We start from the raw sequence: 54,757 nt of genomic DNA, 5'->3' as shown, positions 1-54,757 counted from the left end.
GTGTGGGCGAGACCGTGCCGGGAACGCCGCCGCTGCCGGTGACCAGGCCCAGGGTGGCGGCCGGCGTGTTGTTCAGGATGCCGAGGATCTGCCCCACGGCAATCGCGCCCGAGCTGGGCGGCGGCATGCCGCACAGGCGGTAGGCCTTGCCGGCGGCGCTGTAGTCGCTGCAGATCGGATCGCGCTTTTTGGGCTGGTAGCCGGCCAGGTCGGCCAGGGCCAGCTTGCCGGGGTTGGTGGCGTGGCCTTGCACCTTGGCGACGATGGCCTGCGCGACCTGGCCTTCGAGCAGCGCGTTTGATCCGCCGGCCGCGATCCGGCGCAGCACCTCGGCCAGGGCCGGGTTGCGCAGGGTCGCGCCCACGTCCACCGGGTTGCCGTCAGGCTTGTAAAAGTAGGCGGCGGCCGTGGCGTCTTTTTTCAGGTGCACCTCGCCCTTGAGCAAGGTATTCAGGCGCGGGCTGACCTTGAAGCCGCCTTCGGCCAGCTGGATGGCCGGCGCGAACAGCTGGGCCCAGGGAAGCCGGCCGTACTGCTTGTGGGCCATCTCGAGCATGCGCACCGTGCCGGGCGTGCCGACGGAGCGGCCGCCGACCACACCGTCGTAAAACGCCATGGGCTTGCCGTCGGCGCTGATAAAGAGTTTTTCATCGGCGGCCGCGGGGGCGGTTTCGCGGCCGTCAAAGGCCTCGACCTTGCCGCCGCTGGCATGCAGCAGGAAGGCGCCGCCGCCTATGCCGCTGGACTGCGGCTCCACCAGCGTGAGCACCATCTGCACGGCGATCGCCGCGTCCACGGCCGAGCCGCCGGCCTTGAGCACCTGGTAGCCGGCGTCGGTGGCCAGCGGGTTGGCGGCGGCCACGGCGAACTTCTTCGTGGCCCAGCCCGGCTTGGGCGTGAAGCCCGAAGAACCTTCGGGCTGCATGTACTTGGCGCCGCGCGCGACTTCATCGGCCGGGACCTGGTAGGTGAAGGAGGAGGGGCTGTTGGCGCAGGCGGCCAGTAGCGCGGTCGCCGCCAGCGCCGGGAAGGCGTGTCTCATGGGATATCCTTGAATGTAGTTGTTGCTTGTCGCGGGGCCTGGGAACATCTCCTGCCCGCTGGCAAATATATCGAGCGGCCCCGCGCCCCACAATGGCGTTTCGGAGAAATCAGTCTTCCATGGAATTTGACAATCTCGATGCCCTGCGCGTGCTGCTGGCCACCGCGGAGACCGGCAGCCTCACGGGTGCGGGCAAGCGCTGCAGGCTTTCCACCGCGGCCGTCAGCGCGGCGATCAAGCGGCTGGAGACCTCATTGGGCGTGCGGCTCTTCGAGCGCACCACACGCGCCGTGCGGCCCACGGCCGAAGGCGCGGTCATGGTCGACCATGCGCGCCGCGCGCTCGAGCTGGTGTCCGAAGGCCAGGCCAAGGTGCGCGCCGGTACCTTCGGCCTCACCGGCAGCATACGCATCACCGCCACGGCCATGCTGGCGCGCGAGATGCTCGCCTACTGGCTGGCGGAATTCGCCACCCTCCATCCCGGCATTGAGATCGACCTGCAGATCAGCGATGTGCGCGTGGACCTGGTGCGCGAAGGCATAGACGTGGCCCTGCGCAACGGCCCGCTGATGGATTCGACCCATTCGGCGCGCCTGCTGGCGCCGGCGCGGCGCGTGGCCTGCGCCAGCCCGGATTACCTCGCGCGCCGCGGCACGCCGCTGCAGCCCTGCGAGCTCGCGCAGCACGACTGCCTGGTCTGCCATGTGCGCGAACGCCGGCAGGACCAGTGGCAGTTCGAGCTGCAGGGAGAGGCCAGCGCGCCTTTCCAGGTGCGCGTGGCCGGGCCGCTGGCCTGCAACGACGCCTCGATCGCGTTGCAGTGGGCGCTGGAAGGGCGGGGCATCGTCTACCAGTCCGAGATCGACCTCATGGCCTCGCTGGCCGGCGGCAAGCTGGTGCGCCTGTTCGCGGGCCACCTGGGCGAGCCGGCGCCGCTCTACGCCGTGGTGCCGAGCCGGCGTTACGTGCCGGCCCGCGTCAACGAGGTGATAGATCGGCTGTCGGCGCTGCTGACCGAACGGCTGGCCGAGCTGCACCCGACCTCACCCTGAATCGGCCAGTCGCGAAACTCAGCGCGGTGCGAGGCGGATCGCGCCGTCCAGGCGAATCACTTCGCCGTTGAGCATGTCGTTTTCGATGATGTGTTTGGCCAGGCGCGCGTAGTCTTGCGGCGTGCCCAGGCGGGACGGGAAGGGAACGCCGGCTGCCAGGGAATCCTGCACCTCCTGCGGCATGCCGAAGAGCATGGGCGTGCCGAAGATGCCGGGGGCGATTGTCATGTTACGGATGCCGTTGCGCGCCAGGTCGCGGGCAATCGGCAGGGTCATGCCGACGATGCCGCCCTTGGAGGCGCTGTACGCGGCCTGGCCGATCTGGCCGTCGTAAGCCGCCACGGAGGCGGTGGAAATCAGCACGCCGCGCTCGCCGGTGGCTTCGGGCTCGTTCTTGCACATGGCGTCGGCCGCCAGGCGGATCATGTTGAAGCTGCCGACCAGGTTGACGGTGATGGTCTTGCTGAACACGGCCAGGCTGTGCGCGCCGTTCTTGCCCACGGTTTTTTCGGCGGGCGCGATACCGGCGCAGTTCACCAGGCCCATCAGCTTGCCCATGGCGACCGCCTTGGCCACCACGGCCTGGCCGTCGGCCTCCTGGCTCACGTCACATTTGACGAAGGCGGCCTTGTCGGCGCCCAGTTCCTTGGCGATGGCTTCGCCCTTGTCGGCCTGCATGTCGGCGATGACGACCTTGGCGCCATTGGCCACCAGCATGCGCGCCGTGCCTTCACCCAGGCCCGATGCGCCGCCGGTGACGATAAATACTTTGCCTGCGATATCCATGGTGATTCCTTGAATGAAGAGTGGGAGGTTAAAAAGGGCTTTGTGCGAACGCCGCTGCTTTTCCGAAGGCGAAAGCGACATGACGTTAACGTAAACGTCAATTATGGCGCATGAAAAAAGCCCGGCGCCTTTCGGCGGCCGGGCTTTCGCAAAAGAAGGGCGCTGGCTTACTTGTAGCCGACGCGGTCCAGCATCTGCTGCACCTTGAGCTGGTTGTTGCCCACGGCGCTGATGGGGATGGTTTCGGACTTGAAGCTGCCGTTGCCCGAAGGGCTCATGGCCTTGAGCGCCGGGTTGCTGACCCCCAGGCCCGGTACCGCGGCCCACTCGTTGTTGCCGTTGGCGAAATACTCCTGCGCGCTCGGGCTGGCCAGGTATTCCATGAACTTGACGGCGTTCGCCGTGTTCTTGGCGTTCTTGGCGACGGCCGCGCCGGCGATGTTCACATGCGTGCCCCAGCTGTCCTGGTTGGGGAAGACCACGCCGACGCGGTCGGCCACGACTTTGTCATCCGGCGCATTGGAGCGCATGATGCGCGCCAGGTAATAGGTGTTGGTCAGCGCGATGCCGCATTCACCGCTGGCCACGGCCTTGATCTGGTCGCTGTCGCCGCCCTTGGGGTCGCGCGCCATGTTGGCCACCAGGCCCTTGAGCCATTGCTCAGCCTTGGCTTCACCCAGATGTTCGGTCACGGCGCCGAAGAGGGAGAGGTTGTACGGATGGGCGCCCGAGCGGGTGCACAGCAGGCCCTTGTTCTTCGGGTCGGCCAGCTTTTCGTAAGTGTCCACGTCGGCTTTTTTGACCTTGAGCTTGTCGAACACCACGACGCGGGCACGGGTGGAGAAGCCGAACCAGGTCGTGCCTTCGGCGGTTTCCTTGGCGCGTAGCTTGGCGGGAATGGCGGCTTCGAGGGCCGGCGATTTGATGGGTTTGAACAGGCCGTCCGCGTCGCCTTTCCAGAGGCGGGCCGCGTCGACCAGCAAGATCACGTCGGCGGGGGAGGCGGCGCCTTCAGCCTTCAGGCGTGCCAGGATGCCGGCGTCGTCGGCGTCCACGCGGTTGACCTTGATGCCGGTGGCCTTGGTGAAGTCGCTGTAGAGCTTTTCATCGGTCTGGTAATGGCGGGCAGAATACAAGTTGACCACCTGCTCCTGCGCTGATGCAAAACCTGCCAGCAACAGCAGCGACGAGAGAACCACCTTCTTGTACATAACTTTCCACTTTCTTACAGGTAATTTTTAAAGCCCGGCCATGATAAAGCAAATAAGAATCATTCTTGCCAGAGTCCCTACGTTGGACCAGCCTTCGCGCGCGCCGGGATGGGGGCCGGGCGCCTGTCTGGCCCTTGTGATGCTGCTGCTGGCCGGTTGCGGCACGCTGCCGACCGGCCCCGGTGCCCCTGTGTTGCCGCCGCCGGCCGAGGCCGCCAGAAAGCCGGTGCGCATAGGGCTGGCGCTGGGTGGGGGCGCGGCGCGCGGCTTTGCTCATGTGGGTGTGATCGCGGTGCTGGAAGAAGCCGGGCTCAAGCCGCAACTGGTGGTCGGCACTTCGGCCGGAAGCCTGGTGGCGGCGCTCTATGCCAGCGGCAAGACCAGCGCGCAGCTGCAGCAGACCGCGCTCAACATGGAAGAGGTGGCCATCACCGATTGGATGCTGCCCATCTTCGGGCGCGGCATGTTCCGCGGCGACGCGCTGGCCCGTTACGTCAACGACCTGGTGGCCAACCGGACCCTGGAAAACATGGCGATTCCGCTGGGCATCGTCGCCACCGACCTCAACAGTGGCCAGGCCGTGCTGTTCCAGCGCGGCGATACCGGCACCGCGGTGCGGGCATCGAGCGCGGTGCCGGCGGTGTTCCTGCCGGTGAAGATCAGCGGGCGCGAGTATGTGGATGGCGGCCTGGTCTCGCCGGTGCCGGTGCGTTTTGCACGGCAGATGGGGGCGGACATCGTGGTCGCGGTCGACATCTCCAGCCCGCCGGAAAACAATCCGGCCGGCGACACGCTGCAAATCCTGCTGCAAACCTTTGCCATCATGGGCAAAAGCATCAACCAGTACGAACTCAAGGATGCCGACGTCGTCGTGCGTCCCTCGCTCATAGGCCTCAAAAGCGCGGACTTCTCCGCGCGGCAGCGTGCCATTGATGCGGGCCGGGCTGCCATGCTGGCGGCGCTGCCGCAGCTCAAGGCCAAACTCGAGGCCGCGGCGCTTGTGGCGCACAAGTAGCGGCCACCGCAAGCCAGTGCAGGCAAAAAAAAAGCCCAATCTTGCGATCGGGCTTTAAGGGGTCCGTGAAAATGAATTTCGGAAAGGACCCGAGGAGACAACTGGCTTGAAACCCTGTTCAGTCAAACAGGATCTGCGAAACAGGCTCCGTGACGGTAGCGCGCCAGGGACGCGCCTTTGATCAGCGCTTTTTGGCGGTGGTCGTCTTGGTGGCGTTCACTGCGGAAGCAGCCACCGTGTTGAAGTTGGCTTCAGCGATGTCGCTGGCTTGCTTGACGGCCTTCTGGACCGACTCGAAAGCGTTGTTGGCGGCGGCGACGGCGCTCTTCAGGACAGCCACGGCGGTTTCGGAACCGGCCGGTGCGTTCTTGGCGGCGTTGTCGACCAGGCCGACGAATTTCTTCTGTGCATCAGCGGCCTGGCCTTCAAAGGTCTTGCCCAGTTCAGCGCCGGCGGCCGAAGCGATGTCATAGAGGTGACGGCTGTAGGCGGCGGTCTTTTCAGCCAGGGGCTGGACCAGGCCGGCTTGCAGGGCCATCAGTTCTTGTGCGTCTTTCACGCCCATCACGGCTTGCGTGTGGTTGGCGGTTTCAGCCAGGGCGGCCTTGGTGGCTTGCACGTTCAGCTCGACCAGCTTTTCAACGCCTTCGAAGGCTTTGTGGGTCAGGCCAAACAGGGTTTCGATGTTGGCTTTGTGGGAAGCGAGGACTTGTTCAGCGGTCAACATAATGAATCTCCAAAATAGGTTTAAGTTTAGTGAGGACAGTAGTTGCTTTGCGCTGAATTGCTGCACTGCAACATAAGCCCAAGTATAGGGAATGGCTGCACCATTGCAAGCATTTTATGTTGCAGTGCACCAATTTAGAGGTCGACCTCTAGGTAACGGTCTGAAACAGCACTGAAAAGTACCCAAAAAGAACTACTCCAGCCACCTGCATGCAACCATTTTGATCAGTGCCTGGCGCGAGGCCACAATGGCTTCAAGCTCTGATCGCAACACACTTCTTACCTTGCAAGCCTTTTACGCCGACAACTTCGTTTTGCCGCTGCCGCCCGGCCACCGTTTCCCGATGGCGAAATACCGTTTGCTGCGTGATCGCCTCGTGAACGAGCGCCCGCAGGTGCGCATGGCGCAAGCGCTGGCCGCGACGGACGGTGAACTGGCACTGGTCCATACACCGGCCTACATCGCCGATATCAGCAACGGGACCTTGCCGGCAGCCGCCCAGCGCGAGATCGGCTTTCCCTGGAGCCCCGGCATGGCCGAACGCGCGCGCCGCTCGGCGGGCGCCACCGTCGCGGCGGCCCGCGTGGCCATGGGGTCGCCGTGCCGGCCGGGGGAGGGTATCGCCGCCAATCTCGCCGGCGGCACGCACCACTCCTATGCGCACAAGGGCGGCGGGTTTTGTGTGTTCAACGATGCGGCCGTCGCCGCCAGGCTGATGCAGGCGGAGTGGGCGCGGCAGCACCGCCACCCACGCAAGCCGCTGCAGGTCGCCGTCATCGACCTGGACGTGCACCAGGGCAACGGCACGGCCAGCATCTTCGCCGGTGACGCCAGTGTCTTCACGCTGTCCTTGCACGGGCAGAAGAACTTTCCGTTTCGCAAGGAAGCCAGCGACCTCGACGTGGACCTGCCCGACGGCTGCGGCGATGCCGCCTACCTGCAGGCGCTGGAGCAAGCGCTCGATGAACTGGAGCGGCGATTCGAGCCCGGCCTGATCCTCTTCCTGGCCGGCGCCGACCCGTACGAGGGCGATCGCCTGGGCCGCCTGGCCTTGAGCTTCGACGGCCTGGAGGCGCGCGACCGGCGCGTCTTCGATTGGGCCTGGCAGCGCCGCATCCCGCTGGCGTTTGCCATGGCGGGCGGCTACGGCGTCAACATCGACGAGACCGTGCAGGTGCAGATGAACACCTACACGCTGGCGCTCGAATATTGGGCGCGCTGGAATCCCTGAGGCGCGTACGCCGGGGCATGCCTGGCATTGCTGCTACATTGCCAGGGATTCGCCCCGGCGACCCTTGACATAGAAGAGCAAAAAAACATGCCGCCGACCACTTCCGATATTCACGACGCGCCTGAAAAACCTTCCTCTCTGCGAGTACTGGTCCTCGGCGGCACCGGCTTTATCGGCCGCCATGCCGTGGCGGCGCTGCATGCTTGCGGCGCACAAGTCGCGATAGGCAGCCGCCATCCCGAGCGCCACGAAACCGCCTATCCCTTTGCCGCCGTGCGTCTTGCGCGCTTTGAACAGTTGCTGCAACTGGATGCCTGGGACGCCTTGCTCAAAGACGTCGACGTGGTCGTCAACTGCGTGGGCATCTTGCGCCAGCGGCCGAATGAGTCTTACGACCACGTGCACCACCGCGCGCCGGCGGCACTGGCCCTGGCCTGTGCCGCGGCGGGCATTCGCTTCATCCACACCTCGGCCCTGGGTCTGCATGAAGGCGCCAAAAGCCGCTTCCTGTCGAGCAAGCTGCTCGGTGAGCGCGCCATCGCGGCCTCGGGCAGCGACTACGCCATCGTGCGCCCCTCGCTGCTCGACGGCGAGGGCGGCTTTGGCGCGCGCTGGCTACGCGGCCTGTCGCGCTCGCCCTTGCACGCCATCCCGCGCGCCGCGCGCGGCGGCATCGCGGCGATGACGGCCGCAGACCTCGGCCTGGCTTTTGCCGTCCTGGCGGCCATGCCTTCGCTGGCCGCCCACCGCGAAGTCGAACTGGGCGGCACACGCCGCTACGGTTATGCAGAGTACCTGCGTGCGCTGCGCGCCGACTACACCGGCGCCCCCGCCCTGCAATTGCCCCTGCCCAACTGGATGGCGCGGGTGGGCTCGCATGTTTGCGACGTGCTGCATTTCTCTCCTTTCTCCTATGGGCACTGGATCCTGCTGCAGCGGGACAACGTTCCTCTGCCGAACCGGCTGCCCGAATTGCTGGGGCGTGAGCCTCACGCCATCGGGGCAAACATAGCCCCCGAGCCCGCCCTGGCCCGCGCTGGCAAAATAGGGCCTCATGACCTCCCCGACACGACCGCAAGCCGAAGCCCGTAGCGCCTACAAAGCTTTCCGCGACATCGGCACCCGCTGGTCCGACAACGACATTTACGGCCACGTCAACAACGTCGTCTACTACAGCTGGTTCGACACCGCCGTCAACGGCCTGCTGATTGAACGCGGCGCCATCGACATCCACACCGGCAGCGTGATCGGCCTGGTGATAGAGACCCAATGCAACTACTTCGCGCCGCTGGCGTTTCCCGAGCCCGTGGTGGCCGGGATTCGTGTGGCGCACGTCGGCTCGTCCAGCGTGCGCTACGAGGTGGCGCTGTTCCCTGGCGATGAACGCCAGCCCTGCGCGGCCAAAGGCCATTTCATCCACGTCTATGTAGACCGCGCCACGCGCCGGCCGGCGCCTTTGCCACCTGAACTGCTTTCCGTACTGGAGACCCTCCGATGACCCAGGCACCGCCCGTGCTTCCCTATATCACTCCCCGCCACGCGGGCGATGCGCGCAACGCGGTGGAAGAAGCCATCGTCAGCCGGCAGTCCATACGACAGTTTCTGCCCAAGCCGGTGCCGCGCGAAACGATCGCCCACCTGCTGGAAGTCGCCAGCCGCGCGCCCTCGGGCACCAACACCCAGCCCTGGAAGGCCTATGTGCTGCAGGGCGCGAGCCGCGACACCCTGGTCGAAAAGGTCTGCCGGGCCCATGACGCGCTGCACGCCAATCCGGCCCTGGCGGCCGAGTACAAAGAGGAATACGACTACTACCCCGAGCAGTGGGTCTCGCCCTATATAGACCGGCGCCGCGCCAACGGCTGGGGCCTCTACGGCCTGCTGGGCATCACCAAGGGCGACAAGGACAGGATGCATGCGCAGCATCACCGCAACTTCAAATTTTTCGACGCACCCGTGGGCCTGATGTTCACACTGGACCGCGTGATGGGCCGCGGCTCGCTGGTGGACTACGGCATGTTCATGCAGAACCTCATGGTGGCCGCGCGCGGCCTGGGACTGCACACCTGTCCGCAGGCCGCCTGGAACGGCTTCGGCAAAATCATCCTGCCGCACATAGGCGCGGGGGAGGGTGAGATGCTGGTGTGCGGCATGGCGCTGGGCTATGCCGATGAGGCGGCGCTCGTCAATACTTTCCGCACGCCGCGCGTACCGGCCACTGAGTTCACCACCTGGCTGGACTGAGGGGATGACTTTTTCCGTGGTCCAGCTGCTCGGTGGACTGTCGTACGCCACCACGCTGTTCCTGATGGCGGCTGGCCTCACGCTGATCTTCGGCGTGACGCGCATCGTCAACTTCGCGCACGGCAGTTTTTTCATGCTGGGCGCGCTGTTCACGGCGCACTGGGTCACGCACTGGTTTCCTGCCTGGGGCGAAAGCGCTCCGCTGTATCTTCTTGCGATTTTGATGGGTGCGGCCTGCGCGGGGCTGGCCGGCGCCGCGGCTGAATTCCTGCTGCTCAGGCGCATGAGCGGTGCGCCCGAGCTTTACCAGCTGGTCGCCACCTTCGGCCTCACGCTGGCGATGCACGATGCGATGCAGTGGGGCTTCGGCCCCGACGAAGTGTTCGCGCCGCGCTTTCCGGGTCTCAAGGGTTCGGTGCAGATCGGCGACGAGTTCTTTCCCGTCTACCAGCTCACGATGATCGCGCTGGGCCCGCTGGTCTGGCTGGGCCTGCACCTGCTGCTGCGGCGTTCGCGTTTCGGCCAGCGCCTGCGCGCTGCCACGCAGGACCGTTCCATGCTCGCGGCACTCGGTGTCAACCCGCGTCCGCTGATGCTGGGTGCCGTGGTGCTGGGTTGCGCGCTGGCGGGCCTGGCCGGCGCACTGCAGCTGCCGCGCGAGCCCGCCCACCTGCAGATGGACATGAACGTGATTGTGGAAACCTTTGTGGTGGTGGTCACCGGCGGGCTGGGCAGCATAGGCGGCGCCTTTGTGGCGGCCCTGCTGATCGGACTGGTCCATGCCTTCGGCATCAATGTGTTTCCGCAGGCCACGCTGGTCATCGTGTTCGTGACCATGGCCGTGGTGCTGGTGTTCCGGCCCCAGGGGCTCAACGGCAAGGCGGTCTCGGCGCAGGAGGCCGGCGGCGGCGTGCGCGAGGCGGTCCAGAGGTTTCGCGGCCTGGCAATAGGCGCGGCCGGATCCTCGGCGATCACAGCCGCCTTTTTGCTGCTGGCCGCCCTGGCATGGGCGGGCGGGCCTTACTGGCAGGCGCTGGCGGCCGACGCAATGATACTCATGATCTTCGGCATCAGCCTGCAGTCCATGATGGCACTGGGCGGCCTGGTCAGCTTTGGCCATGCCGCCTTCTTTGCGCTGGGCGCCTACGGCGCGGCACTGTCGCACAGCCTGTGGGGCGCTTCGCTGCCGCTGGCACTGGCGGCCGGCTGCGGTGCGGCCCTGGCGGTGGCCGCGGTGTTCGGTGCGGCGGTGGTGCGCAGCAGCGGCGTTTACCTGGCCATGCTGTCGCTGGCGCTCGCGCAGGTGATCTGGGCCGGCGCCACGCAGTGGGTAGGCCTCACCGGCGGCGACAACGGCCTGATCGGGCTCACGCTGGTGAGCGACGAGGGCCGGCCGGTGTTTTACGCGCTGCTGGTGGCGCTGGCGCTGGTGGCCGTGGCCGCGCTGCGCTTTCTGGGACGCTCGGTCATGGGGGCCGCGCTGCAGGCCCTGCGCGACGCGCCTTTGCGCGCCTCGGCCTCGGGGCTGGCGGTGGGTTGGCTCAAGTACCGTATTTTTGTGGAAAGCGCCGTGCTGGCCGGCCTGGCCGGCGGCCTGGCCGCCGCGCATAAAGGCGCGGTGTTCCCCTCGCTCGCGTCGGTCTCCACGTCGGTCGATGCCTTGCTGGTGGTCTTGCTGGGCGGCGTACACCAGCTCTGGGGCGCGGTGGCGGGCAGCATCGTGTTGAGCTACGCCGGCGCCGAACTCGGACGCGAAGTGACTTACTGGCGCGGCCTGCTGGGCGTCTTCATCATGCTGATCATGGTGGCCTCGCCCTCGGGGCTGCTGGGTTTGCTGCCGCGGCTTGCCGGCATCTGGCGGCGGCGCAAGCCCGAAAGGGCCGCCTGATGCTGCAGGTCCGGCAACTCGTCAAGCATTTTGACGGCCTGCGTGCTGTGGACGGCGTGAGCTTTGAAGTGCCGCCGGGCCAGTGCGTCGCCCTGATAGGGCCCAACGGCGCCGGCAAGTCCACCACCTTTGCCTGCATCGCCGGCCAATACCCGCTGACAGGCGGCGACATCGCCTGGAACGGCCAGGCGCTTCAGGGGCTCAGCCCGCAGGCGCGCTTGCGGCTGGGTGTGGCGCGCACCTTCCAGGTGGCCCAGGTGTTTGAAGCGCTCACGGTGTTGCAGAACGTGCAGCTCGCCGTGCAGGCGCGTCTGGGCTCACGGGCCGTCTCAGCTTTCAGGCGCCTGGACGGCCAGGCGCGCGAGCCGGCCCTGGCCTTGCTGGCGCAGACCGGGCTTGAAGCCCTGGCGGCGCAGGACGCGCTGAGCCTGCCCTATGGCGCGAAAAAGCGGCTCGAACTGGCCCTGGCGCTGGCGGCGCGGCCGCAGCTCCTGCTGCTGGACGAACCCGCCGCTGGCCTGGCCGGACCTGAGCGCGCCGACCTGATGCAACTCGTGAAGCGCCTGGCGGGGCAGGGCATGGCGGTGCTCTACACCGAACACAATATGGACGCCGTCGCCGGCGTCGCCGACCGCGTGCTGGTGCTGATCGAAGGCCGGCTGGCCGCGCAAGGCTCGTTCGAAGAAATCTCGCGCGACGCCGTGGTGCGCAGCCGCTACCTGGGCCAGGCGGGCGGGGAGGGGGCCGGCCATGCTTGAGGTCGACCAACTCAACGCTTTTTACGGCCCGGCCCAGGCGCTGTTTGGTGTGTCGCTGCAAGTGGCGCCCGGTGAACTGGTGGTATTGCAGGGGCTCAACGGCGCCGGGAAATCCACCTTGCTCAAATCCCTGATGGGCCTGGAGGTGCGCACTGAAGGCCACATCCGCTACCGCGACCCGGCGGGTGCCCAGGGCGCGGACCTGGCCCCCATTGAACGCTGGGACACCCACCGCCGCGCGCAGGCCGGCCTGGGTTATGTCGCCGAAGACCGCCGGCTCTTCACCGAACTCACGGTGCGCGAGAACCTGCGCATCGCGGCGGGCCGCGACGTGGCGGCGCAGGAGGCCAGGGCGCTGGACCTGTTCCCCGCGCTCAAGTCCATGCTGGGACGACGCGCCGCCCAGATGAGCGGCGGCGAGCAGCAGATGCTCGCGATTGCCCGCACGCTCATGACCGGTCCCCGCATCCTGCTGCTCGATGAACCCTGTGAGGGCATTGCCCCGGTGCTGGTGGAAGCGATTCGCGATGCACTGCTGGCGCTGCGGCAGCAGGGCTTGGGCCTGCTGGTGGCCGAGCAGAACCAGCTGCTCGCTGCCCGCGCTGACAGGCTGGTTTTGCTGGTTGCGGGTAAAGTCAGGGGTTCATGAAGAAAGACCCGTTTCGTTCCCGTTTTTCCTTTCTTTGCCGCTTTCTCTCTTTTCTTTCTCCCTTCCCTTTTTAATCTTTCCATTTCCTCCAAAAGGACCTCTCCATGAGCAACATCACGACCACCCCCTCCGGCCTGCAGTACGAAGACACCGTGCTGGGCACCGGCGCCATCGCCAAGGCGGGCCAGAACGTCAAGGTGCACTACACCGGCTGGCTCTACAACAACGGCGTGCAAGGCGCCAAGTTCGACTCCAGCAAGGACCGCGGCCAGCCCTTTGAGTTCTCGCTGGGCGCGGGCCAGGTCATACGCGGTTGGGACGAGGGCGTGCAGGGCATGTCGGTGGGCGGCACGCGCCGCCTGATCATCCCGGCTGAGCTGGGCTACGGCGCGCGCGGCGCCGGCGGCGTGATTCCGCCGAACGCCACCTTGCTGTTTGAAGTGGATTTCCTGGGTACCTGAGTTAGCGCGTTGAAAGCCCGCTTGCAAGATTTGCAACGGGCTTGTTCACATTAACCACCAAGGCGCCCCGGCGCCACGGCCTCAAGCCTTCTCCATGATCATCACCAGTTTGCTCGACACTGACTTGTACAAGTTCACCATGATGCAGGTGGTCTTGCACCAGTTTCCGGGTGCCGAGGTGGAGTACCGCTTCAAGTGCCGCAACGCCGGCGCACCGGGCATAGGCGACCTTGCACCCTATGTGACTGAGATACGCGAGGAAATCCGCGGCCTGTGCAGCCTGCGGTTCCAGGATGCCGAGCTGGCCTACCTCAAGGCCATGCGTTTCATCAAAAGCGACTTCATTGATTTCCTCGGCATCTTCCGGCTCAATGAAAAGTACGTGGACGTCACGGCGCTGCCTTCGGGTGAAATCGAGGTGTCCATCAAGGGCCCCTGGTTGCACACCATCCTGTTCGAGATCCCGGTGCTCGCCATCATCAACGAGGTCTACTTTCGCAACACGCAGAAAAAGGCCGACGTCAGCGAAGGCCGCCGGCGGCTGGACACCAAGATAGGCCAGCTGCAGGCCGAGGGCCTGGGCGCGCTCAAGATCGCCGACTACGGCACGCGCCGCCGCTTCGGCAAGGCCTGGCACGAGGAAGTGCTGCGCACCCTGGTCACCCGCCTCGGCACCGGCGTGCAGGGCCAGCTCGCCGGCACCAGCAACGTGCTGTTCGCGATGAAGCTGGGCCTGACGCCCCTGGGCACCATGGCGCATGAATACCTGCAGGCCTGCCAGGCGCTGGGCCCGCGGCTGCGCGACAGCCAGGTCTTCGGGTTTGAATCCTGGGCGAAGGAATACCGGGGCGACCTGGGCATCGCGCTGTCCGACGTCTACGGCATGAGTGCCTTCCTGCGCGACTTCGACATGTACTTCTGCAAGCTTTTCGACGGTGCGCGCCACGACAGCGGGGACCCGTTCCAGTGGGGCGAGCGCATGCTCGCGCACTACACCAAAAACCGCGTCGACCCCAAGACCAAGACGCTGATCTTCAGCGACGGCCTCACGGTGCCGCGCACCATAGAGCTGTACCAGCAGTTCAAGGGCCGCTGCCAGCTGGCCTTCGGCATAGGCACCAACCTGACCAACGACCTCGGCTATGAGCCGCTGCAGATCGTCATCAAGATGATCCGCTGCAACGGCCAGCCGGTGGCCAAGCTGTCCGACACCCCTTCCAAGAACATGTGCGACGACGAAAAATACCTGGCCTATCTGCGCCAGGTTTTTGAAATCGCTTGAGGAAAATGCAATGAGATTTTTACGCAGCGTTGCCGCGGGGGCTTTGATGTGCCTGCCGGCCCTGTCCATGGCGGCTGATATTGACGGCAGCCGCCTTTCATGGGCCTGGGGCATTCCCTTTGCAGGCATCCTCCTGTCAATCGCCTTGATGCCTTTGCTGGTGCCTTCATTCTGGCATCACCATTTCGGCAAAGTCGCCGCCGCGTGGACGCTGGTGTTTTTCCTTCCATTTGCCGCCGTGTTCGGCCCCGCCGTGGCGGGCGCCAGCCTGGTGCACGCGCTGCTGGCCGAATACATTCCCTTCATCATCCTGCTGGTGGCGCTCTACACCGTGGCGGGCGGCATCTTCATCCGCGGCAACCTGCACGGCAGCCCGGCCACCAACGTGACCATCCTTGCCGTCGGCACGGTGCTGGCCAGTTTTATGGGCACCACCGGTGCTTCCATGCTGATGATCCGGCCGCTGATACGCGCCAACGACAACCGGGCGCACAAGGCGCATGTCGTGGTTTTTTTCATCTTCCTGGTGTCCAACGCGGGCGGCTCGCTCACGCCGCTCGGTGACCCGCCGTTGTTTCTCGGATTTTTGAAAGGTGTTGATTTTTTCTGGACGGTCAGCCACTTGTTCCCGCAGACCCTGTTTCTGGCGGTCAGCTTGCTGGTGATCTTTTACCTGCTGGACCGCTGGTATTACGCCAGGGAGGGCGTGCTCCCGGTTGACCCGACACCGGACACCCCGCGCACCGGCTTCGACGGTGTGATCAATTTCTGGCTGCTGGCCGCGGTGGTCGGCCTGGTCTTGCTCAGCGGATTCTGGAAGACTTCGCTGGGTTTCGATATTTTCGGCACCACGGTGGGTTTGCCCGGGCTGGTGCGCGATGCGGGCCTGCTGGTAATTACGTTTATTTCGCTACGCCTGACGCCAGCTGGCGTGCACCGGGACAACCAGTTTTCGTGGGGTCCCATGCAGGAGGTCGCCAAGCTGTTTGCCGGCATTTTCCTGACCATCATTCCCGTGATCGCGATGCTGAAGGCGGGTGCGCAAGGGCCTTTCGGCGCCATCGTCGCGGCGGTGACGCGGCCCGACGGCCAGCCTGACCCGGCTATGTATTTCTGGGCTACCGGCGCGTTGAGTTCCTTCCTGGACAACGCACCGACCTACCTGGTGTTTTTTAATACAGCGGGTGGTGACCCGGCCGCCTTGATGACGACGCTGGCGCCGACGCTGGCGGCCATTTCGGCCGGTGCCGTGTTCATGGGCGCCAACTCCTACATTGGCAACGCACCTAATATGATGGTTAAAGCCGTTGCGGAAGAGCGCGGCGTTGATATGCCCAGCTTTTTCGGCTACATGGCATGGTCCGGCGCAGTGTTGCTCCCCCTCTTCATCATCATGACCTTCATCTGGTTCAAGTAGCCTATTCATCGCAAGAAAACCGACAACAACCATGAGCAAACCCAAAATCCTCGTCGCGCGCGCTGTATTCCCCGAAGTCATCGCCCGCCTGGAACAGCATTTCGACGTCGAATCCAACCAGGGCGATGAAACCTGGTCCAAGGCCCAGCTGACCGAGCGCCTCAAGGGCAAGGACGGCGCTTTCACCACCGGCGGCGACAAGATCGACGCGGAAGTGCTGGCGGCCYGCCCAGGCCTGAAGATCTGCGCCAACATGGCTGTGGGCTACAACAACTTCGACATCGACGCGATGACGGCGGCCGGCGTGCTGGCCACCAACGCACCCGACGTGCTGACTGAAACCACCGCCGATTTTGGCTTCGCACTGCTCATGGCCACGGCCCGCCGCGTCACCGAGAGCGAACACTATCTGCGTGCCGGCAAGTGGACCAAGTGGAGCTACGACATGTTTGCCGGCTCCGACATCCACGGCGCCACCCTGGGCATCCTGGGCATGGGCCGGATAGGGCAGGGCATCGCCAAACGCGGCGCCCATGGCTTTGGCATGAAGGTGATTTACCACAACCGTTCGCGCCTGGACGCCGCGCTGGAGGCCGAATGCAAGGCCAGCTATGTCGGCAAGGAAGAGTTGCTCAAGACGGCCGACCACCTTGTGCTGGTGCTGCCGTATTCGCCGGCCTCCCACCACAGCATCGCGGCAGCCGAGCTGGCCATGATGAAGCCGACCGCCACGCTGATCAACATCGCGCGAGGCGGCATTGTGGACGATGCCGCATTGGCCGCGGCTCTGCGCGACAAACGCATCGCGGCCGCCGGGCTGGACGTGTTCGAGGGCGAACCCAAGGTGCATCCCGACCTGCTGACCGTGCCCAACGTGGTGTTGACGCCGCACATCGCCAGCGCCACCATCCCCACACGCCTGGCCATGGCGAGCCTGGCCGCCGAAAACCTGATCGCATTTTTCAGCGGCAAGAAGCCTCCGACCCCGCTCAACCCTGCGGTACTGGCCGACCAATAAGCACAAAGAAGGCGGCAAGCGGACAATGAACCCATGATGGAAACCTGGCTGATGATCGCCCTGGGGGTGGCCAACCTGCTCCTGCTGGTCTGGCTGCTGCTGCGCAAGCCCGCCGAACCCTCGGATACCGGCCGCACAGAGCTGCTGGCAACTATCGCGGCGGGCCACGACAAACTGGAGCGTGAGCTGCGGCGCGAGATCGGCGACAACTCGCGCAGCAGCCGGCAGGAACTGGCGACCACCTTCGCGACTTTCCAGCAAACGCTGGTGCAGCAAAGCGCCGAGGCCATCCGCACCCAGAACACGCAGATCGACGCATTCGCGCAGCAGCTGACCTTGCTGCAGAAAACGCTGTCGGATACCCTGACCACGCAGCTGCAGTCCGTCAGCGAATCGAATGCCAGGCGCATGGGCGAAGTGCGCGAGACGCTGGAAAAACAACTCGCGCAACTGCAGCAGACCAACTCGGCCAAGCTCGACGAGATGCGCAAGACGGTCGACGAAAAACTGCAAACCACGCTGGAAACCCGCCTGGGCGAAAGCTTCAAGCAGGTGGCCGACCGGCTGGAGCAGGTGCACAAGGGCCTGGGCGAGATGCAGACTTTGGCGCAGGGCGTAGGCGACCTCAAGCACCTGCTGACCAATGTAAAAACGCGCGGCATTTTCGGCGAAGCGCAGTTGTCAGCCCTGCTCGAGCAGGTGTTCACCGTCGACCAGTACGCGGCCCAGGTCGTCACGCGCCGCGGCGGCAAGAACCCGGTCGACTTCGCGATCAAGCTGCCGGGCCGGTCGGATTCGGGCGAGCCGTTGTGGCTGCCCATAGACGCGAAATTTCCGAATGAAGACTATGAGCGCCTGCTGGATGCGCAGCAGCGCGCCGACGTGCTGGGTGCCGAAATCGCCGGCAAGGCACTCGAAGTGCGAATCCGCAACGAGGCCAAGTCGATCGCCGAGAAATACATAGACCCGCCTTACACCACCGATTTCGCCATCCTGTTCCTGCCGACCGAAGGCCTGTATGCCGAAGTGCTGCGGCGCCCCGGCCTGATGGAGTTTCTGCAGCGCGACCACCGTGTCACGCTGGCCGGCCCGACCACGCTGCTGGCCATGCTCAACTCGCTGCAGATGGGCTTTCGCACGCTGGCGCTGGAAAAGCGCTCCAGCGAGGTGTGGCAAGTGCTGGGCGCGGTCAAGACCGAGTTCGGCAAGTTCGGCGACGTGCTGGCCAAGGTCAAATCGCAAACCGAAACCGTGCTCAACACGCTGAGCAGCGCCGAGCAGCGCAGCCGTGTCATGGGCAAGGCCTTGCGCAACGTTGAAGCCCTGCCCGAAGTCGATTCCGCCCGCCTGCTTCCATTGGACCCTCTTGACAAAGACCTGGACAATTCCTGATGCATATCGCATGAGCTTCGCCTCATGACGCGTGAACTCGCTCGCCTGATCCTGGCGCAGATCTGCCTGCATGCCTGCATGGCCGGCACGCGCATGGCGGCGCCCCTGCTGGCGCTGCGCGAAGGCTACAGCCCGGCGGCTGTGGGCGTGCTGCTCGCGCTGTTTGCCTTGACGCAAGTCTTCCTCGCCTTGCCGGCGGGCCGTTTTGCCGACCGGCACGGCTTGCGGCGGCCCATCAGCTACAGCGTGTTCGCCGCCGTGCTGGGGGCCGGGGCGGCGGTGGCCTTCCCGGTGTTCCCGGTGCTGTGCCTGGCGGCGCTTCTGACGGGCGGCGCGACCGGCGCGGCGGTGATTTCTCTGCAGCGCCACGTAGGCCGCGCGGCGGTCGGCGCGCTGGAGCTGCGCCAGGTGTTCAGCTGGCTGGCCATAGGCCCGGCGGTGTCCAATTTCATCGGCCCGTTTTCGGCCGGCCTGCTGATCGACCACGTGGGCGCCATGCCCGGCAGCACGTCAGGTTATCGCGCGGCGTTTTTGCTGATGGCCATATTGCCGCTGGCCAGCTGGTTCCTGGTGCGCAAGACGCGGGAACTGCCGCCTGTGATCGCCGCCAGCGGCGGCCCGCAGCCCAAGGCCTGGGATTTGCTGCGCCAGGCCACCTTCCGCCGCCTGATGCTGGTGAACTGGTTTTTGTCGTCCTGCTGGGACGTCCACACCTTTGTGGTGCCGGTGCTGGGTTTTGAGCGCGGCATCAGCGCTTCGGTGATTGGCACCATCCTGGGTTCCTTCGCGGTGGCGGCGGCGCTGATCCGCATGGTGATGCCGCTGGTGGCGGCCCATTTGCGCGAGTGGAAGGTGCTGGCGGTGTCCATGCTGGCGACGGCGGTGCTGTTCGGCATCTACCCGCTGATGCACTCGGCGATCGGCATGGGCCTGTGCTCCATCCTGCTGGGCCTGGCGCTGGGCATGGTGCAGCCCATGGTCATGAGCATGCTGCACCAGATCACGCCGGAGGCGCGCCACGGCGAGGCGTTGGGCTTGCGGCTGATGGCGATCAATGCATCCAGCGTGGTGATGCCCATGCTGTTCGGCACGGCCGGCGCGCTGGTCGGGATCGCCGGCGTGTTCTGGACCACCGGCATGATGGTGGGGGCCGGCTCGCGGGCGGCCTGGCTGCTCAAGGACTGCATGCCGGCCCATGGCGGGCACGGCGAACTCAAAGACGGTAAAAGTCCTTGATCAGGCCCCAGGCGACTTGCGGGTCGTCCACGTACTGAAGCAGTTTGAGGTCGTTCGGCGAGATCACGCCTTCCTCCACCAGCATCTCGGTATTGAGCAGGCGCTTCCAGTAGCTGCTGCCGAAAAGAATGATGGGCACCGGTTTGGCCTTGCGCGTCTGCACCAGCGTGATGACCTCAAACAATTCGTCCAGCGTGCCGAAGCCGCCCGGAAACACCACCAGCGCCTTGGCGCGCATCATGAAGTGCATCTTGCGCAGCGCGAAGTAATGGAACTTGAAGGAGAGCTCAGGCGGCACGTAGGGATTCGGCGCTTCTTCCATGGGCAGCACGATGGCCAGGCCGACGCTGAGGCCGCCGGCCTCGTGCGCCCCCCGGTTGGCCGCCTGCATGATGCCGGGGCCGCCGCCGGTGCAGATGAAGAGTTTGGTTTCCGGCGGCTTGTCATCGCTGTACTGGGCCACCAGCTTGCCGAAGGCGCGGGCGCTCTCGTAGTAGTGGGCGTTGCGCGCCAGCTTCTTCGCGCGGTCTATCACCTCGGGATCGCCGCCGGCTTCGGCCTCGGCCACCATCAGGGCGGAGTCTTCTTCGCTGCGGAACCGGGCGCTGCCGAACACCACCACGGTGTTTTCAATGCCGTGGGCCTGCTGCTCCAGGTCCGGCTTGAGCAGTTCCAGCTGAAAACGTATGCCGCGGGTTTCACGCCGCAGCAAGAACTCCGGGTCGGCAAAGGCCAGGCGAGAGGCGTCTGCTTCGAGGGGGTTGCCCTCGCTGGCATAAGCCTGAAGTTCAGCCCAGGCGTTGGCCAGGCGGCCGACGGATAAGTCTTGTTTTTGTTCCATGCGCCATTGTCAACGATCAGGGCGGGGCCGTCATTTCCGGGGCATGCGAACGGCCGAAAAGCAAAAAGGCCCCGTGAGGAGCCTTTTTGCGGGGGGCCGAAGCGGTTTACACGCGCTTGCGGTATTCGCCGGTGCGGGTGTCGATTTCGACCACGTCGCCCTGCGCCACGAAGATGGGCACGCCGATTTCAAAACCGGTGGCGATCTTGGCGGGCTTCAGGACCTTGCCGGAGGTGTCGCCCTTGACGGCGGGTTCGGTCCAGGTGATTTCGCGCTGAACGCTGGTGGGCAGTTCGACCGAGATGGCCTTGCCGTCGTAGAACACGACTTCGAGTTCCATGCCGTCCTGCAGGTAGTTCAGCGAGTCGCCCATGTTTTCGGCTTCGACTTCGTACTGGTTGTACTCGGAGTCCATGCAGACGTACAGCGGGTCGGCGAAGTAGGAATAGGTGCAGTCCTTCTTGTCCAGGACGATCTGGTCGATCTTGTCGTCAGCCTTGAACACGACTTCGGTGTTGAAGTTGGCGACCAGGCTTTTGAGCTTCATGCGCACGGTGGCGGAATTGCGCCCACCGCGGCTGTATTCGGTCTTGAGCACCACCATCGGGTCTTTGCCGTTCATGATGACGTTGCCAGCGCGTATTTCTTGAGCGATTTTCATAGCAGTTTCACTGAGGTAGGCCGCTAAACGCTTGCACCGGTGTGCAGGTTACGCGGCGGGTTGTGCGGGTCGCCCAGGTTGGGTCGATCTTCAGATTGATCCGCAAAGCCTATGATTTTAGCGTTTTTTTGCCACAAAGCCGAGCAATTGGGTCACCAGGTCGTCCTGGGCCGCCAGCCGGGCGCGGGCCGCCAGCGCCGTGGCCTGCCAGGCGGACAGGTCGGCAGGCAATGGCGCCGGGGCCTCCCCGGGCTCTGCCTGGCTGTTCCAGGCGACATGAAAAGCGCGCAGGGAGGGCGGCGCTTGCAGCATGTGCAAAAAGGCCTGCAGCTTGGCCTGGTGGACGTCGTCTTGCTGGGGGTAGATCTGCCAGACGAAAGGCTTCCCAGCCCAGATCGCCCGCACCAGAGAGTCTTCGCCGCGCACGAAATTCAGGTCGCAGGCCCAGAGCAGGTGGTCAAACTCCGCTTGCGGCAGCAGGGGCAGGTAGGAGATCGCGAGCCGCTCGTTCTCCTCGAAGGCGAGGGTGCGCACCGCGCCGGTGGCGCGCCCGGCGGCCACCAGCAGGCGCACGGGCCGCCCCTGCAGGCCTTGTTGCGCCAGTTGGGCCAGCAGGCTTTGCAGCGCCGGGGGTTCGTAGCAAAACAGGGACACCAGCGCTTCGCCGTTCCAGCCGATTCCCTGGGCTTTGAGCCAGCCGGCGCGGTCAAAGCGGGTCTGTCGCTCCAGCAGGCCGGGTTTGCGCAGCAGCCCGCCGGTATTTTCGGTGAAGCCGGGGTAAAAAAACCATTTGGTCCAGTCCGCCAGCGGGCCGTTTTGCACCGGCGAGGGCAGGGCGTGGGAGCGCTCGACGTAGTCCTCGGCGGACAGGTATTCGAGGTTGATCCAGACGGGTGGATGGCCGGTCTCAGCCGCCACCCGGGCACTTGCCGCCACGAATTCGGGGGCGATCTCACAGCCGAAGGCTTCGACCAGCACCTCGGGTGCCTGTTGCGCAAAGCCGGCGGCTTCCAGGTCCAGCGGCGTGCCGTTCTGTGGCCAAGGCAGCACGCGAACCCCTTCGCACCCGGCCGGCGCCATCCAGCGCAGGGCCGAGGCGTCATCGACCCAGAGCCGCACCGTGTGGCCGCGCGAAGCCAGGTCGGCGGCCAAGCGCCAGCACACACCGATGTCCCCGAAGTTGTCGATGACTTTGCAAAAAATGTCCCACTGCAGGCGATTCATGAAAGGATTGTCCACAATACGGGCAGTTGTCCCCATTTCAGCCCATGACCAAAGCCCACGAATTCGATCCCCATCTGCTCAGCGAAGTGGCCGCGCTGCCCGCGTTGCCGGGCGTGTATCGCTACTTCGATGCCGAGGGCGGCGTGCTTTACGTCGGCAAGGCGCGCAACCTGAAGAAGCGGGTTTCCAACTACTTCCAGAAGAACCACGGCGGCACGCGCATAGGCCACATGGTGACCAAAATCGCTCGCATGGAAACCACGGTGGTGCGCTCCGAAGCGGAAGCGTTGCTGCTGGAAAACAACCTGATCAAGACGCTGAACCCGAAATTCAACATCCTGTTTCGGGACGACAAAAGCTACCCCTACCTCAAGCTGACAGGCGCGCGCGCGCCCGTGGAGGGCGAGGGGCCCACGGCCGCGGTGTTCCCGCGCATCGCCTACTACCGCGGCGCGGTCGAGAAAAAGCACCGTTACTTCGGGCCTTACCCCAGCGCCTGGGCCGTCAAGGACACCATCCTGCTGCTGCAAAAGGTGTTTCGCCTGCGCACCTGCGAAGACACGGTGTTCAACAACCGCACCCGGCCTTGCCTGCTGTACCAGATCAAGCGCTGCTCGGCGCCCTGCGTGGGCCATGTGTCGCCTGAGCAATACGCGCTGGACACGGCCAACGCCGAGCGCTTCCTGCAGGGCCAGGCGCAGGACATCCTGACCGAGCTTGAGAAGAAGATGCTGGTGCATGCCGACCGGTTGGAGTTCGAGCAGGCCGCCGAGCTGCGCAACCAGATGTCGGCGCTGTCCAAGGTGCTGCACCAGCAGTCCATGGAAATCGGCGGCGACAAGGACGTCGACATCCTGGCGGTGAAAGTGCAGGGCGGCAAGGCCTGCGTCAACCTCGCCATGGTGCGTGGCGGCCGCCACCTGGGTGACAGGGCTTACTTTCCCAGCCATGTTGAGAACGCGACGGACGTCGCGGCGCTCGATGCCGAGGTCGATGCGGACGCCCGGCAGGCCGCGCAGGCGGAAGCTTCCGGCGAGAGCGCCGCGCCCGCGCCGCCTTCGCCGGCCGGCAAATCGCTGGAGGCCCTGGTGCTGGAGGCCTTCATCGCCCAGCACTATATCGACGTACCGGTCCCGCCCACCCTGGTGTGCAGCGAGCCGGTGGACAAGGAGTTGATGGAGGCGCTCAGCGCGCAGACCGGCACCAAGGTCACGGCGATTCACCAGCCGCGCGAGCAGCGCCGGATCTGGCTGGAGATGGCGCAGAAAAATGCCGGCCTGCAGCTGGCCAGGCTGCTGGCCGAGCAGGGCTCGCAGCAGGCACGCACGCGCGCGTTGGCCGAGGCGCTGGACCTGCCGCTCGACAACCTGGACACACTGCGCATCGAGTGCTTCGACATTTCGCACACGGCTGGTGAATCGACGCAGGCCTCCTGCGTGGTGTTCCAGGAGCACAAGATGGTCAACGGCGAATACCGCCGCTACAACATCGAAGGCATCACGCCCGGCGACGACTACGCCGCCATGCGCCAGGTGCTGACGCGCCGCTACACCCGCGTGGCCGAAGCCGCGCGCAATGGCGAGGCCAAGCTGCCCGACCTGGTCCTGGTCGACGGCGGCAAGGGACAGGTGTCGATGGCGCGGGAAGTGTTCGAGGAACTGGGCCTGGACCTGGGGCTGATCGCCGGCGTTGAAAAAGGCGAGGGCCGCAAGGTCGGCCTGGAAGAGCTGGTGTTCGCCGACGGGCGCGACAAGGTCTATTTAGGGCGGGATTCGGCCGCGCTGATGCTGATTGCGCAGATCCGTGACGAGGCCCACCGCTTTGCCATCACCGGCATGCGGGCCAAGCGCGCCAAGGTGAGGGTGGGCGGCAGCAAGCTTGAAGACATAGCGGGCATAGGCCCCAAGCGGCGCGCCAGCTTGCTTCAGCGCTTCGGCGGCATACGCGGCATCGCCTCGGCCAGCGCGGAAGACATCGCCACGGTCGACGGCATTTCGAAGGACCTTGCCGAAGAAATCTACCGCGCCTTGCATTGAGACGTCCTTTCGGCCGACGGGCGACATGGAGCGGCCCAGACGTATTTGAGCAACGGAAACCACCGTTTTGGTGCGCTTTAACCAGGTGCGCGGCAGTCTTGGTGCGGCTCATGCCAAAATCGGGTCATGTTTCTGACCATCCCCACGCTGATGACCTGGACCCGCATTGTTGCGATTCCGCTGATCGTGGGGGTGTTCTACCTGAACCTGGCGCCCACAGAGCGCAACCTGATCGCCACCGTGATGTTCGTGGTGTTCGCCGCGACCGACTGGCTGGACGGCTTTCTGGCACGCAAGCTGAACCAGACTTCCTCCTTCGGCGCCTTCCTCGACCCGGTGGCCGATAAATTCCTGGTCTGCGCCTCCCTGCTGGTGCTGGTGCACCTGCAGCGCGCCGACGTGTTCGTGGCCCTCATCATCATCGGCCGTGAAATCGCCATCTCGGCGCTGCGCGAATGGATGGCCCTGATCGGGGCGACAAAAAGCGTGGCCGTTCACATGCTCGGCAAGGTCAAGACCACCGTGCAGATGATCGCCATCCCCTTTCTGCTGTTCGACGGCGTGCTGTTCGGCATGATCAACACGCACGTGTGGGGCACCTGGCTGATCTGGATCTCCGCCATTCTCACGGTCTGGTCCATGATTTATTACCTGCAAAAAGCCATCCCGGAAATCCGCGCACGCGCCAAATAATTTCCGCGCCTTCCTGAAGTTGCCGTCCTTGAGTTCTCCTTCTTCCTCCCCGGGTGCCTTGATCCGGGTCATGCCCGCCGTGTTCGTCGTGATCTGGAGCACTGGCTTCATCGTCGCCAAATACGGCATGCCTTATGCGCCGCCGCTGACCTTCCTGGCGATACGCTTTTTCCTGTCCATCGTTTGTTTCCTGGCCTGGATAGTCCTGGCCCGCGCCGCCTGGCCCAGAAGCCGCGCGCAATGGGGCCACCTGGCCGTGACGGGTGTACTGATGCATGCGGCCTATCTGGGCGGCGTCTGGATTGCCGTGAAGGCCGGCATGGGTTCGGGCCTCACGGCTCTCATCGTTGGCCTTCAGCCGGTGCTCACGGCGCTGTGGGTGTCCTGGGTGTCATCAGGCGACGACCAAGCGGCAAGCAAGGTCACAGCGCGGCAATGGGCCGGCCTGGTGCTTGGCCTGGGCGGCCTGCTGCTGGTGGTGTCACGCAAATTCGGCACGGGCCACGAGGTTACTGCGCTGACGCTGGCCTGTACCATCTTTTCCCTGTTCAGCATCACGGCCGGTACGCTCTACCAGAAGCGCTTCGTTAAACCGACTGACGTGCGCACCGCCAACGCCATCCAGCTGGTGGCCGCCTTTGTGGTGACCTTGCCGCTGGCCCTGTTCGAAACCGAGGCGATCAACTGGACCCCCCATTTCCTGGGGGCCATGGCCTGGTCGGTGCTGGTGCTCACGCTGGGCGGCAGCTCGCTGCTTTACCTGCTGATCCAGCGCGGCGCGGCGACCGCGGTGACCAGCCTGCTGTACCTCGTGCCGCCCACCACGGCCCTGATGGCCTGGGCGCTGTTTGGTGAATCCATCACCACGGCCACCATTGTGGGAACGGTGCTTACGGCGCTGGGCGTGAGCCTCGTGGTGCGGTCCGCGAAGCCGCCGGCGGCCGCGTAGTTTTCCAGGGCGTGTCCTGGAATTGCGCCACAAGGTGGTCTATCAGCAGGCGTATGCGCCGGGGCTGGTCAGCGCGGTAGGGCGCCAGCCAGTGGATGTCGGCGTCCGGCATGGAATACGCGGGCAGCACACGCACCAGTTGCCCCGAAGCCAGCTGCGGCGCGATGTCCCACAGGCTGCGCAGCATGATGCCGCGGCCTTCTAGGCACCAGTCACGCACCAGCTCACCCGAGTTGCTGGTCAGCGGGCCGTGGACGCGCACACGCGCCGGTGTCTTGTCGCGCTCCCGGTGCAATTGCCACACATCAAAGCGCTGGCCGGCGGCGTTGCCGTTCTCGCGCACGATCAGGCAGGCGTGATGCTGCAGCGCCTCCAGGTCAGCGGGCTCGCCATGCTGCTTGATATAGCGGGGCGAGGCCACCAGCACGCGCTGGTTGCGCGCCAGCCGGCGCGACACCCACTGCGCGGCCGGCCGGCCCTGCACCGACCACAGCCAGATGGCGCCGTCAAAACCTTCGAGCGCCAGGTCGGGCAGTTGCTCGGTCAGCTGCAACTGGATTTCGATGCGTGGATAGCGCTCCTGGAAGGCGGCCAGCGCCGGCCCTAGCCAGAGTCGCCCGAAGCCGAAAGTGGCGGCCAGGCGGATCAAGCCGGTGGGTTCGGCCTTGCGTTCCTGCAGTTCCGATTCAAGCGCCATAAAACCCTGTAGCAGGACCTGCGCGCGCTCGCACACGGTTTCTCCCTCGGCCGTGGGGCTGACGCGCCGTGTGGTGCGCTGGAACAGGCGTTGCCCCAGCTGGGCCTCCAGCGCGGCGAGGCGTTTGGTCACCACCGGCGGCGCCACGTCCAGGCTGAGCGCGGCAGCGGTGAGGCTGCCGCCGTCGCGTACGGCCAGCACCAGTTCAAGATCACTGCGATCCATTCATGCCTCAAAGGAAATAATTGATTGCCTGATTATTGCTTGAATCTTAGCGGCATCTTCTACAGAATCAGTCCCAGGTAAATACACAGGTGGGCAGGCGGGCAGGCCGTAGATGCTCCCACAGGAATCAAGGCTGATTGATGTTTGAAGGATTTTCCTCACGTGACGTACAAGGGCCCGCCGGCAGGCTGCGCGTCTTGCAGGGCGGCAGCGGCGCGCCCTTGCTGCTGCTGCACGGCCACCCGCAAACCCATGCGATGTGGCATGCGGTGGCCCGCGAACTGGCCAAGGTGTTCACCGTGGTCATGATGGACCTGCGCGGCTACGGGGATTCGGCCCGGGTCGCGAGCGACGCGGATCACCAGGCCTATTCAAAACGCGCCATGGCGCAGGACGCCATGGCCGTCATGGATGCCTGTGGATTTTCGCGCTTCCAGGTGCTGGCCCATGACCGCGGCGCGCGCGTGGCACACCGGCTGGCGGCCGACCATATGGATGCGGTGGAGCGCCTGATGCTGCTGGACATCGCGCCCACCCTTGCCATGTACGAGGCCACCTCGGATGCCTTTGCGCGCGCTTACTGGCACTGGTTCTTCCTGATCCAGCCGCCGCCCTTGCCGGAAGCATTGATAGAGTCCGACCCGGTGCGCTACATGCGCGGCGTGATGGGCAAGCGCCATGCCGGCCTTGCCGCATTCGCGCCGGCCGCACTGGCCGAGTACGAGCGTTGCGCGCAAATCCCCGGCACTGCCGCGAGCATTTGCGAAGACTACCGGGCCTCCGCCACTATCGATCTGGTCCATGACCGCGCCGACGTCGCCGAGGGCCTGCGGCTGAAGCAACCGCTGCGTGTGCTGTGGGGCGAACACGGCACGGTGGGCCAATGCTTCAAGGTGCTCGATCTCTGGCGCGAGCGCGCTCAGGATGTGTCGGGCATGAGCCTGCCATGCGGCCACTACATAGCCGAAGAAGCGCCTGCGTTGCTGCTGGCGCAGGCACTCGATTTTTTCAAACCCTGATCAACGTACCCAACACACCTAAAGGACCCTCATGAACAAGCACACCGGAAAAAAGAAAATCGCCGTCATCGCGGGCGACGGCATCGGCAAGGAAGTCATGCCCGAGGGCATACGCGTTCTGGAGGCGGCGGCCGTCAAGTACGGCATTGACCTGCAGTTCGACCACTTCGATTTCTCGAGCTGGGACTACTTTGAAAAGCACGGCAAGATGCTCCCCGACAACTGGAAGGAGCAGATCGGCGGGCACGACGCGATCTATTTCGGCGCGGTGGGCTGGCCCGACAAGATCCCCGACCATGTGTCGCTGTGGGGATCCCTGCTGTTGTTCAGGCGCGAGTTCGACCAGTACATCAACCTGCGGCCGGCACGCTTGATGCCCGGCATCATTGCGCCCGTGGTGCGGCGCGACGGCAGCCCGCGCCAGCCCGGTGAAATCGATTTTTACATCGTCCGCGAAAACACCGAGGGCGAGTATTCGAGCATAGGCGGAAAGGCTTTTCCCGGAACCGACCGTGAGTTCGTGTTGCAGGAATCCGTATTCACCCGCATCGGTGTCGACCGGGTGCTGAAATTTGCGTTCGAGCTGGCGCAGTCCCGGCCCAAGAAGCACCTGACCAGTGCAACCAAATCCAACGGCATCTCGATTTCCATGCCTTATTGGGATGAGCGCGTGGCCGAGATGGCGAAAAACTATCCGGGCATCCAACTGGATAAATTTCACATCGACATCCTCACCGCGCATTTTGTGCAGCGCCCGGATTTCTTCGACGTGGTGGTGGCCAGCAATCTGTTCGGTGACATCCTCAGCGACCTCGGGCCAGCCTGTACCGGCACCATTGGTATCGCGCCCAGCGCCAACCTCAACCCCGAGCGCAAATTTCCCTCGCTGTTCGAGCCGGTTCACGGTTCAGCCCCCGACATCGCGGGACGCAACATCGCCAATCCCATAGGCCAGATTTGGTGCGGTGCAATGATGCTCGAGTTTCTGGGACACAAGGATGCGCACGACGGCATCCTCGCCGCGATCGAAAAAGTATTGAGTCCCGCAAGTGGTGCGCCCCGTACGCCGGACCTGGGCGGAAAGGCCGGCACAACCGATGTCGGCAAAGCTGTTGCGGAGGCTCTGGCGGGGGTGTAAACCTGTTGGAAAGCCGCGTTTTGTCAAGCATGAAAATTACACATCATGCTTACGATTAAGTCGTGAAAGCGTTGAAAAAGCGTCTAGAATCCGCCTCCGCACGTTGTAAAAACTTGCTGCTGTATTGACAGGTTAGAAGTCCATGGCTCTAATTGGAAGCAGCAGAAAACCTGCACATGCCGCTCCCGCTGACACCATCACCACAGTGTCCCGGGAGATATTTTTTAGAGACAACCAGATTAACTTTTTATCAACGAGGGGCTCCTTGTGAACAAGACTGAACTGATCGAGCACATTGCCAAACATGCTGACATTTCCAAAGCTGCCGCCACGCGCGCACTGGAATCCACGATTGGCGCTGTGAAAACCACCCTGAAAAAAGGAGGCTCCGTGTCTCTGGTGGGTTTTGGCACTTTTGCGGTGGGCAAACGCGCTGCGCGCACCGGCCGTAATCCACGGACCGGCGATGCGATTAAAATCAAGGCAGCCAAGGTTCCAAAGTTCCGTCCGGGCAAAGCGCTCAAGGATGCTTTGAACTGACAAGAACTCTGACGTGGGGTGCTTAGCTCAGTTGGTAGAGCAGCGCCCTTACACGGCGTAGGTCGGCGGTTCGAGCCCGTCAGCACCCACCACCCACGAGGAAAAAGGCGAACGAGGTTCGCCTTTTTTGTTGGTGGCCCGGTTTGTCCGTTAGCAGCAGTACAGGAAATTCGAGATGTTTGATTTCGTTCGCAAGCACACCAAGATCGTCATGGTGCTGCTGTTTTTGCTGATTCTTCCGTCCTTCGTGTTGTTGGGCCTCGATGGCTACAACAAATCCCAGGACCAGAGCGCGAAGGTCGCCAAGGTGGACGGCAGGGACATCACGCAGTCGGATTGGGACCGCGCGCACCAGCGCGAAATGGACCAGCTCCGCAACTCCATGCCCAATCTGGACCCCAAGCTGCTGGATTCACCCGAGGCGCGCTATGCCTCTCTGGAGCGCCTGGTGCGCGAGCGTGTCATCGCCGCCGCGGCCGACAAGTTCAAGCTCACCACGAGCAACGAACGCCTGGCGCGCGAACTGCAGCAAAGCCCCGAGATCGCTTCCTTGCGCGGCCCGGACGGCAAGCTCGACATGGATCGCTATCGCCAGTTGCTGGCGCCCCAGGGCTTGAGCCCCGAGATGTTCGAGGCCAATGTGCGCACCGACCTGGCGAACCGGCAGGTGATGGTAGGTGTCGGCGCCAGCGGTTTTGCTTCCAATTCGGCAGCCGACATCGCGCTGAACGCCTACTTCGAAAAACGCGAGATCCAGGTGGCCCGATTCAACGCCGCCGATTTCGCCGCCAAGCTGAACCCGACGGACGCTGACCTCGAGCAGTTCTACAAGGCCAATGAAAAGCTCTTCCAGGCGCCCGAACAGGCCAGCATCGAGTATGTGGTGCTGGACATGGACAGCGTGGGCAAGAGCCTCTCCGTCAATCCGGCCGACCTGAAAACCTATTACGAGCAGAATATCCAGCGCTTTGAGGGCGAGCGGCGAGCCAGCCACATCCTGATCGCTTCTCCCCAGTCCGCCCCCGCGGCTGACCGTGAAAAAGCCAAGGCGAAAGCGCAGGAACTGCTGGCGCAGGTCAAGAAGTCCCCCGATACCTTCGCCGACGTGGCGCGCAAGAATTCGCAAGACCCCGGTTCTGCGGTCAAAGGAGGCGATCTGGATTTCTTCGCACGCGGCTCCATGGTCAAGCCTTTTGCAGATGCCGCTTTTGCCATGAAGAAAGGCGAGATCAGCGATGTCGTCGAGTCCGAGTTCGGCTACCACATCATCAAGCTGACGGACGCCAAGCAACGCAGCTTTGAAGAATTGCGCCCGGAACTTGAAGCCGCCATGAAAAAGCAGGAAGCGCAGAAAAAATTCGCTGAATCCGCTGACGTCTTCACCAATGCGGTGTACGAGCAGGCTGAAAGCCTCAAGCCGGCGGCGGACCGCCTGAAGCTGGAGATCAAGTCCGCGGCCAACGTGACGCGCCTGCCCCAGGTCGGCGTGGCCGGTGCGCTGGCCAACCCGAAATTTCTCAATGCCCTGTTCGCGCCGGACGCGATCGAGAAAAAACGCAACACAGAAGCCGTTGAAGTGGGGCCCAGCCAGCTGGCTTCGGGCCGTATCGTGCAATACACCCCGGCACACACCCGTCCTTTAGCCGAAGTCAAGGACACCGTGCGCCAGCGCTGGCTCGCGCAGCGCGCAGCGGAAGATGCCCGCAAAGAAGGCGTGGCCAAGCTTGCCGCCTGGAAGGCTGCTCCCGCGTCGGCAACGGGGTTGGCCGCGCCAGTCGCTGTGTCCCGGGAGCAGACGCAGAAATTGCCGATCCCGGTGATCGATGCAGCGCTGCGCGCCGATGCCAGTGCCTTGCCGGCTTTTGCGGGTGTCGACCTCGGCAGCCAGGGCTACGCCATCGTCAAGGTCGAGAAGGTGATTCCACGCGACGCGCCGGTTGAAGCCGCGGCCAAACAGCAGCGCGACCAGTATGCCCAGTGGTGGACGTCGGCTGAAAGCCTGGCGTACTACAACAGCCTGAAAGACCGTTTCAAGGCGGAAATACTGGTCCCCAAGCCCGCGCAAGCCAAGGCAAACGCGGAAGAAGTCGTTACCCAATAAAACAGCGGCGGCTTTGCCGCTATAATGCAGGGCTCCGGTGGCTGTAGCTCAGTTGGTAGAGTCCAGGATTGTGATTCCTGTTGTCGTGGGTTCGAGCCCCATCAGCCACCCCAGTATCTGAAATCCCGCGTGCCGTTTGGTACGCGGGATTTTTTCTTTGGCGGCACGCCGGCCATCCGTTCCGGTGAACGCCCCGGGGTCACAATTCGAAACGTGCCCGCTATCGATGTGCTGCAAGATACAGATGCCGGTACCTGTTTCAAGCTGTTTGCCGGCCATCCACCAGGCTACCCCTCGCCAATTCTCTGAGGAAAGCCGCCCTTCACGACAGGAATGCCTTGTTTCAGACACTGAGTCTTTTTGCTTCGGCCGTAGGGGCTCTCATCCGGCTGTCGGCCATGTCCCTGGCAGCAGTGCTGGTGGCGGCAGGCGCGCATGCGTCGGATACCTGGCTTACCGTTACCGGCGATCCCGCCAATTCCGCGAGTCACTATGTCCAGGTCAACGTGGCCGCTATCGACATCAAGGATGACCAGCGGCGCATTCAGGTACGCATCAACCGCGCGACGCAATGGGCCCCCGCCGGCGAGGGCCTTCAGTTCCGCTCAGTGGCGACTGAGGTGCAGATCGACTGCACTCAGCAAATCGCCCGTTATGTGAAGGCGGCTTTTTATGCCTTGCCGGATTTTCGCGGCGAGCCTTTCCGGATCACCACTTATGCTGGTGATGACATACGTCCGATGATCTTCAAGGACACTGACGACGACCCCAATGCGCGCATCATTAAGGCCGCGTGCAGCGTCAAGAACGTGACCAACAATTAGCGCGGAAAGCGGTGACTGCGCCGCCGCCGCAGGCACCGGGGGAAGTCAGTTGACCATGACCAGTTTGCCCTTGACGCCGCGCGAGCCCATGTGGGCGTAGGCGGCCTTGAGTTCGCTCATGGGCATGGTGCGGTCTATCACCGGCTTGATCTTGCCTTGTGCATACCAGCCCGCCAGCTCGGCCATCATGGCGGCATTGGCTTTGGGCTCGCGCCTGGCAAAGTCGCCCCAGAACACGCCCACGATGGAGGCGCCCTTGAGCAGCGTCAGGTTCAGCGGGAGGGCGGGGATGGGGCCCGAAGCGAAGCCGACGACCAGGTAGCGGCCGCGCCAGGCGATGGAGCGGAAGGCTGGCTCGGCAAAGTCGCCGCCCACCGGGTCGTAGATCACGTCCGGCCCCTTGCCGTCGGTCAGTGCCTTGATTTCATCGCGCAGGTTTTTCGTGCTGTAGTTGATCGTGGCATCCGCGCCGATGGAAGTGCAGAGCGCGCACTTCTCATCCGTCGATGCGGCAGCGATCACGCGGGCGCCGGCGGCCTTGGCGATCTGGATCGCTGCCGTGCCCACGCCGCCAGCGGCGCCCAGCACCAGCACGGTCTCGCCTGCCTTCAGTTGCGCGCGGTCCATCAGAGCATGCCAGGACGTGGCGTAAATCATGATGAACGCGGCGGCGTCCACATAAGAAAAGCCGTTCGGCAGCGGCATGCACAGGGCTGCAGGCGCGATCGTGTGCGTGCCGAAGCCGCCTGTGCCCGAGAGGCAGGCGACGTTCTGCCCCACCTGGAGGTGCTTGACGCCTTCCCCCACGGCCTGGACGACACCGGCATATTCGGAGCCCGGCACAAAGGGCAGGGGCGGCTTGATCTGGTATTTGTTCTGCACGATCAGCAGGTCGGGAAAATTCAGGCTGGCAGCCTTGATTTCAATCAGGACTTCGCCGGCCTTGGGTTGCGGCGTCGGCAGTTCTTTCCAGGCCAGGGCGTCTACGCCGGTGGGATTTTCACAAAGCCAGGCTTGCATGGGAGGTCTCCGGTGAGGTGAGGGTGGAGTGCGGCGACACGCCAGAGAGGCGGAAAACGGGGAGGGCGGCACCTTGACTGCATCATAGGCAAAGCAAGCGTCCTCGCCAGTCCCAAATACGTCCGGGCTGTCACGGCCGTGACCGTAAAATCACTCCATGAAAATTCTCATCTGCAACGACGACGGTTACCAGGCTTCCGGCATCATCGCCCTCTACGAAGCGCTTAAAACCGTTGCGGATGTCGAGGTGGTGGCGCCCGAGCACAACAACAGCGCCAAATCCAACGCGCTGACCCTGCACTCGCCGATGTACGTGCAGACGGCGGCCAATGGCTTTCGCTACATCAACGGCACGCCGGCCGACTGTGTCCACATTGCGCTGACCGGCCTGCTGGGCTACCGGCCCGACCTGGTGTTGTCAGGCATCAACAATGGCGCCAATATGGGCGACGACACGATTTACTCCGGCACGGTAGGCGCGGCCATGGAGGGTTACCTGTTCGGCATCCCGTCCATCGCGTTTTCGCAGACCGAAAAAGGCTGGGCCCATATCGACGTCGCAGCCAGGCGCGCGGCCGAACTGGTGCAGCAGTTGATCCCCTCGCTGGAAAACGTGACCGAGGGTGCGGAGCCCACCGTGCCGCCCTGGCTGCTCAACGTGAATATTCCCAACCTGCCCGACGACGAGATTCGCGGCGTGAAAGTGGCCCGCCTGGGGCGCCGCCATGCGGCCGAGCGCGTCATCATGCAGACCAGCCCGCGCGGCGAGACCATGTACTGGATAGGTGGCGCGGGGCCCGCGAAGGAAGCCGGCGACGGCACTGATTTTTACGCCACCAGCCAGAAGTTTGTGTCCATCACGCCGCTGCAGGTGGATTTGACCGACCACGAGCGCCTGCCGTATTGGGCCCAGACAGCCGCCAGGCTGACCGGGTCGCACTGAAGGCCTGACGCATGAAACCCAGCCTCAAGCCGCCTTTTAATCCTTTGGCCAAGGCCCCGAAGACGCCCGACGTGGCGCCACGCCCGGCCTTCCCGGTGCGCCTCAAGCCCGATGCGGGTGTTCCGTCGGCGACAAAATTACCCGCTTCCAGTGCTCGGCCTGTGGTGGGCGCCCCCTATGTCCTGAAGAAAACCGCGTCTGCCGCCCCGATGAGGCCAGGCGGTGTGGGACTGGACTCGCAAGCCGTGCGCGCGCGTATGGTGGCCAAGCTCGCGGCGCAGGGCGTCAGCGACCCTCAGGTGCTGGCCGCCATGGGGCTGGTGGAACGCCACCGTTTTGTCGACTCCGCGCTGGTCAACCAGGCCTACGAAGACACCAGCCTGCCGATAGGCCTGGGCCAGACCATCTCCAAACCCAATGTGGTGGCCCGCATGATCGAGCTGCTGCGCCACGGCGCAGCAGGCAATGCGGGAAAATTGGGCCGGGTGCTGGAGATCGGCACCGGCTGCGGCTACCAGGCCGCCGTGCTGAGCCACCTGGCCACCGAGGTCTACAGCATAGAGCGGCTGCGCGGCCTGCATGACAAAGCCAGGGAGAACCTGCGGACTTTGCGGCTGCCCAATGTGCACCTGCTCTTTGGGGATGGCATGATGGGCTACGCCAAGGGCGCGCCCTATGCGGCCATCATCGCCGCGGCGGGCGGTGAAGCCATTCCTCCGGCCTGGATAGACCAGTTGGCCGTGGGCGGACGGCTGGTGGCGCCCATGCAGACGGCCGGTGGCGCGCAAGCGTTGGTGGTGGTGGACAAAACCCCCCAGGGCATCAGGCAGACCTTGCTGGAGGCCGTCCACTTTGTGCCTTTAAAATCGGGAACAAGCTAGAGGCCTGGCTCCGGAAGTCCCATGGGCTTTGTGATCCAGGCAAGTCAGTCAAGATTGAAGACGAAAGAAGCAATGAATCAAACCGTACGGTCGAACAGGGCAGTCGCCCTGCCTTCAACCCGCTCCAGGCCCGGTAGGCTGGCTCTGTCCTGCATGCTTGCCGCCGTGCTGCTCGTTGCGGCGGGCTGCGCCTCGCGATCCCCTACCAATGCACCAGTGGAAGACCGCGGGACCTTCGGGTCGCGGCCGGCTCCGGGTGCCGTGGACCCCGGCAACGTCAAGCAACTGCCCGGCTTTGAAAACGCCGGCAAACCCGGCTACTACACGGTCAAGCCCGGTGACACCATGATCCGTATCGGCCTGGAGAACGGCCAGAACTGGCGCGACATCGTACGCTGGAACAACCTTGAGAATCCCAACATCATCGAAGTGGGCCAGGTGCTGCGCGTCGTACCGCCAACCAGCGAAAATCCCTTGGTTGTGACCCGCCCGGTGTCGCCGGGCTCGGCGCCAGCGTCCAGCACGGCGCCCGCGCAAGCCGCCAGCGCTGCGAAGCCCGCATCGGCGCCCGCCAGCGCCGGCCCGGCACCGGCCGCGACGGGTGAGGAAGACATCGCCTGGATCTGGCCCGCGCAAGGCGCCATGGTGGCGGGCTTTGACGAAGCCAAGAACAAGGGCCTGGATATCTCCGGCAAAGCCGGCGATGCGGTGGTGGCCTCCGCCGACGGGCGTGTGGTGTATGCGGGGGCAGGCTTGCGCGGCTACGGCAACCTGGTCATCCTCAAGCACAACAACACCTTCCTCACGGCTTATGCGCACAACCAGACGCTGCTGGTGAAGGAAGACCAGAATGTCAAGAAGGGCCAGAAGATCGCGGAAATGGGCAATAGCGACGCGGATCGCGTGAAGCTGCATTTTGAAATTCGCCGACAGGGTAAACCGGTGGACCCGGCCAGATACCTGCCTGCCAAGTAAACGCCCAAAGCGACGACAAAAGGAGCCCGGCTAGCGCCCGGCTCCTTTTTCTTTGCCGCGCCGTTTTGCTGCCTCAATGCGGTTGAAGGATTTCGTCGTAGCCGCGGCCCTTGAACTCCAGCAGATCCAGCCCGTGGCCGAAAGGATCGGCCAGCCCGGCGATGCGTCCCCAGACGCGCTCGGCCACCGGCATTTCCAGCACCGCGCCGTGCTGCCGCAGCCGTGTCACGGCGGCATCGATGTCTTCCACGACGAAATCCAGGTGTACCGGCGTCCAGTGGCGGCTGTAGAGGCGGGCGGTCTCGCTGCCGGGCCCACCGGCGATGGGCCGCGTGCCCGGTGCGTTGAAGAGCAGGTCTATAGGGCTGCCGGCGCCCAGGATTTCCACGAAGTCGCTTTTGAAGCGGCGGCCCACGCGAAGCCCCAGCCCCTGCGTATAGAACGCGACGGCGCGCTCCATGTCGTCAACGTCGATGCAGATGCGAAGTTCCATCGTCATTCCTTTGCGGGTGTCCGAAAAATGGTACCTCAGCCTGAGACAATTGGCCTATGACAGAAGAAAGCCCCACATCGAAGCCAGCCGCCGCCGCGGACTACCCGCCGGACATGCTCGAGGTCGAATCGCTTGACATCGAGGCTCAAGGCATTGCCCACAGGCCCGACGGCAAAGTAGTGTTCATCGAGGGCGCGCTGCCTTTCGAGCAAGTGACGGCCAACGTCTACCGCAAGAAAAGCAGCTTTGAAAAAGCCGTGGTGATGGCGATCCACCGCGAATCGTCCCAGCGCGTGCGCCCGGCCTGCCCGCATTTCGGCATGCACACCGGCGCCTGCGGTGGCTGCAAGATGCAGCACCTGCACGTGGGTGCGCAGGTGGCTGTGAAACAGCGCGTGCTGGAGGACAACCTTCGGCACATCGGCAAGCTCAAGGCGGACGGCCTGCTGCGGCCCATCGAGGGGCCGGCCTGGGGCTACCGTTACCGCGCGCGGCTGTCGGTGCGCTATGTGCGCAAAAAAGGCACGGTGCTGGTGGGCTTCCATGAGCGCAAAAGCAGTTATGTCGCCGACATGAGCGAATGCCATGTGCTGCCCCGCCACGTCAGCGACATGCTGGTGCCGTTGCGCGAGTTGATCGGCGCCATGGACGCGAAAGAGACCCTGCCGCAGATCGAACTGGCCTGCGGCGACGATGTGACGGCCATGGTGCTGCGTCACATGGAAGCGCTCAGCGAGGGCGACCTGGCACGCCTGCGCGCCTTTGCCGCAGCCCGCCCGGGCCTGCAATGGTGGCTGCAGCCGGGCGGGCTGGAAACGGTGAAACTGCTTGACGATGCCGCCGAAGAACTGAGCTACGGCCTGCCTGAGTTCGGTATCACCATGCCCTTCAAGCCGACCGATTTCACCCAGGTCAACCCGCAGATCAACCAGGTGCTGGTTTCGCGCGCCTTGCGCCTGCTGGCCGTGCAGCCGGATGAGCGGGTGATCGACTGGTTTTGCGGGCTGGGCAATTTCACGCTGCCGCTGGCGACACGCGCCCGGGAGGTGCTCGGCATCGAGGGCAGTGAAGTGCTGGTGGCCCGTTCCCGCGAGAATTTTGAGAGAAACAGGAGCGCATCACCCGCTCGCCGGGCATTGGCCCCGACCCGGTTTGTGGCGCGCAACCTGTTTGAAATGACGCCGGCCATGCTGGTCAAGGACGGCGCCGCCGACAAATGGCTGGTGGACCCGCCACGCGAAGGCGCGTTCGAGTTGTTCAAGTCGCTGGCGGCCCTGCAACAGCAGATCGTGAGCGGCGTTCCCTGTGATGACGGCGAGCATCAGCAAAGCCTGGGTCTGAACGGCTGGACGCCGCCCCGGCGCATCGTCTACGTGAGTTGCAATCCGGCCACCCTGGCCCGGGACGCGGGCGTGCTGGTGGAAAGCGGTGCTTGGCGCTGCACTGCGGCGGGTGTGGTCAACATGTTTCCGCACACGGCGCATGTGGAGTCCATCGCGGTATTCGAGCGGGCATAAAAAAAGGAGCCCTCGGGCTCCTTTTTTTTGCGAGTGGCGGGCGCGCGCTCAGTCCCTCTCGCCGCCGAAGATCCCCAGCAGGGCCAGCAGGCTCTGGAAGATGTTGAACAGGTCCAGGTAAATGGCCAGGGTGGCGCTGATGTAGTTGGTTTCGCCGCCGTCGATCACCTGTTTCAGGTCATACAGCAGGTAGGCGCTGAACACGGCAATGGCCAGGGTGCTGATCACCGCCATCATCATGGTCGAACCGACAAACACGTTGATGATGGCCGCCACCATGATGACCAGGGCGCCGGCAAACAGCCATTTGCTCATGCCGCTCAGGTCGCGCTTGATGACGGTGGCCAGGCTGGCCATCACGAACATCACGCCTGCCGTGCCGGCAAAGGCCGTCATGACCAGCGATGCGCCGTTGCTCAAGCCGAGCACCATGGCAATCATGCGCGAGAGCATCAGGCCCATGAAGAAGGTAAAACCCAGCAGCACGGGCACGCCGGCGGCCGAGTTCTTGGTCTTCTCAATGGCGAAAATGAAACCGAATGCACCGCCCAGGAACACGATCAGGCCCAACCCGCCGGATAGCGAGCGAGTGATGCCGGTTGTCACGCCCAGCCAAGCGCCCAGTACGGTGGGCAACAGGCTCAGGGCCAGCAACCAGTAGGTGTTGCGCAGGACCTTGTTGCGTTGCTCGACGCTTGTGGCAACGCCATAGTCGAGGGTTTGAACATTGTCAGTCATGAGAGTCGTCTCCAGGGCGCCAGCAAATGCGGGCAAGATTATTTTAGGGTGCATTGCGGTTTTTCCAGCCCTCACCCCCTACTTTTTGTAAGGGTTCTATAAGCTAATTTGGCGGCAATGGGCGTAAAAGACGCCCTCGAATTTGCGTATGCTCGGTATCTTTGCCAATAAACCCGGAAATCCTGAAGACCATGAAATCAAAAGCAGTGCTTGAATTCGCCGACGTCAAAACCATCGCCGCCGCCGCCGAGGCGGAAGCCCTCAAGAACAACTGGGCCGTGACCATTGCCATCGTCGACGACGGCGGCCACCTGCTGCACCTGCAGCGCCTGGACGGCGCGCCGCCCATTTCCTCGCATCTCGCACCTTCCAAGGCCAATACCGCCGCCATGGGCCGCCGCGACAGCAAGATCTACGAAGATGTCATCAACGGCGGGCGCATGTCCTTTCTGTCGGCGCCGTATCTCCAGGGCATGCTGGAGGGCGGCGTGCCCATCATCAAAGACGGGCAATGCATTGGCGCCGTGGGTGTGAGTGGTGTGAAATCGAGTGAAGATGCGCAGATTGCCCGTGCGGGCATGGCCGCTATCGGCCTCTAGATCCTGCGGCCAGGAGTATGAAAAAAGCCGACCAGGGGTCGGCTTTTTTGTTGGCGGGGAGCAGGGAAGCATCAGGAAAAAAAAGCCTGGCTAAACAACTCCGGGGAGTCGGTGGCTGGCTAAAAACGACCTTGGGAGCTTGATAGCCCCGGATCGCCCCACGATGAAACTCTCGATGAAAAAAAGTGCGCCGTCGCTTTGGTGCGCAAGCTTATTTGGTCAGGATCAATTTGCCCAGGCGCGTGGCCTGCAGGCGGTAAGTTGACCCGTTGTGGTTGATCTCGACGGCCTTTTGCCCGCGCAGGATTTCCGTGCTGTTGACCGTGGCCGCGGAGCTGCCCTGGCCGCCCGAAGCGGTCTCTGTGTGCACGGGGGCGCGGGCAGGAAGGCTCAAGGTGTTGGAGGGGGACAGCGCGATGGACATATGGTTTAAACCTGTTTGGGTTTCGTTGAGTTAATGATAATCGTTCTCATTTGAAAGTCAAGCGAATTTAGGCTGCGAAGTGTTTTTTTATGTCAATGAAAAAGACCTGCCCAGTAGTTTTGCTGGCAGGCCTTGATTCACTGGATCAGTTTTTTGGCTCGGTGATAAAGCCGATCTTGCGCAGGCCGGCTTGCTGCGCGGCCGCCATCGCCTGGGCCACGCGTTCGTAACGCACCGACTTGTCGCCGCGGATGTGCAGTTCGGGCTGCGGGTTCTGGGCCGCTGCGGTCTTGAGCTGGGTGCCCAGCTCTTCATCGGTGATTTTGGTTTCGTTGAGGAAATAGCTGCCTTCGGCGTCCACGCTGAGGCGAACCGTCTCCGGTTTGATGTTCTGCGCTTCGTTGGAGGCGCGCGGCAGGTCGATGTTGACGGAGTGCTTCATCACGGGGACCGTGATGATGAAGATGATGAGCAGCACCAGCATGATGTCCACCATGGGCGTCATGTTGATCTCGTTCATCACGTCATCGCTGTCGTCTTGGGTTCCAAAGGCCATGGTGCTTCTCGGTCACTGAATAGGGGGGGGCTGGCTGCTTTTGGCGGCGAGACCGGGTAGGGTGTGGGAGGCGCTCAGGCCTTTTTCATCGGAACGACATTGGCCTGGCCGCCGGCGCTCACGCGGGCGCCGGTCACGAAGTAGGCATGCAGGTCGTGCGCGAAACGGCTGAGCTTTTGCAGCACGCCCTTGTTGCCGCGCACCAGCGCGTTGTAGCCCAGCACCGCGGGAATCGCCACGGCCAGGCCCAGGGCCGTCATGATCAGCGACTCGCCGATGGGGCCGGCCACCTTGTCGATGGTCGCCTGGCCGGCCGCGCCAATCGACAGCAGCGCATGGTAGATGCCCCACACGGTGCCGAACAGGCCGACGAAGGGGGCGGTCGAACCGACAGAAGCCAGAATCGCCAGGCCGGACTGCAGCTTGGCGGTGAATTCGTCGATGGCGTTGCGCAGCGTGCGCGTGACCCAGTCGCTCACGTCCAAAGCGTCATGCAGGTGCGCTTTGGTATTGCGGTGGTGCAGTGTGGCTTCACGGCCTTCCAGGGCCAGCTGGCGAAACGGGTTGGTGGGGTCGCCGCCCAGCTTGGTCAGGCCGGCCGCGAAATCCTCGCTGTGCCAGAAGTCTTCGGCCGCGCGCGCGATGCGCTTGTATTTGATGAGGTCCAGCGATTTGATGATGATGACCATCCACGAGGCCAGCGACATCACCAGCAGCAGCAAAGCCACGGATTTGGTGACGATATCGCCCTGGCTCCAGACGTTGGCAAGGCCGAATTGGGAATTCATGAATCAATACTCCACGGTTTTCAGAAAAAATTTACTCTAGAACGAAATTGATGGGCACTTCTGACCACATCTCTTCGGCTACGCCGCCTCGCTTGCCTGGCACATAACGCCAGCGCATGGCGGCGGTCATGGCGGCCTGGTCGAGCCGGTCAAATCCGCTTGACTTGCGAATTTCAGCTTTCTTTGGCTGGCCGTCCACGCCGATAAGGACGCGCAAGAGCACCTTGCCCTGTTCGCCCAGGCGTCTGCTGATGGGGGGATAAGGAGGCTTCGGGTTCTGCAGATAGTCGGCGTCGCTGGAGGGCAGCTGTACGGCGGGAGGAGCCGGCGGCGCGACTGGGGCTACGGCCACGGGCGCAGGCGGCAGTGGCGGTGTGACCACGCCCGTCGGGGCATTCGGCGAAGGTGTGGGGTCCTGGATGGCCAAGGGTTGGGGCGCCGGTTTTACGGGTGCCTTGGCCACGGCCTTTTTCTGCACGGTCGGTGTAGGCGGGGTGGGCGGTACGGGCTCTACCTTGGGGGCGGGTGGATCGATGAATTGCGTCAGGATTTCCACGGGAACCACGATTTCGGCGGCGCGCATCAGCAGGCCGCTTTGCAGTGCCCAGATGAAGCCTATATGCAGGCCGATTACCACCAGGGCGATCACGGCATTTCGGCTCAGGGGTTGGCGCGGCGCGGGCGGGCGCGGGGCGGTGGAGAAGGCGGTGGCGGTCATCGGGAATGGGTGGGGAAAATGGCCGCGTGCATGCCGCGGGCTCAGTTCAATCAGTGTTTGAGCAGAATCAGCGGCGGAAGATCCACCACGTGGAAACTATCACCAGGATCAGGCTGGCGGGAAGCGCCGCAATCAGGCTTGAGCTGAGTGTTGCAAGATGTGCCATGGGCTGCCTTCCTGTGTATGGGTGGCGAGCTTGATGTTGGCGGTCGGGCAACTGGTGCTGCACTGCGCCACCACGTCACGGGCGCAGCCTTCGCATTGGCCGCACTGGGTGGCCACGCCGAGTTCGAACTGGATCTCGTCAAAGCCCAGGCCCGCGCGGGCATGACGGGCGATTTCGCGGTCGGAGATTCGGCGGCAGACGCAAACAATCATGGATGGGCTTGGCTGGGGATTGATTCAATCGGTACGCTGATTATAAATGCGAATCTATCGCATTTGCAATCGAGGAAAGTTTATTTCTGCGCCGACCTGCCGCCAAGCCCCCGCCAGCCGTCGACTTTTCGGCCTGAAACAGGCCTGCTTCCCGTGTCAGACATGCTTTCGGCGCTATGAATTTAGTAGCTTCTGCGGCAACACCCCCTTGTGGGCAGGGATACTCAGAAAGAGCGCTAAACCTCAGCCCACATGCGCAGCAGGTTGTGATAACAGCCGGTCAGCCGCACCACTTCCGGGCTCTCGGCGGCGCCTTGGGCCGCACGTTCCAGGTCCTTCTGGCGCAGCGAGGTGATGGCCATGTCCATTTCGTAGAGAAGGCGGCGCTGGGCATCGGAGCGGACCATGCTCTCGATCCAGAAAAAGCAGGCCAGCCGTTCACCGCGCGTGACCGGCTCCACGCGGTGCACGGAGGTGCCTGGATACATCACGAGGTCGCCAGCCTCGAATTTGATGCGTTGTTCGCCGTAGGTGTCCTGGACCACCAATTCGCCGCCGTCGTAGCTGGCGGGATCGCTCAGGAACAGCGTGCAGGAGATGTCGGTGCGCACGTGGCGCGCGGTGGCGGCATGCGTGCGCACGGCGTTGTCGATGTGGTTGCCGAAATTGTTGGCGTCGCCGCCATAGCGGTTGAAAAGCGGCGGGTAAACCGACTTTGGCAGCGCGCCGGTGACGAACATGGGGTTGCGGGCCAGAGCTACCGACACGATGTGGCGGGCCTGCTGGGCGGCCGGCAGATCTTCCGGCAGCTGCCGGTTGTTTTTGACGGTGCCGCTCTGGCTGCCGGCGGTGATGCGGCCGTCGGCCCAGTCGGCGCCCAGGATCAGCTGGCGGACCTGCGCGAGTTCGTCTGGCTGGAGGGCTTGGTGAATGCGGAGCAGCATGGAGGAATCTCCGGAAAGAGCGCTGAAATGAAAAAAGGCACCCGGAGTATCCCCCAGGTGCCTGAAACCTTGGAAAAACGTTCTTTTTCGAACTAGAACTTGCTGGTCAGCGTTACGCGCACACTGCGCGCATCGCCGGGCGCCACAAAGCCTCGGTACAGCGTGTTGTAGTAGACCTTGTTAAACACGTTGTCGATGTTGAGCTTGACGGTGTTGCCTTCGTTGATGCGGTATTCCATCAGTGCATCAGCTTTGACGTAGCCCGGTGCGCGGTTGGTGCTGGTGACGCTGTTGGCCGGCTTGTTCGTGCTGACTGCGGTGAAACCGCCGCCGACGCGCCATTTGTCTCCGATGCGGTAGGTGGTGAACAGGGTGGCCTGGCGGCTCGGGCTGAGGCCTGGGTTTTCGCCGACTTCGGCAAGGCCTGCGGCGTTGGAGCCGGACTTGTCGATCTTCGCTTTCAGGAAGCCGATGCCCGCAAACACATCCCACTGAGGCGTAATACGGCCTGCCACCTCGAATTCGAGTGCGTCGGTGTGGCGCTTGCCGGACAACAGATAGGAGTTGGTGTTGGTATCGATGTCGGTGTTGCGCTCGTTGTACTTCTCGGTGCGGGCAAGTGCTGCGCGCAGCGAAAGGTCGCCGCCGTAGAGTTCCCACTTGGCGCCGATTTCCATGTTGCGGCTGCTCTCGGGTGCCGTGTTGGCCGAGTTCGGGTCGAACTGGTACAGGTCGCCCGAAGTGTTGAACGACGTGCCATAGGCGGCGTAGTAGCTGACCTCGTCGGTCGGCTGGTACATCACGCCCAGGCGTTTGCTCAACAGACTGTCGGACCTGGAGAGCCTTCCATTGTTGGGGGGCGCACCGGTGGGACGATCGTAGTCGGCTTTGAAGTTGTCAACGCGCAGGCCGGCGACCAGCTTCCAGTAAGGCGTGAGGTCAATCGTGTCCTGCATGTACAGGCCCAGCGTGGTGGCCTTGAAGGACGTTTCCAGGCGCTGCGTATAGTTGCCGCCGATGCCGGTGCTGATCGGATTGCCCACCGTGGTGCCCGGTTTGGCACCCGTCAGGAGAGGGTAGCTGAGGCGATCTGAATTTTCGACCGCGTATTCGGCGCCGATCAGCAGGCTGTTCTTGCGGCCGAACCACTGGGTGGTGGTGAGGTAGTCGGTTTGCAGGAAGGTGTGGTGCTCGTTGCCCGCCTTGGCATTGCCGGCGCTGGTATTGCCGCGGCTGACCAGTGTATTGGCGTTCAGGTTTGCCAGGGTGGTGCCGGCGGCGAAGCTGGCCTGGGTGGCGCGCAGCGTGCGCGAGTAGTAGCCATCACGCACAGTGGTCTTCAGGCTGCTGCCGTCGGTCCAGCGGTGGGTGTGGCTCAAGGTGACGGCGTCGGCCTTGTCGTTCTGGAAGTCGGTGTTCAGGCCGTACCAGAACTTTTCGGTCAGGGGAGCGGGGCGGCTGTTGAACCACGCAAAACCCCAGTCGGGCTTGTCGTTGTAATGCAGGTGGTAGTAGCTGACCTCAAATTCGTTGGCCGTGCCGATGCCGAAGCGGTAGTCCAGCGCCAGGCCGCGGCGGTGGGTGGAGGCGCTGGCGTTTTCGCCGCGGCCGTCGCTGTCGGTGGCCATGGCGTTGATCCGCAAGGCCGCGTCATCACCGAGCTTGAAGTTGAAGTCGCCCTGGTAGCGCTGGTAGCCTTTGGTGCCGACGGTGGCGTTCACCTCGTGTTCGGTGATCAGGCGTGCCTGCTTGCTGACCTGGTTGATGATGCCGCCGGTGGAGCCACGGCCGAACAACATGGACGCCGCGCCGCGCAGCACTTCCACGCGCTCGACGTTGAACAGGTCGCGGTTGTACTGGGCGATGTCGCGCATGCCGTCGGAATACATGTCGCCGGCGGCGCTGAAGCCGCGCAGGCGAACGTTGTCACCGACGCGGCCGCCTTCGCCGGCTTCAAAGGTGATGCCGATGACGTTTTCGAGCGCGCTCTTGAAGCTGTCCTTGCCCTGGTCGTGTATCAGCTTTTCATTGACCACCGTCAGCGACTGTGGGATGTCTTTGGCCGGCACGGGCATCTTGCCGACGCTGGTGATGCCGCTTTGGTAGGTCTGGTTCTCGCGGTCGCGGGTGCCCGTGACCGTGACAGGGGCCAGGCTTTTGCCTTCGGCCGGCGTGGACGTGGTGGTGCCTGCGGCAGCGGGCGTGGGAGTGACGCTTTGCGCCCATCCGGACACCGAAACCGCCAGCATCAGCGCGCCCAGCGGCAACAGGGCTATGTCGGACGCTGGTGCAGCGGGAGGGGAGACGTTGTTGTTAGTACCGGCATTGCGGTTTTTTTTGTTGCGCGCAGTTCGTGCGGCGCGAGCGGACGGGTGTGCCAAGATGGCCTCCAAGCAGGGTCCAGCCAGCCATTCGGCAGGCGGACCGGGTTCAGGAAAAAATGCTTGGCTGGCTCGAAATCACCGGCTGGCGAGACGAGTTGGCTGGCGCGAAAAGTTCGCTCGAAGTGTATATCAAATGATAATGATTCGTAATATCTTGTTTCGAAACGATGAAGAACGCGTGCGGGAAGGGCGGCTTTTTGTGGCGGAAATGCCAAAAACGAATGCGCGGGGTGTTTGATAAGGCCGGGCGGGCCTGGAGAAAGATGGGGACTGCGCTGCAACGCAAACCGGAAGGCTGGCACTCAGATATCTCTGAAAACGACAATGGGGCCCGCAGGCCCCATTTTTGCGCGCGACGGGCGTTTGCCCGGTGCAGCGTGACTAGCTGACTTCGCCCATCTGGCTTTGCAGGTAGTTCTGCACGCCAACCTTGGCGACCAGTTCGATCTGGGTTTCCAGGAAGTCGATGTGCTCTTCGGTGTCGTCCAGGATTTCCTGGAGCAGGTCGCGTGAGACGTAATCGCGAACGCTTTCGCAGTGGGCAATGCCGTCCTTGATCGTTGCCTGTGCACCGGTTTCGGCTTTGAGGTCGCAGTTCAAGGCCTCCAGCACGTCCTCACCGATCATCAGCTTGCCCAGGTCCTGCAGGTTAGGCAGGCCGTCAAGCATGAAGATGCGGTCCATCAGCTTGTCGGCGTGCTTCATTTCGCCGATGGATTCCTCGTATTCCTTCTTGGCCAGCTTGTCCAGGCCCCAGTGCTTGTACATGCGGTAGTGCAAAAAGTACTGGTTGATGGCCGTCAGTTCGTTCTTGAGCTGCGCCTGCAGGTGAGCGATGACTTTTGCGTCGCCTTTCATGGGAATTCCTTATCGTTGTTGTGCGGATCGCTCATTGTCACTGGGCGCAGGCGACAACTCAAGCATTCCCCTGCTGGCGCGGTCTGCTTGCGTTTGATTGTGAGAACTGTTCGTATTGCAGCGAATCGGCGTTCAGCGCTCGGCGAATGCGCGCTCCACCACGAAGTGGCCGGCGTGCTGCATATTGCCTTCTTCCAGGCCCTGGGCTTCCAGCATGGCCTTGATGTCGCGCAGCATGTCGGGGCTACCGCACAGCATCAGGCGGTCGTTGTCGGCCGAGAGCGCCGGCAGGCCAAGGTCGCTGTAGAGCTTGCCCGACTGCATGAGTTCGGTGATGCGGCCTTCGTTGCGAAAGCGCTCGCGCGTCACGGTCGGGTAATAAAGCAAGCGTCCGCGCACCAATTCACCCAGGAACTCATGCTCGTGCAACTCGTGCTCGATCAAGCCGCGGTAGGCCAGCTCGGCGCTGGTGCGGCAGCCGTGCACCAGCACCACGCGCTCAAAGCGCTCATAGGTGTCGGGGTCCTTGATCAACGAGAGGAAGGGGGCGAGGCCCGTGCCGGTGGCCAGTAGCCACAGGGTCTTGCCGGGCAGCAGGTTTTGCAGCAGCAAGGTGCCGGTAGGTTTGCGGCCCACCAGGATGTCGTCGCCGGGTTGCAGGTGCTGCAGCCGCGAGGTCAGCGGTCCGTTGGCCACCTTGATGCTGAAAAACTCCAGCTGGTCTTCATGGTTGGCGCTGGCCACGCTATAGGCGCGCATCAGCGGTTTGCCATCCACCGGCAGGCCGATCATGGTGAACTGGCCGTTGACGAAGCGAAAGCCCGGGTCGCGCGTGGCGGTGAAGCTGAAGAGCGTATCGGTCCAGTGGTGGACGGAAATAATGCGTTCGGTGTTAAAGGCGCTCATGTGAAAAAAAGAAGAAGGAAAGAAGGAAAAGTAATTAGAACGATGCAAGAGGGCATAAAGCCCGCCGCGCACCCCTTCAGTCCAGGCCTTCAGATCGTGCGTGAGCAGCGCTGTATTTTATCGCCTGCGCGAAGCGATGGTGTGCGACCACCTGGACGCCATGCCGGCCCCAAGGTTTCGCCCTGTTTCCCTCAGTGCCTGGCTGGCTTGCGCGGCACCCATGCGAACCAGGCCATCACGGCCACCGGCACCCCTAGGCCGAGACAGGCCCACCAGTCGCCCCAGCCGTCGGACACCAATGCCGTCAGAAGGCCGCTGGCACTTAGAAGCCCCAGCACCAGGGGCCAGCCCCACATGCGCCAGAAGGGCGTTTGTGGCGCGCTCATGCCGCACCGCCTGGCGCCTTGTGGGAAAGAACATGCGATTCCCGCGCGGCCACGGACGTGGCCGGCTTCACTGCCGCGGCCGGGTTGCGGCGCTTGACCCAGAGATAGAGGCCGCTACCCAGCACGATGATGGTGGCGATGTCGAGCAGCGCCCAGAGGATCTGCATGGGCATGCCGCCATAGTCGCCGAAATGCAGCGGCTGCGACACCAGCAGCGCCGTGAGGTACCAGGGCAGCGGCGGGCTGGCGGTGAGCGCGTTGGTGCCCGCGTCCACCAGCACCGGCTTGAGCAGCCGCGAGTTGAAGGGCTCGTTGCCGCGCAGGAACACCGTGTAATGGTGCGGGCTGGAAAAAGTCGTGCCCGGGAAGGCGATGAAAGCCATCTTCATGTCGGGCGCGAGCGCGGTGGCCGACGATGCCGCCTGCTGCACCGAGGCCAGGCGCGCCGGCGGTTTTTGTCCCTGGTAGGGCGCCAGCAGCGCGCTGAGCTGGTCGTACTGCCAGTACTTGATCAGCAGGTCGGCCCAGGTGTTGATCATGCCGGTGGCGCCCACGGTGAAGGCCCAGACCAGCGTCACGACGCCCAGCAGGTTGTGCAGGTCCAGCCATTTGGCGCGCGGCCGGCTTTGCCGCACAGCGCCGAAGTCCAGCTTGCGCATGAAGGGCGCGTACAGCACCACGCCAGAGACAATCGCCACCAGCAGCAACAGGCCCATGAAGCCGAGGAAGAGCTTGCCGGCCAGTCCGGCGAACAGGTCCACATGCAGCTTGAACATGATGTACATAAAGCCTTCGTCGAACTTCGGCTGGGCCAGCACCGCCGCGGTACGCGCATCGACGGCCACGGTCTTGTTGCCGACCTCGGAGGTCGGCGTGTCGCCCAGCGTGACGTACCAGAAGCGGTCGTCGTCGATCTCGTGCGAGGCGAACATGGGCACTTTGCCGGGGTGCAGCGCCTGCGCCACCTGCATCACGCTGTCGAGGCTGGCGCGCGGTGTGCCCTTGGGCAGGTCTGGCGCTTCCACTTCCGTGCCCAGCAGGTGGCCGATCTCATGGTGAAAAATCAGCGGCAGGCCTGTCAGGCACAGCAGCAGCATGAAAACTGTGCAGACCAGGCTGCTCCATTTATGGATCCAGGTCCAGGTTTTGATTTTGCGGCTGTTCATCGTGGTTCTCCTTGAGGGGCCTAGAAGCGGTAGGTGGCGCTGGCCACCACGTTGCGCCGCGCGCCATACCAGCAGTCGCCGCGCGCCAGGCAGGTGCTGAAGTAGGTCTTGTCGGTCGCGTTGTTGATGTTGACGGCGTAGCGCCAATTCGCGGTGTCATAGGCGAACATCAGGTCCAGCAGCGCGGCACTGGGAATTTGCGGGCCGTTGCCGCCGCCCTGCTGGTCGTTGAAGGCGCCCATCCAGCGCACCCCGGCGCCGGCCGAGAAACCGTTGAGGCCGGCGATGGAAAAGCGGTACTTGGCCCAAGCGCTGGCCTGGTGCTTGGGCAGGCCTTCGAGTTGTTTGTCCAGCTCGGTGTAGTTGTAATGCGCAACCAGTTCCAGATTGGGCGTGACGGGACCCTTGACTTCAAGTTCCAGCCCCTTGGTACGCGTCGCGCCGACCTGGGTGTAGACGTCGGGCAGCGGCGAGGCGATCTGGTTTTTTTCGCGCAGGTCGTAGAGCGCGGCGCTGAAGGCCAGCGCGCGGCCCGCCGGTTCGTATTTCAGGCCCAGTTCCCACTGCTCGCCGCGCAGAGGCTTGAACAGCCGGCCCTTGATGGCGGCCTGCGGCGTGAAGGATTCGCTGTAGCTCACGTACGGCGACCAGCCCGAGGGGAATGCGTACATCAGGCCCAGGCGCTTGGTCGTAGCCGTGCTTTTCTCCTCGGGGCTGCCTTCGGCGCCCGCGACGGCCTTGTCATGGCGCAGGCCCGCCGTGACGATCCAGTGGTCCCACTTCATCTGGTCCTGCACATACAGGCCGGTCTGGCGCTGCGTGGTGCGCGGCAGCGCGGTGCGATCCGGCACCAGCAGGTTGCCATAGACCGGCGCATAGGCGTCTATCTCGCTGACGGTCGCGCCCGACCAGACGTTCTCGCGGTGGCGCGCGAAGTCCGCGCCGAACAGCAGCGTGTGCTGCAGCGCGCCGGTGCTGAAATGGCCCTGGGCATGGTTGTCCAGCGCGGTGATGCGGTTGCGCGTCAGCGAGCTGTCGTTGATGCGGCCCAGCCGCCGCTTGGCCACCGGGTCGGAGCCCCAGCTTCCCGGGCTGGTGAAGAAGTCGCCGTAGTGGTAGCGGTTGTTGTTCTCGTTGCTCGAGACGCGGAAGTTCTGGCGCACCGTCCAGCTGTCGTTGAACTTGTGCTCGAACAGCCAGCCCAGGGTCTTGCGCTCGGAGTTGTAGTAGTCGCCGGGCTCGCCGATGAAGCGGTTCGTGGGCAGGCGGCCGTTGGGGTTGGGCAGCAGCGTGCCTTCCCATGGAAAGAACTGCGAGGTCGAGCCGCTCTTGTCTTTTTGCCACAGCGCCTGCAAGGTCAGCGCGGTGGCGGCGCTGGGCCGCCAGGTCAGCGAAGGCGCGACCAGGCTGCGGTCGTCCGGCACATAGTCCACCTGGGTATCCGATGAGCGCTTGAGCGCGACCAGCCGGTACAGCCATTCGCCGTCCTGCGTCAGCGGGCCGGTCAGGTCGACCTGGAACTGCTTGCGGCCATGGCTGCCGTATTGCACGCCCACTTCGCGCTGGGCCTCTGCCTGCGGCCTTTTGCTGACCATGTTGATCACCCCGGCGGCCGTGCCCGCGCCGAACAGCATGCCTGAGGGGCCGCGCAGCACCTCCAGGCGCTCCAGCGTGTAGGGGTCGGCGCGGGTGCGGCTGGTGTAGTAGCCGTAGGCCTCGCGAAGGCCGTCCAGGTAGTTGTCGGGGTTGGCACCGCGCACCCGCACCGAATCGGTCCGGGAATCTAACCCATAAGCATCGGAGCGCACACCGGCGGCATAGCCCAGTGCGTCCTGCAGATTGGTGGCGCCTTGGTCGGTGATCTGCTGGCTGGTGACAACGGTGACGGCCTGCGGCGTTTCGGACAGCAGGGTATCGGTCTTGGTGGCGGTGGAGGCTCTTTTTGCGCGGTAGCCGATCACCGGGCCGGTGGAGGTTTCTTTTTCCTGGTCCGCGCTGACCCGCACTTCGCGCAAGGTGGTTTCGGAAGGGGCAGGGGTCTGGGCGTAAGCGCCTTGAAGCGCGGCGGCCAGGGAGAGGGCGCTGAGCGGGGCCAGGCGGTGTATGGCGCGTCCGGCGCACGGCAGGGGCGAGGTGGGCAAGGTCAAAACTCCGGGGAGGATCGCCAGGAAACTGGCGTGCTCACGGCGGCCCGATGCGCCATCGTGGGTGGCGAAAATCCAGGGGCCTCGCGGGCGGTTATTGGCTTGCTACAACTCGCAGCAAAAGCTGCTTCAGGAGTGTTTTGGCTAGCGGAAAAGGACGCTGCGAACTATACCATCCGATGAGAGCAATTCTCATTTGAAGACCCTTCCCGGCGCTGCGGTTTTGGGTCGGACTAGCGGGTTTTCGGGCGAAAAAAAAGCCGCCCGGTCGGGGCGGCTTTTTCAGCTTCAGCGCATCACGCGGGGATAGGGCTGCGGATCAGGTAGTCGAAGGCGCTGAGGGCCGCCTTCGCGCCTTCACCGGCCGCGATGATGATCTGCTTGAAGGGCACCGTCGTCACATCGCCGGCCGCGAACACGCCGGGCACCGAGGTCTGGCCCTTGGCGTCGACGATGATTTCGCCGTGCTTTGACAGCTCGACCGTTCCCTTGAGCCAGTCGGTGTTGGGCACCAGGCCGATCTGGATGAACACACCCTCGAGCGCCACGGTTTTCAGCTCGCTGCTGGCGCGGTCCTTGTAGACCAGGCCATTGACCTTCTGGTCACCGGTGATTTCGGTGGTCTGCGCGTTGGTGATTACCGTCACGTTCTGCAGGCTATTCAGCTTGCGCTGCAGCACGGCATCGGCGCGCAGCACGGTGTCGTATTCGATCAGCGTCACGTGGCCGACGATGCCGGCCAGGTCGATGGCCGCCTCGACACCCGAGTTGCCGCCGCCAATGACCGCCACGCGCTTGCCCTTGAACAGAGGCCCGTCGCAGTGCGGGCAATAGGCCACGCCCTTGTTCTTGAACTCGTGCTCGCCGGGCACGTTGATGTTGCGCCAGCGTGCGCCGGTCGAGATCACGATGGATTTGCTCTTGAGCGAAGCGCCGCTTTCGAGCTGGACTTCGATCAGGTTTTTGTCCGGCCCGCTGTTCGGGATCAAGGCCTTGGCGCGCTGCAGGTTCATGATGTCCACGTCGTAGTTACGCACGTGTTCTTCCAGCGCGTGGGCGAATTTTGGCCCTTCGGTTTCCTTGATGGAAATGAAGTTTTCGATGCCCATGGTGTCCAGCACCTGGCCGCCGAAACGCTCCGAGGCCACGCCTGTGCGTATGCCTTTGCGAGCGGCATACACAGCCGCCGCGGCGCCGGCCGGGCCGCCGCCGACGATCAGCACGTCGAAAGCGTCCTTGCCGTCAATCTTTTTGGCTTCGCGCTCGACGCCGCTGGTGTCTATCTTGGCCAGGATTTCTTCCAGGCTCATGCGGCCCTGGCCGAACTCGGTGCCGTTCAGGAACACGGTGGGCACGGCCATGATCTGGCGTTCCTTGACCTCTTCCTGGAACATGCCGCCTTCAATCATGGTGGCGCGGATGCGCGGGTTTTGCACCGCCATCAGGTTCAGCGCCTGGACCACGTCGGGGCAGTTGTGGCAGGTCAGCGAGACATAGATTTCGAACTCGAAATCGCCGTCGAGCGCGCGGATCTGGTCCAGCACGGCTTGCTCGACCTTTGGCGGGTAACCGCCGATTTGCAGCAGCGCGAGGATCAGCGAGGTGAATTCATGGCCCATGGGCAGGCCGGCAAAACGCGGGCCGTGGTTTTCGCTCGGGCGATTGATGGAGAACGAGGGCTTGCGGTGCTTGTCGTCGCGGCTTTCGGTCAACTTGACCAGCGGCGACGCCTCGGCAACGTCCTTTAGCAGCGACAGCATTTCGCCGGAGCCTTCGCTGTCGTCGAGCGAGGCAACGATTTCAATCGGCTGCGTGGCGCGTTCGAGGTAACTTTTCAGTTGGGCTTTGGTGGCGTCGTCGAGCATGGGGAACTCACTTTCAATGGCAAAACGGGATCAAAAGGGAACAAAAAAGCCCGGGACGGCACACATGTGCCGGGCCCCCGGGCCTTTGTCGGGAAGGCGGCAGGGCGCTTAGATCTTGCCAACCAGGTCGATGGACGGGGCGATTGTCTTGGCGCCTTCGTTCCACTTGGCAGGGCAGACCTGGCCGGGGTGTGCTGCGGTGTACTGGGCTGCCTTCAGCTTGCGCAGGGTTTCTTTCACGTCACGTGCGATCTCGTTGGAGTGCACTTCAGCGGTCTTGATGACGCCTTCGGGGTTGATCACGAAGGTGCCGCGCAGTGCCAGGCCTTCTTCAGGGATGAACACGTCAAAGGCTTTGGTCAGCGTGTGGGTCGGGTCGCCCACCAGCGGGAACTTGGCCTTGCCGACTGCGGGGGAGGTTTCGTGCCAGACCTTGTGCGAGAAATGGGTGTCGGTGGTCACGATGTAGACCTCGGCGCCGGCCTTCTGGAATTCGGCGTAGTTGTCGGCCGCATCTTCCACTTCCGTGGGGCAGTTGAACGTGAATGCAGCCGGCATGAAGATCAGGACCGACCATTTGCCCTTCAGCGATTCGTCTGAAACGTCGATGAACTTGCCATTGAGAAAGGCTTGGGTTTTGAAGGGCTGGACTTGGGTATTGATCAGGGACATCTGGATAGCTTCCTATAGGCTGGTTAAAAATGCTTGCGAAACGATAGTATAACTATTAAAAACACCATTGTTCGATAGTTATTGGCTATTTATCGAATAGGCGTCGCGCGCCGGATCGGCCTTCCATCCTCTTCGACCGCCGTGACCTAGCGGTGACTGACGGAGGCCGAGACGCACTGGCCGCGCTGCTCCCTGGACTATTTTGCATCCAAATGTTGCGAATGAGAATAATTCGCATATACTTCGACTTTTCCAGAGCCAGCCACAAGCGACAGGGGCCGACAGCTTCCCGTTGCAGCAGCAAGCCCTCCAAACTTTTTACTTTGGGCTTGCATGACTTCCATCCATCCTTCCTCCCGTTTCGCGCTGCGCGAAATCTCCCTGTTGACCGCCCTGGCCTGTGGCGCCGGTTTCGCCGCGCAGGCGCAAACGGTCGTATCGGCCGCACCGGCCATGACCGCCGCGGTGCAAGTCGCCGCCCTGAAAGAAACCGTCGTCAGCGGTTCGCGCAACGAGCAATCGGTGGAAGACATTCCGCAAACCATCGACGTGATCAACGCCGAGGACATCGAGCGGGGGCAGATCAGGGACATTCGTGACGCGGCCAAAAACATTCCCAACGTCTCGGTGCGCCGTGCGCCCGCGCGTTTCGGCTTGGCGCAAGGCGACACCGGCCGCGAAGGCAATGCTGGTTTCAACATCCGCGGCCTCGACGGAAACCGCGTGCTGATGATGGTCGACGGCATCCGCATTCCACGCAGTTATGCCTTCAGCCCCAACTCCTTTGGGCGCGACAGCCTGTCCATCGACCTCATCAAGCGCATTGAAATCGTCAAGGGCCCGGCCTCGGTGCTGTATGGTTCCGACGGCATTGCCGGCCTGGTCAACTTCATCACCAATGAGCCGGACGATTACCTGAGGGACGGCAAGTCGCTGGGCGGCCGCGCGTCCATCGGCTACAGCGGCGACAACAATGAGACCGCTGCCAGCGGCACGATTGCCGGACGCGTCAATGAAATGCTGGCCTGGCAGCTGAGCGTGGCCACCA

54 protein-coding genes and 2 tRNA genes (2 of these 56 only partly in view) are annotated in these 54,757 nt (G+C 63.7%); 31 read left to right on the top strand and 25 right to left on the bottom strand.

Annotated elements, in window-relative coordinates:
* Nucleotides 1-1,042 carry the 5' portion of a gamma-glutamyltransferase family protein gene (locus tag AC1D0O_RS14120; RefSeq protein WP_477654132.1) on the bottom strand. Its footprint begins 827 nt before the window's first position, so only the first 1,042 of its 1,869 coding nucleotides appear in the window; its start codon is at nucleotides 1,040-1,042; its stop codon lies off the left edge, out of view.
* 119 nt (nucleotides 1,043-1,161) lie between these two features.
* Here AC1D0O_RS14120 and AC1D0O_RS14115 point away from each other — a divergent pair, with 119 nt between their 5' ends.
* Entirely contained in the window at nucleotides 1,162-2,094 is a 933-nt protein-coding gene (locus AC1D0O_RS14115; RefSeq protein ID WP_477654131.1) for a LysR family transcriptional regulator, read from the top strand.
* 18 nt (nucleotides 2,095-2,112) lie between these two features.
* On the opposite strand, the gene AC1D0O_RS14110 is transcribed toward AC1D0O_RS14115, so the two are convergent.
* Together AC1D0O_RS14110 and AC1D0O_RS14105 are read right to left on the bottom strand one after the other, a co-directional pair.
* The gene (locus AC1D0O_RS14110) at nucleotides 2,113-2,880 is read right to left on the bottom strand and encodes a 3-hydroxyacyl-CoA dehydrogenase (protein ID WP_436155106.1); all 768 of its coding nucleotides are present in this window, start codon (nucleotides 2,878-2,880) and stop codon (nucleotides 2,113-2,115) included.
* A 167-nt stretch (nucleotides 2,881-3,047) separates the two neighbouring features.
* Complete coding sequence (locus tag AC1D0O_RS14105) at nucleotides 3,048-4,091, bottom strand: extracellular solute-binding protein (protein WP_477654130.1); 1,044 nt, start codon at nucleotides 4,089-4,091, stop codon at nucleotides 3,048-3,050.
* Between the two features lie 139 nt (nucleotides 4,092-4,230).
* Between AC1D0O_RS14105 and AC1D0O_RS14100 the strand changes: the two genes are divergently transcribed.
* Nucleotides 4,231-5,106: a patatin-like phospholipase family protein gene (locus tag AC1D0O_RS14100; protein ID WP_477654278.1), complete on the top strand. Its 876-nt coding sequence runs from the start codon at nucleotides 4,231-4,233 to the stop codon at nucleotides 5,104-5,106.
* Between the two features lie 181 nt (nucleotides 5,107-5,287).
* On the opposite strand, the gene AC1D0O_RS14095 is transcribed toward AC1D0O_RS14100, so the two are convergent.
* Nucleotides 5,288-5,836 carry a phasin family protein gene (locus AC1D0O_RS14095; protein ID WP_477654277.1) on the bottom strand — a complete coding sequence of 183 codons (549 nt, stop codon included), beginning with the start codon at nucleotides 5,834-5,836 and terminating at the stop codon, nucleotides 5,288-5,290.
* Between the two features lie 280 nt (nucleotides 5,837-6,116).
* Here AC1D0O_RS14095 and AC1D0O_RS14090 point away from each other — a divergent pair, with 280 nt between their 5' ends.
* From AC1D0O_RS14090 to AC1D0O_RS14030, 13 genes are all read left to right on the top strand, one after another.
* Nucleotides 6,117-7,064, top strand: a complete 948-nt coding sequence (locus AC1D0O_RS14090) for a histone deacetylase family protein (protein WP_477654129.1) — start codon at nucleotides 6,117-6,119, stop codon at nucleotides 7,062-7,064.
* An 87-nt stretch (nucleotides 7,065-7,151) separates the two neighbouring features.
* Complete coding sequence (locus AC1D0O_RS14085; RefSeq protein ID WP_477654128.1) at nucleotides 7,152-8,156, top strand: NAD(P)H-binding protein; 1,005 nt, start codon at nucleotides 7,152-7,154, stop codon at nucleotides 8,154-8,156.
* Entirely contained in the window at nucleotides 8,119-8,562 is a 444-nt protein-coding gene (locus tag AC1D0O_RS14080; protein WP_477654127.1) for an acyl-CoA thioesterase, read from the top strand. The genes AC1D0O_RS14085 and AC1D0O_RS14080 overlap by 38 nt, the downstream gene beginning before the upstream one ends.
* Complete coding sequence (locus AC1D0O_RS14075; RefSeq protein WP_477654126.1) at nucleotides 8,559-9,305, top strand: nitroreductase; 747 nt, start codon at nucleotides 8,559-8,561, stop codon at nucleotides 9,303-9,305. The genes AC1D0O_RS14080 and AC1D0O_RS14075 overlap by 4 nt, the downstream gene beginning before the upstream one ends.
* A gap of 4 nt (nucleotides 9,306-9,309) precedes the next feature.
* Complete coding sequence (locus tag AC1D0O_RS14070) at nucleotides 9,310-11,193, top strand: ABC transporter permease (protein ID WP_477654125.1); 1,884 nt, start codon at nucleotides 9,310-9,312, stop codon at nucleotides 11,191-11,193.
* Nucleotides 11,193-11,951 (top strand): ABC transporter ATP-binding protein, encoded by a 759-nt coding sequence (locus AC1D0O_RS14065; RefSeq protein ID WP_477654124.1) that lies wholly within the window; start codon nucleotides 11,193-11,195, stop codon nucleotides 11,949-11,951. The genes AC1D0O_RS14070 and AC1D0O_RS14065 overlap by 1 nt, the downstream gene beginning before the upstream one ends.
* Nucleotides 11,944-12,600: an ABC transporter ATP-binding protein gene (locus tag AC1D0O_RS14060; RefSeq protein WP_477654123.1), complete on the top strand. Its 657-nt coding sequence runs from the start codon at nucleotides 11,944-11,946 to the stop codon at nucleotides 12,598-12,600. Before AC1D0O_RS14065 ends, AC1D0O_RS14060 begins: the two co-directional genes overlap by 8 nt.
* A gap of 104 nt (nucleotides 12,601-12,704) precedes the next feature.
* Nucleotides 12,705-13,061, top strand: coding sequence for an FKBP-type peptidyl-prolyl cis-trans isomerase (locus AC1D0O_RS14055; RefSeq protein WP_477654122.1), 357 nt, complete (start codon nucleotides 12,705-12,707; stop codon nucleotides 13,059-13,061).
* A gap of 94 nt (nucleotides 13,062-13,155) precedes the next feature.
* The gene (gene pncB, locus AC1D0O_RS14050) at nucleotides 13,156-14,343 is read left to right on the top strand and encodes a nicotinate phosphoribosyltransferase (RefSeq protein WP_477654121.1); all 1,188 of its coding nucleotides are present in this window, start codon (nucleotides 13,156-13,158) and stop codon (nucleotides 14,341-14,343) included.
* Between the two features lie 10 nt (nucleotides 14,344-14,353).
* The gene (locus AC1D0O_RS14045) at nucleotides 14,354-15,760 is read left to right on the top strand and encodes a sodium:proton antiporter (RefSeq protein ID WP_477654120.1); all 1,407 of its coding nucleotides are present in this window, start codon (nucleotides 14,354-14,356) and stop codon (nucleotides 15,758-15,760) included.
* 31 nt (nucleotides 15,761-15,791) lie between these two features.
* A complete protein-coding gene (locus AC1D0O_RS14040) occupies nucleotides 15,792-16,778 on the top strand; it encodes a 2-hydroxyacid dehydrogenase (protein WP_477654119.1) in 987 nt (328 codons plus the stop codon).
* A gap of 36 nt (nucleotides 16,779-16,814) precedes the next feature.
* A complete protein-coding gene (gene rmuC / locus AC1D0O_RS14035; RefSeq protein WP_477654276.1) occupies nucleotides 16,815-18,170 on the top strand; it encodes a DNA recombination protein RmuC in 1,356 nt (451 codons plus the stop codon).
* Between the two features lie 24 nt (nucleotides 18,171-18,194).
* Nucleotides 18,195-19,406, top strand: a complete 1,212-nt coding sequence (locus AC1D0O_RS14030; protein ID WP_477654118.1) for an MFS transporter — start codon at nucleotides 18,195-18,197, stop codon at nucleotides 19,404-19,406.
* On the opposite strand, the gene AC1D0O_RS14025 is transcribed toward AC1D0O_RS14030, so the two are convergent.
* The 3 genes from AC1D0O_RS14025 to earP form a co-directional block, all read right to left on the bottom strand.
* A complete protein-coding gene (locus AC1D0O_RS14025) occupies nucleotides 19,384-20,247 on the bottom strand; it encodes an LOG family protein (protein WP_477654117.1) in 864 nt (287 codons plus the stop codon). The genes AC1D0O_RS14030 and AC1D0O_RS14025 overlap by 23 nt on opposite strands.
* Nucleotides 20,248-20,353: 106 nt before the next feature.
* On the bottom strand, nucleotides 20,354-20,908 hold the full coding sequence (gene efp, locus AC1D0O_RS14020; RefSeq protein ID WP_411883615.1) for an elongation factor P: 555 nt from the start codon (nucleotides 20,906-20,908) through the stop codon (nucleotides 20,354-20,356).
* A gap of 117 nt (nucleotides 20,909-21,025) precedes the next feature.
* Nucleotides 21,026-22,132 carry an elongation factor P maturation arginine rhamnosyltransferase EarP gene (gene earP, locus AC1D0O_RS14015; protein ID WP_477654116.1) on the bottom strand — a complete coding sequence of 369 codons (1,107 nt, stop codon included), beginning with the start codon at nucleotides 22,130-22,132 and terminating at the stop codon, nucleotides 21,026-21,028.
* A gap of 44 nt (nucleotides 22,133-22,176) precedes the next feature.
* On the opposite strand from earP, the gene uvrC reads away from it, so the two are divergent.
* From uvrC to AC1D0O_RS14000, 3 genes are all read left to right on the top strand, one after another.
* Nucleotides 22,177-24,168, top strand: coding sequence for an excinuclease ABC subunit UvrC (gene uvrC / locus AC1D0O_RS14010; protein ID WP_477654115.1), 1,992 nt, complete (start codon nucleotides 22,177-22,179; stop codon nucleotides 24,166-24,168).
* Between the two features lie 126 nt (nucleotides 24,169-24,294).
* Nucleotides 24,295-24,861, top strand: coding sequence for a CDP-diacylglycerol--glycerol-3-phosphate 3-phosphatidyltransferase (gene pgsA / locus AC1D0O_RS14005; RefSeq protein ID WP_477654114.1), 567 nt, complete (start codon nucleotides 24,295-24,297; stop codon nucleotides 24,859-24,861).
* 70 nt (nucleotides 24,862-24,931) lie between these two features.
* A complete protein-coding gene (locus tag AC1D0O_RS14000) occupies nucleotides 24,932-25,810 on the top strand; it encodes a DMT family transporter (RefSeq protein ID WP_477654275.1) in 879 nt (292 codons plus the stop codon).
* Here AC1D0O_RS14000 and AC1D0O_RS13995 read toward each other — a convergent pair.
* A complete protein-coding gene (locus AC1D0O_RS13995) occupies nucleotides 25,752-26,732 on the bottom strand; it encodes a LysR family transcriptional regulator (RefSeq protein ID WP_477654113.1) in 981 nt (326 codons plus the stop codon). The genes AC1D0O_RS14000 and AC1D0O_RS13995 overlap by 59 nt on opposite strands.
* Before the next feature lie 140 nt (nucleotides 26,733-26,872).
* Between AC1D0O_RS13995 and AC1D0O_RS13990 the strand changes: the two genes are divergently transcribed.
* The 7 genes from AC1D0O_RS13990 (at nucleotide 26,873) to AC1D0O_RS13960 (ending at nucleotide 32,354) form a co-directional block, all read left to right on the top strand.
* The gene (locus tag AC1D0O_RS13990) at nucleotides 26,873-27,751 is read left to right on the top strand and encodes an alpha/beta fold hydrolase (protein WP_477654112.1); all 879 of its coding nucleotides are present in this window, start codon (nucleotides 26,873-26,875) and stop codon (nucleotides 27,749-27,751) included.
* A gap of 31 nt (nucleotides 27,752-27,782) precedes the next feature.
* Nucleotides 27,783-28,889, top strand: coding sequence for a tartrate dehydrogenase (locus AC1D0O_RS13985; protein ID WP_477654111.1), 1,107 nt, complete (start codon nucleotides 27,783-27,785; stop codon nucleotides 28,887-28,889).
* 267 nt (nucleotides 28,890-29,156) lie between these two features.
* Entirely contained in the window at nucleotides 29,157-29,429 is a 273-nt protein-coding gene (locus tag AC1D0O_RS13980) for an HU family DNA-binding protein (protein ID WP_007874140.1), read from the top strand.
* Nucleotides 29,430-29,445: 16 nt separating this feature from the next.
* Nucleotides 29,446-29,521: transfer RNA gene (locus AC1D0O_RS13975), tRNA-Val, on the top strand.
* An 83-nt stretch (nucleotides 29,522-29,604) separates the two neighbouring features.
* Nucleotides 29,605-31,530 (top strand): SurA N-terminal domain-containing protein, encoded by a 1,926-nt coding sequence (locus tag AC1D0O_RS13970; RefSeq protein WP_477654110.1) that lies wholly within the window; start codon nucleotides 29,605-29,607, stop codon nucleotides 31,528-31,530.
* A 37-nt stretch (nucleotides 31,531-31,567) separates the two neighbouring features.
* Nucleotides 31,568-31,643, top strand: a tRNA-His gene (locus AC1D0O_RS13965).
* A gap of 225 nt (nucleotides 31,644-31,868) precedes the next feature.
* Nucleotides 31,869-32,354 (top strand): surface-adhesin E family protein, encoded by a 486-nt coding sequence (locus AC1D0O_RS13960; protein ID WP_477654109.1) that lies wholly within the window; start codon nucleotides 31,869-31,871, stop codon nucleotides 32,352-32,354.
* 45 nt (nucleotides 32,355-32,399) lie between these two features.
* On the opposite strand, the gene AC1D0O_RS13955 is transcribed toward AC1D0O_RS13960, so the two are convergent.
* Nucleotides 32,400-33,374 (bottom strand): NADPH:quinone oxidoreductase family protein, encoded by a 975-nt coding sequence (locus AC1D0O_RS13955; protein ID WP_477654108.1) that lies wholly within the window; start codon nucleotides 33,372-33,374, stop codon nucleotides 32,400-32,402.
* Between the two features lie 157 nt (nucleotides 33,375-33,531).
* Between AC1D0O_RS13955 and surE the strand changes: the two genes are divergently transcribed.
* The 3 genes from surE to AC1D0O_RS13940 all read left to right on the top strand — a co-directional run bounded on the left by surE (nucleotide 33,532) and on the right by AC1D0O_RS13940 (nucleotide 36,173).
* Complete coding sequence (surE, locus tag AC1D0O_RS13950) at nucleotides 33,532-34,317, top strand: 5'/3'-nucleotidase SurE (protein ID WP_477654107.1); 786 nt, start codon at nucleotides 33,532-33,534, stop codon at nucleotides 34,315-34,317.
* 11 nt (nucleotides 34,318-34,328) lie between these two features.
* Nucleotides 34,329-35,198: a protein-L-isoaspartate(D-aspartate) O-methyltransferase gene (locus tag AC1D0O_RS13945; RefSeq protein WP_477654106.1), complete on the top strand. Its 870-nt coding sequence runs from the start codon at nucleotides 34,329-34,331 to the stop codon at nucleotides 35,196-35,198.
* Between the two features lie 153 nt (nucleotides 35,199-35,351).
* Complete coding sequence (locus AC1D0O_RS13940) at nucleotides 35,352-36,173, top strand: peptidoglycan DD-metalloendopeptidase family protein (RefSeq protein ID WP_477654105.1); 822 nt, start codon at nucleotides 35,352-35,354, stop codon at nucleotides 36,171-36,173.
* Nucleotides 36,174-36,246: 73 nt separating this feature from the next.
* Here the strand turns inward: AC1D0O_RS13940 and AC1D0O_RS13935 are convergent, their stop codons facing one another.
* The gene (locus AC1D0O_RS13935; protein ID WP_477654104.1) at nucleotides 36,247-36,666 is read right to left on the bottom strand and encodes a VOC family protein; all 420 of its coding nucleotides are present in this window, start codon (nucleotides 36,664-36,666) and stop codon (nucleotides 36,247-36,249) included.
* A gap of 56 nt (nucleotides 36,667-36,722) precedes the next feature.
* Here AC1D0O_RS13935 and rlmD point away from each other — a divergent pair, with 56 nt between their 5' ends.
* On the top strand, nucleotides 36,723-38,183 hold the full coding sequence (rlmD, locus tag AC1D0O_RS13930; RefSeq protein WP_477654103.1) for a 23S rRNA (uracil(1939)-C(5))-methyltransferase RlmD: 1,461 nt from the start codon (nucleotides 36,723-36,725) through the stop codon (nucleotides 38,181-38,183).
* Between the two features lie 48 nt (nucleotides 38,184-38,231).
* On the opposite strand, the gene AC1D0O_RS13925 is transcribed toward rlmD, so the two are convergent.
* Nucleotides 38,232-38,921: a Bax inhibitor-1/YccA family protein gene (locus tag AC1D0O_RS13925; protein WP_477654102.1), complete on the bottom strand. Its 690-nt coding sequence runs from the start codon at nucleotides 38,919-38,921 to the stop codon at nucleotides 38,232-38,234.
* A 191-nt stretch (nucleotides 38,922-39,112) separates the two neighbouring features.
* Between AC1D0O_RS13925 and AC1D0O_RS13920 the strand changes: the two genes are divergently transcribed.
* Nucleotides 39,113-39,520: a GlcG/HbpS family heme-binding protein gene (locus AC1D0O_RS13920; protein ID WP_477654101.1), complete on the top strand. Its 408-nt coding sequence runs from the start codon at nucleotides 39,113-39,115 to the stop codon at nucleotides 39,518-39,520.
* Nucleotides 39,521-39,731: 211 nt separating this feature from the next.
* Here the strand turns inward: AC1D0O_RS13920 and AC1D0O_RS13915 are convergent, their stop codons facing one another.
* The 14 genes from AC1D0O_RS13915 to ahpC all read right to left on the bottom strand — a co-directional run bounded on the left by AC1D0O_RS13915 (nucleotide 39,732) and on the right by ahpC (nucleotide 53,709).
* Nucleotides 39,732-39,944, bottom strand: a complete 213-nt coding sequence (locus AC1D0O_RS13915; protein ID WP_477654100.1) for a hemin uptake protein HemP — start codon at nucleotides 39,942-39,944, stop codon at nucleotides 39,732-39,734.
* A gap of 145 nt (nucleotides 39,945-40,089) precedes the next feature.
* Complete coding sequence (locus tag AC1D0O_RS13910) at nucleotides 40,090-40,500, bottom strand: ExbD/TolR family protein (protein ID WP_477654099.1); 411 nt, start codon at nucleotides 40,498-40,500, stop codon at nucleotides 40,090-40,092.
* A 74-nt stretch (nucleotides 40,501-40,574) separates the two neighbouring features.
* Nucleotides 40,575-41,288 carry a MotA/TolQ/ExbB proton channel family protein gene (locus AC1D0O_RS13905; protein ID WP_477654098.1) on the bottom strand — a complete coding sequence of 238 codons (714 nt, stop codon included), beginning with the start codon at nucleotides 41,286-41,288 and terminating at the stop codon, nucleotides 40,575-40,577.
* A 31-nt stretch (nucleotides 41,289-41,319) separates the two neighbouring features.
* Nucleotides 41,320-42,006, bottom strand: a complete 687-nt coding sequence (locus AC1D0O_RS13900; RefSeq protein WP_477654097.1) for an energy transducer TonB — start codon at nucleotides 42,004-42,006, stop codon at nucleotides 41,320-41,322.
* 132 nt (nucleotides 42,007-42,138) lie between these two features.
* Nucleotides 42,139-42,384 carry a (2Fe-2S)-binding protein gene (locus AC1D0O_RS13895; RefSeq protein WP_436155071.1) on the bottom strand — a complete coding sequence of 82 codons (246 nt, stop codon included), beginning with the start codon at nucleotides 42,382-42,384 and terminating at the stop codon, nucleotides 42,139-42,141.
* A 236-nt stretch (nucleotides 42,385-42,620) separates the two neighbouring features.
* Complete coding sequence (locus AC1D0O_RS13890; RefSeq protein WP_477654096.1) at nucleotides 42,621-43,328, bottom strand: Fe2+-dependent dioxygenase; 708 nt, start codon at nucleotides 43,326-43,328, stop codon at nucleotides 42,621-42,623.
* A 92-nt stretch (nucleotides 43,329-43,420) separates the two neighbouring features.
* The gene (locus AC1D0O_RS13885; protein WP_477654095.1) at nucleotides 43,421-45,709 is read right to left on the bottom strand and encodes a TonB-dependent receptor; all 2,289 of its coding nucleotides are present in this window, start codon (nucleotides 45,707-45,709) and stop codon (nucleotides 43,421-43,423) included.
* Nucleotides 45,710-46,093: 384 nt separating this feature from the next.
* The gene (gene bfr, locus AC1D0O_RS13880; RefSeq protein WP_477654094.1) at nucleotides 46,094-46,570 is read right to left on the bottom strand and encodes a bacterioferritin; all 477 of its coding nucleotides are present in this window, start codon (nucleotides 46,568-46,570) and stop codon (nucleotides 46,094-46,096) included.
* Nucleotides 46,571-46,702: 132 nt separating this feature from the next.
* On the bottom strand, nucleotides 46,703-47,476 hold the full coding sequence (locus AC1D0O_RS13875) for a ferredoxin--NADP reductase (RefSeq protein WP_477654093.1): 774 nt from the start codon (nucleotides 47,474-47,476) through the stop codon (nucleotides 46,703-46,705).
* 191 nt (nucleotides 47,477-47,667) lie between these two features.
* Entirely contained in the window at nucleotides 47,668-47,862 is a 195-nt protein-coding gene (locus tag AC1D0O_RS13870; protein WP_477654092.1) for a hypothetical protein, read from the bottom strand.
* The gene (locus AC1D0O_RS13865; protein WP_477654091.1) at nucleotides 47,859-49,028 is read right to left on the bottom strand and encodes a PepSY-associated TM helix domain-containing protein; all 1,170 of its coding nucleotides are present in this window, start codon (nucleotides 49,026-49,028) and stop codon (nucleotides 47,859-47,861) included. The genes AC1D0O_RS13870 and AC1D0O_RS13865 overlap by 4 nt, the downstream gene beginning before the upstream one ends.
* 20 nt (nucleotides 49,029-49,048) lie before the next feature.
* Nucleotides 49,049-51,169: a TonB-dependent siderophore receptor gene (locus tag AC1D0O_RS13860; protein WP_477654090.1), complete on the bottom strand. Its 2,121-nt coding sequence runs from the start codon at nucleotides 51,167-51,169 to the stop codon at nucleotides 49,049-49,051.
* A 299-nt stretch (nucleotides 51,170-51,468) separates the two neighbouring features.
* A complete protein-coding gene (gene ahpF / locus AC1D0O_RS13855; protein ID WP_477654089.1) occupies nucleotides 51,469-53,037 on the bottom strand; it encodes an alkyl hydroperoxide reductase subunit F in 1,569 nt (522 codons plus the stop codon).
* A gap of 108 nt (nucleotides 53,038-53,145) precedes the next feature.
* Nucleotides 53,146-53,709, bottom strand: coding sequence for an alkyl hydroperoxide reductase subunit C (ahpC, locus tag AC1D0O_RS13850; protein WP_007874200.1), 564 nt, complete (start codon nucleotides 53,707-53,709; stop codon nucleotides 53,146-53,148).
* A 333-nt stretch (nucleotides 53,710-54,042) separates the two neighbouring features.
* Between ahpC and AC1D0O_RS13845 the strand changes: the two genes are divergently transcribed.
* Nucleotides 54,043-54,757 carry the beginning of a TonB-dependent hemoglobin/transferrin/lactoferrin family receptor gene (locus AC1D0O_RS13845; protein WP_477654088.1) on the top strand. The gene runs 1,550 nt beyond the window's last position, so 715 of the gene's 2,265 nt are visible here — the first part of the coding sequence; its start codon is at nucleotides 54,043-54,045; its stop codon lies off the right edge, out of view.

The sequence above is a fragment of the Polaromonas sp. P1_F2 genome, assembly GCF_056405735.1.
Note: the sequence above shows the minus strand (reverse complement) of the source record. Positions and strands in the feature narration are given on the sequence as shown.

What these genes read in the sequence shown, in the direction of transcription:
- AC1D0O_RS13890 (WP_477654096.1), bottom strand. Translation starts at nt 43,328, where the DNA reads ATGCTGCTCCGCATTCACCAAGCCCTCCAGCCAGACGAACTCGCGCAG.
- surE (WP_477654107.1), top strand. Translation starts at nt 33,532, where the DNA reads ATGAAAATTCTCATCTGCAACGACGACGGTTACCAGGCTTCCGGCATC.
- AC1D0O_RS14110 (WP_436155106.1), bottom strand. Translation starts at nt 2,880, where the DNA reads ATGGATATCGCAGGCAAAGTATTTATCGTCACCGGCGGCGCATCGGGC.
- AC1D0O_RS14115 (WP_477654131.1), top strand. Translation starts at nt 1,162, where the DNA reads ATGGAATTTGACAATCTCGATGCCCTGCGCGTGCTGCTGGCCACCGCG.
- AC1D0O_RS14080 (WP_477654127.1), top strand. Translation starts at nt 8,119, where the DNA reads ATGACCTCCCCGACACGACCGCAAGCCGAAGCCCGTAGCGCCTACAAA.
- AC1D0O_RS13995 (WP_477654113.1), bottom strand. Translation starts at nt 26,732, where the DNA reads ATGGATCGCAGTGATCTTGAACTGGTGCTGGCCGTACGCGACGGCGGC.
- AC1D0O_RS13915 (WP_477654100.1), bottom strand. Translation starts at nt 39,944, where the DNA reads ATGTCCATCGCGCTGTCCCCCTCCAACACCTTGAGCCTTCCTGCCCGC.
- AC1D0O_RS13910 (WP_477654099.1), bottom strand. Translation starts at nt 40,500, where the DNA reads ATGGCCTTTGGAACCCAAGACGACAGCGATGACGTGATGAACGAGATC.
- efp (WP_411883615.1), bottom strand. Translation starts at nt 20,908, where the DNA reads ATGAAAATCGCTCAAGAAATACGCGCTGGCAACGTCATCATGAACGGC.
- AC1D0O_RS13920 (WP_477654101.1), top strand. Translation starts at nt 39,113, where the DNA reads ATGAAATCAAAAGCAGTGCTTGAATTCGCCGACGTCAAAACCATCGCC.
- AC1D0O_RS13945 (WP_477654106.1), top strand. Translation starts at nt 34,329, where the DNA reads ATGAAACCCAGCCTCAAGCCGCCTTTTAATCCTTTGGCCAAGGCCCCG.
- AC1D0O_RS13990 (WP_477654112.1), top strand. Translation starts at nt 26,873, where the DNA reads ATGTTTGAAGGATTTTCCTCACGTGACGTACAAGGGCCCGCCGGCAGG.
- AC1D0O_RS14025 (WP_477654117.1), bottom strand. Translation starts at nt 20,247, where the DNA reads ATGGAACAAAAACAAGACTTATCCGTCGGCCGCCTGGCCAACGCCTGG.
- AC1D0O_RS14060 (WP_477654123.1), top strand. Translation starts at nt 11,944, where the DNA reads ATGCTTGAGGTCGACCAACTCAACGCTTTTTACGGCCCGGCCCAGGCG.
- AC1D0O_RS13925 (WP_477654102.1), bottom strand. Translation starts at nt 38,921, where the DNA reads ATGACTGACAATGTTCAAACCCTCGACTATGGCGTTGCCACAAGCGTC.
- AC1D0O_RS13940 (WP_477654105.1), top strand. Translation starts at nt 35,352, where the DNA reads ATGCTTGCCGCCGTGCTGCTCGTTGCGGCGGGCTGCGCCTCGCGATCC.
- AC1D0O_RS13935 (WP_477654104.1), bottom strand. Translation starts at nt 36,666, where the DNA reads ATGGAACTTCGCATCTGCATCGACGTTGACGACATGGAGCGCGCCGTC.
- rlmD (WP_477654103.1), top strand. Translation starts at nt 36,723, where the DNA reads ATGACAGAAGAAAGCCCCACATCGAAGCCAGCCGCCGCCGCGGACTAC.
- AC1D0O_RS14030 (WP_477654118.1), top strand. Translation starts at nt 18,195, where the DNA reads ATGACGCGTGAACTCGCTCGCCTGATCCTGGCGCAGATCTGCCTGCAT.
- uvrC (WP_477654115.1), top strand. Translation starts at nt 22,177, where the DNA reads ATGACCAAAGCCCACGAATTCGATCCCCATCTGCTCAGCGAAGTGGCC.
- AC1D0O_RS13985 (WP_477654111.1), top strand. Translation starts at nt 27,783, where the DNA reads ATGAACAAGCACACCGGAAAAAAGAAAATCGCCGTCATCGCGGGCGAC.
- pncB (WP_477654121.1), top strand. Translation starts at nt 13,156, where the DNA reads ATGATCATCACCAGTTTGCTCGACACTGACTTGTACAAGTTCACCATG.
- rmuC (WP_477654276.1), top strand. Translation starts at nt 16,815, where the DNA reads ATGGAAACCTGGCTGATGATCGCCCTGGGGGTGGCCAACCTGCTCCTG.
- AC1D0O_RS13865 (WP_477654091.1), bottom strand. Translation starts at nt 49,028, where the DNA reads ATGAACAGCCGCAAAATCAAAACCTGGACCTGGATCCATAAATGGAGC.
- AC1D0O_RS14100 (WP_477654278.1), top strand. Translation starts at nt 4,231, where the DNA reads ATGCTGCTGCTGGCCGGTTGCGGCACGCTGCCGACCGGCCCCGGTGCC.
- AC1D0O_RS13870 (WP_477654092.1), bottom strand. Translation starts at nt 47,862, where the DNA reads ATGAGCGCGCCACAAACGCCCTTCTGGCGCATGTGGGGCTGGCCCCTG.
- AC1D0O_RS14045 (WP_477654120.1), top strand. Translation starts at nt 14,354, where the DNA reads ATGAGATTTTTACGCAGCGTTGCCGCGGGGGCTTTGATGTGCCTGCCG.
- bfr (WP_477654094.1), bottom strand. Translation starts at nt 46,570, where the DNA reads ATGAAAGGCGACGCAAAAGTCATCGCTCACCTGCAGGCGCAGCTCAAG.
- AC1D0O_RS13905 (WP_477654098.1), bottom strand. Translation starts at nt 41,288, where the DNA reads ATGAATTCCCAATTCGGCCTTGCCAACGTCTGGAGCCAGGGCGATATC.
- AC1D0O_RS13875 (WP_477654093.1), bottom strand. Translation starts at nt 47,476, where the DNA reads ATGAGCGCCTTTAACACCGAACGCATTATTTCCGTCCACCACTGGACC.
- AC1D0O_RS14075 (WP_477654126.1), top strand. Translation starts at nt 8,559, where the DNA reads ATGACCCAGGCACCGCCCGTGCTTCCCTATATCACTCCCCGCCACGCG.
- AC1D0O_RS14070 (WP_477654125.1), top strand. Translation starts at nt 9,310, where the DNA reads ATGACTTTTTCCGTGGTCCAGCTGCTCGGTGGACTGTCGTACGCCACC.
- earP (WP_477654116.1), bottom strand. Translation starts at nt 22,132, where the DNA reads ATGAATCGCCTGCAGTGGGACATTTTTTGCAAAGTCATCGACAACTTC.
- AC1D0O_RS13970 (WP_477654110.1), top strand. Translation starts at nt 29,605, where the DNA reads ATGTTTGATTTCGTTCGCAAGCACACCAAGATCGTCATGGTGCTGCTG.
- AC1D0O_RS13900 (WP_477654097.1), bottom strand. Translation starts at nt 42,006, where the DNA reads ATGACCGCCACCGCCTTCTCCACCGCCCCGCGCCCGCCCGCGCCGCGC.
- AC1D0O_RS14105 (WP_477654130.1), bottom strand. Translation starts at nt 4,091, where the DNA reads ATGTACAAGAAGGTGGTTCTCTCGTCGCTGCTGTTGCTGGCAGGTTTT.
- AC1D0O_RS13895 (WP_436155071.1), bottom strand. Translation starts at nt 42,384, where the DNA reads ATGATTGTTTGCGTCTGCCGCCGAATCTCCGACCGCGAAATCGCCCGT.
- ahpF (WP_477654089.1), bottom strand. Translation starts at nt 53,037, where the DNA reads ATGCTCGACGACGCCACCAAAGCCCAACTGAAAAGTTACCTCGAACGC.
- ahpC (WP_007874200.1), bottom strand. Translation starts at nt 53,709, where the DNA reads ATGTCCCTGATCAATACCCAAGTCCAGCCCTTCAAAACCCAAGCCTTT.
- AC1D0O_RS14065 (WP_477654124.1), top strand. Translation starts at nt 11,193, where the DNA reads ATGCTGCAGGTCCGGCAACTCGTCAAGCATTTTGACGGCCTGCGTGCT.
- pgsA (WP_477654114.1), top strand. Translation starts at nt 24,295, where the DNA reads ATGTTTCTGACCATCCCCACGCTGATGACCTGGACCCGCATTGTTGCG.
- AC1D0O_RS14000 (WP_477654275.1), top strand. Translation starts at nt 24,932, where the DNA reads ATGCCCGCCGTGTTCGTCGTGATCTGGAGCACTGGCTTCATCGTCGCC.
- AC1D0O_RS14055 (WP_477654122.1), top strand. Translation starts at nt 12,705, where the DNA reads ATGAGCAACATCACGACCACCCCCTCCGGCCTGCAGTACGAAGACACC.
- AC1D0O_RS13955 (WP_477654108.1), bottom strand. Translation starts at nt 33,374, where the DNA reads ATGCAAGCCTGGCTTTGTGAAAATCCCACCGGCGTAGACGCCCTGGCC.
- AC1D0O_RS14085 (WP_477654128.1), top strand. Translation starts at nt 7,152, where the DNA reads ATGCCGCCGACCACTTCCGATATTCACGACGCGCCTGAAAAACCTTCC.